General features: G+C 44.8%; 48 protein-coding genes. 14 read left to right on the top strand and 34 right to left on the bottom strand.

What is annotated here, in order from left to right:
* Positions 1-196: 196 nt before the first annotated feature.
* The gene (locus BK126_RS24960; RefSeq protein ID WP_076315215.1) at positions 197-1,369 is read left to right on the top strand and encodes a cation:proton antiporter; all 1,173 of its coding nucleotides are present in this window, start codon (positions 197-199) and stop codon (positions 1,367-1,369) included.
* 89 nt (positions 1,370-1,458) lie between these two features.
* Here the strand turns inward: BK126_RS24960 and BK126_RS24955 are convergent, their stop codons facing one another.
* The 3 genes from BK126_RS24955 to BK126_RS24945 all read right to left on the bottom strand — a co-directional run bounded on the left by BK126_RS24955 (position 1,459) and on the right by BK126_RS24945 (position 3,949).
* The gene (locus tag BK126_RS24955; protein WP_076315214.1) at positions 1,459-1,935 is read right to left on the bottom strand and encodes a GNAT family N-acetyltransferase; all 477 of its coding nucleotides are present in this window, start codon (positions 1,933-1,935) and stop codon (positions 1,459-1,461) included.
* 108 nt (positions 1,936-2,043) lie between these two features.
* Complete coding sequence (locus BK126_RS24950; RefSeq protein WP_076315213.1) at positions 2,044-3,000, bottom strand: DMT family transporter; 957 nt, start codon at positions 2,998-3,000, stop codon at positions 2,044-2,046.
* A 19-nt stretch (positions 3,001-3,019) separates the two neighbouring features.
* Positions 3,020-3,949: a helix-turn-helix domain-containing protein gene (locus tag BK126_RS24945; RefSeq protein WP_083656190.1), complete on the bottom strand. Its 930-nt coding sequence runs from the start codon at positions 3,947-3,949 to the stop codon at positions 3,020-3,022.
* Positions 3,950-4,008: 59 nt separating this feature from the next.
* Between BK126_RS24945 and BK126_RS24940 the strand changes: the two genes are divergently transcribed.
* Positions 4,009-5,544, top strand: a complete 1,536-nt coding sequence (locus BK126_RS24940; RefSeq protein ID WP_076315212.1) for a sulfatase family protein — start codon at positions 4,009-4,011, stop codon at positions 5,542-5,544.
* A 385-nt stretch (positions 5,545-5,929) separates the two neighbouring features.
* The gene (locus BK126_RS24935) at positions 5,930-7,036 is read left to right on the top strand and encodes a PdaC/SigV domain-containing protein (protein ID WP_076315211.1); all 1,107 of its coding nucleotides are present in this window, start codon (positions 5,930-5,932) and stop codon (positions 7,034-7,036) included.
* 138 nt (positions 7,037-7,174) lie between these two features.
* On the opposite strand, the gene BK126_RS24930 is transcribed toward BK126_RS24935, so the two are convergent.
* Together BK126_RS24930 and BK126_RS24925 are read right to left on the bottom strand one after the other, a co-directional pair.
* Positions 7,175-8,947 carry an ABC transporter ATP-binding protein gene (locus tag BK126_RS24930; protein ID WP_076315210.1) on the bottom strand — a complete coding sequence of 591 codons (1,773 nt, stop codon included), beginning with the start codon at positions 8,945-8,947 and terminating at the stop codon, positions 7,175-7,177.
* Positions 8,944-10,689 (bottom strand): ABC transporter ATP-binding protein, encoded by a 1,746-nt coding sequence (locus BK126_RS24925; RefSeq protein WP_076315209.1) that lies wholly within the window; start codon positions 10,687-10,689, stop codon positions 8,944-8,946. The genes BK126_RS24930 and BK126_RS24925 overlap by 4 nt, the downstream gene beginning before the upstream one ends.
* A 303-nt stretch (positions 10,690-10,992) precedes the next feature.
* Between BK126_RS24925 and BK126_RS24920 the strand changes: the two genes are divergently transcribed.
* Complete coding sequence (locus BK126_RS24920; protein WP_076315208.1) at positions 10,993-13,116, top strand: serine hydrolase domain-containing protein; 2,124 nt, start codon at positions 10,993-10,995, stop codon at positions 13,114-13,116.
* 83 nt (positions 13,117-13,199) lie between these two features.
* Here BK126_RS24920 and BK126_RS24915 read toward each other — a convergent pair whose 3' ends face one another.
* Positions 13,200-14,081, bottom strand: coding sequence for an NAD-dependent epimerase/dehydratase family protein (locus tag BK126_RS24915; protein ID WP_076315207.1), 882 nt, complete (start codon positions 14,079-14,081; stop codon positions 13,200-13,202).
* Positions 14,082-14,220: 139 nt separating this feature from the next.
* On the opposite strand from BK126_RS24915, the gene BK126_RS24910 reads away from it, so the two are divergent.
* The gene (locus BK126_RS24910; protein ID WP_083656188.1) at positions 14,221-15,390 is read left to right on the top strand and encodes a S8 family peptidase; all 1,170 of its coding nucleotides are present in this window, start codon (positions 14,221-14,223) and stop codon (positions 15,388-15,390) included.
* Between the two features lie 26 nt (positions 15,391-15,416).
* Here BK126_RS24910 and BK126_RS24905 read toward each other — a convergent pair whose 3' ends face one another.
* Both BK126_RS24905 and BK126_RS24900 read right to left on the bottom strand, forming a co-directional pair.
* A complete protein-coding gene (locus BK126_RS24905; RefSeq protein WP_076315205.1) occupies positions 15,417-16,391 on the bottom strand; it encodes an aldo/keto reductase family protein in 975 nt (324 codons plus the stop codon).
* A gap of 201 nt (positions 16,392-16,592) precedes the next feature.
* Positions 16,593-17,783, bottom strand: coding sequence for an MFS transporter (locus BK126_RS24900; RefSeq protein ID WP_076315204.1), 1,191 nt, complete (start codon positions 17,781-17,783; stop codon positions 16,593-16,595).
* Between the two features lie 292 nt (positions 17,784-18,075).
* On the opposite strand from BK126_RS24900, the gene BK126_RS24895 reads away from it, so the two are divergent.
* A complete protein-coding gene (locus BK126_RS24895) occupies positions 18,076-19,299 on the top strand; it encodes a multidrug effflux MFS transporter (protein ID WP_076315203.1) in 1,224 nt (407 codons plus the stop codon).
* 67 nt (positions 19,300-19,366) lie between these two features.
* Here BK126_RS24895 and BK126_RS24890 read toward each other — a convergent pair whose 3' ends face one another.
* The 5 genes from BK126_RS24890 to BK126_RS24870 all read right to left on the bottom strand — a co-directional run bounded on the left by BK126_RS24890 (position 19,367) and on the right by BK126_RS24870 (position 23,463).
* Entirely contained in the window at positions 19,367-19,672 is a 306-nt protein-coding gene (locus BK126_RS24890) for a Dabb family protein (protein ID WP_076315202.1), read from the bottom strand.
* A gap of 23 nt (positions 19,673-19,695) precedes the next feature.
* The gene (locus tag BK126_RS24885) at positions 19,696-20,676 is read right to left on the bottom strand and encodes a Gfo/Idh/MocA family protein (protein ID WP_076315201.1); all 981 of its coding nucleotides are present in this window, start codon (positions 20,674-20,676) and stop codon (positions 19,696-19,698) included.
* A 170-nt stretch (positions 20,677-20,846) separates the two neighbouring features.
* A complete protein-coding gene (locus BK126_RS24880; protein WP_076315200.1) occupies positions 20,847-22,541 on the bottom strand; it encodes a ribonuclease J in 1,695 nt (564 codons plus the stop codon).
* A gap of 16 nt (positions 22,542-22,557) precedes the next feature.
* Complete coding sequence (locus tag BK126_RS24875; protein WP_076315199.1) at positions 22,558-22,986, bottom strand: DUF2512 family protein; 429 nt, start codon at positions 22,984-22,986, stop codon at positions 22,558-22,560.
* Positions 22,987-23,022: 36 nt separating this feature from the next.
* Positions 23,023-23,463 (bottom strand): hypothetical protein, encoded by a 441-nt coding sequence (locus BK126_RS24870; RefSeq protein ID WP_083656185.1) that lies wholly within the window; start codon positions 23,461-23,463, stop codon positions 23,023-23,025.
* Positions 23,464-23,619: 156 nt separating this feature from the next.
* Here BK126_RS24870 and BK126_RS24865 point away from each other — a divergent pair, with 156 nt between their 5' ends.
* The gene (locus BK126_RS24865; RefSeq protein ID WP_076315198.1) at positions 23,620-24,867 is read left to right on the top strand and encodes an MFS transporter; all 1,248 of its coding nucleotides are present in this window, start codon (positions 23,620-23,622) and stop codon (positions 24,865-24,867) included.
* Between the two features lie 49 nt (positions 24,868-24,916).
* On the opposite strand, the gene BK126_RS24860 is transcribed toward BK126_RS24865, so the two are convergent.
* From BK126_RS24860 to BK126_RS24850, 3 genes are all read right to left on the bottom strand, one after another.
* On the bottom strand, positions 24,917-26,632 hold the full coding sequence (locus tag BK126_RS24860; protein ID WP_083656183.1) for an ABC transporter ATP-binding protein: 1,716 nt from the start codon (positions 26,630-26,632) through the stop codon (positions 24,917-24,919).
* A 321-nt stretch (positions 26,633-26,953) separates the two neighbouring features.
* Positions 26,954-27,490, bottom strand: coding sequence for a GNAT family N-acetyltransferase (locus tag BK126_RS24855; RefSeq protein WP_076315197.1), 537 nt, complete (start codon positions 27,488-27,490; stop codon positions 26,954-26,956).
* A gap of 6 nt (positions 27,491-27,496) precedes the next feature.
* Positions 27,497-28,099, bottom strand: a complete 603-nt coding sequence (locus tag BK126_RS24850; protein WP_076315196.1) for a restriction endonuclease — start codon at positions 28,097-28,099, stop codon at positions 27,497-27,499.
* A 270-nt stretch (positions 28,100-28,369) separates the two neighbouring features.
* Here BK126_RS24850 and BK126_RS24845 point away from each other — a divergent pair, with 270 nt between their 5' ends.
* Positions 28,370-29,368, top strand: a complete 999-nt coding sequence (locus BK126_RS24845) for an aldo/keto reductase (protein ID WP_076315195.1) — start codon at positions 28,370-28,372, stop codon at positions 29,366-29,368.
* A gap of 42 nt (positions 29,369-29,410) precedes the next feature.
* Here BK126_RS24845 and BK126_RS24840 read toward each other — a convergent pair whose 3' ends face one another.
* From BK126_RS24840 to BK126_RS24825, 4 genes are all read right to left on the bottom strand, one after another.
* Entirely contained in the window at positions 29,411-30,094 is a 684-nt protein-coding gene (locus BK126_RS24840) for a DUF554 domain-containing protein (protein ID WP_076315194.1), read from the bottom strand.
* Between the two features lie 69 nt (positions 30,095-30,163).
* A complete protein-coding gene (locus BK126_RS24835) occupies positions 30,164-30,982 on the bottom strand; it encodes a MerR family transcriptional regulator (RefSeq protein ID WP_076315193.1) in 819 nt (272 codons plus the stop codon).
* 121 nt (positions 30,983-31,103) lie between these two features.
* Positions 31,104-31,508, bottom strand: coding sequence for a phosphate-starvation-inducible protein PsiE (gene psiE, locus BK126_RS24830; protein ID WP_076315192.1), 405 nt, complete (start codon positions 31,506-31,508; stop codon positions 31,104-31,106).
* Between the two features lie 187 nt (positions 31,509-31,695).
* Positions 31,696-33,243, bottom strand: a complete 1,548-nt coding sequence (locus BK126_RS24825; protein ID WP_076315294.1) for a BCCT family transporter — start codon at positions 33,241-33,243, stop codon at positions 31,696-31,698.
* A 206-nt stretch (positions 33,244-33,449) separates the two neighbouring features.
* On the opposite strand from BK126_RS24825, the gene BK126_RS24820 reads away from it, so the two are divergent.
* Positions 33,450-34,301 carry an AraC family ligand binding domain-containing protein gene (locus tag BK126_RS24820; RefSeq protein ID WP_076315191.1) on the top strand — a complete coding sequence of 284 codons (852 nt, stop codon included), beginning with the start codon at positions 33,450-33,452 and terminating at the stop codon, positions 34,299-34,301.
* Positions 34,302-34,303: 2 nt separating this feature from the next.
* On the top strand, positions 34,304-35,206 hold the full coding sequence (locus tag BK126_RS24815; protein ID WP_445321890.1) for a DMT family transporter: 903 nt from the start codon (positions 34,304-34,306) through the stop codon (positions 35,204-35,206).
* Positions 35,207-35,281: 75 nt separating this feature from the next.
* Here BK126_RS24815 and abnB read toward each other — a convergent pair whose 3' ends face one another.
* On the bottom strand, positions 35,282-37,666 hold the full coding sequence (abnB, locus tag BK126_RS24810; RefSeq protein WP_076315189.1) for an arabinan endo-1,5-alpha-L-arabinosidase AbnB: 2,385 nt from the start codon (positions 37,664-37,666) through the stop codon (positions 35,282-35,284).
* Between the two features lie 192 nt (positions 37,667-37,858).
* Positions 37,859-38,755 (bottom strand): helix-turn-helix transcriptional regulator, encoded by an 897-nt coding sequence (locus tag BK126_RS24805; RefSeq protein WP_076315188.1) that lies wholly within the window; start codon positions 38,753-38,755, stop codon positions 37,859-37,861.
* A gap of 142 nt (positions 38,756-38,897) precedes the next feature.
* Here BK126_RS24805 and BK126_RS24800 point away from each other — a divergent pair, with 142 nt between their 5' ends.
* Positions 38,898-41,144: a glycoside hydrolase family 127 protein gene (locus BK126_RS24800; RefSeq protein WP_143757794.1), complete on the top strand. Its 2,247-nt coding sequence runs from the start codon at positions 38,898-38,900 to the stop codon at positions 41,142-41,144.
* 142 nt (positions 41,145-41,286) lie between these two features.
* On the opposite strand, the gene BK126_RS24795 is transcribed toward BK126_RS24800, so the two are convergent.
* Entirely contained in the window at positions 41,287-42,516 is a 1,230-nt protein-coding gene (locus BK126_RS24795; RefSeq protein ID WP_076315186.1) for a purple acid phosphatase family protein, read from the bottom strand.
* Between the two features lie 130 nt (positions 42,517-42,646).
* On the bottom strand, positions 42,647-43,330 hold the full coding sequence (locus BK126_RS24790) for a DNA alkylation repair protein (RefSeq protein ID WP_076315185.1): 684 nt from the start codon (positions 43,328-43,330) through the stop codon (positions 42,647-42,649).
* Positions 43,331-43,563: 233 nt separating this feature from the next.
* Between BK126_RS24790 and BK126_RS24785 the strand changes: the two genes are divergently transcribed.
* A complete protein-coding gene (locus BK126_RS24785) occupies positions 43,564-45,786 on the top strand; it encodes a methyl-accepting chemotaxis protein (RefSeq protein ID WP_076315184.1) in 2,223 nt (740 codons plus the stop codon).
* 69 nt (positions 45,787-45,855) lie between these two features.
* Here the strand turns inward: BK126_RS24785 and BK126_RS24780 are convergent, their stop codons facing one another.
* The gene (locus tag BK126_RS24780) at positions 45,856-46,389 is read right to left on the bottom strand and encodes a hypothetical protein (RefSeq protein WP_305954059.1); all 534 of its coding nucleotides are present in this window, start codon (positions 46,387-46,389) and stop codon (positions 45,856-45,858) included.
* A 93-nt stretch (positions 46,390-46,482) separates the two neighbouring features.
* On the opposite strand from BK126_RS24780, the gene BK126_RS24775 reads away from it, so the two are divergent.
* Both BK126_RS24775 and BK126_RS24770 read left to right on the top strand, forming a co-directional pair.
* Positions 46,483-47,076 carry a TetR/AcrR family transcriptional regulator gene (locus BK126_RS24775; RefSeq protein WP_076315182.1) on the top strand — a complete coding sequence of 198 codons (594 nt, stop codon included), beginning with the start codon at positions 46,483-46,485 and terminating at the stop codon, positions 47,074-47,076.
* Positions 47,077-47,145: 69 nt separating this feature from the next.
* Complete coding sequence (locus BK126_RS24770) at positions 47,146-47,889, top strand: YqcI/YcgG family protein (RefSeq protein ID WP_076315181.1); 744 nt, start codon at positions 47,146-47,148, stop codon at positions 47,887-47,889.
* Between the two features lie 93 nt (positions 47,890-47,982).
* Here BK126_RS24770 and BK126_RS24765 read toward each other — a convergent pair whose 3' ends face one another.
* The 9 genes from BK126_RS24765 to BK126_RS24725 form a co-directional block, all read right to left on the bottom strand.
* Positions 47,983-48,465: a GyrI-like domain-containing protein gene (locus BK126_RS24765; protein ID WP_076315180.1), complete on the bottom strand. Its 483-nt coding sequence runs from the start codon at positions 48,463-48,465 to the stop codon at positions 47,983-47,985.
* A 107-nt stretch (positions 48,466-48,572) separates the two neighbouring features.
* Entirely contained in the window at positions 48,573-48,983 is a 411-nt protein-coding gene (locus BK126_RS24760) for a VOC family protein (RefSeq protein ID WP_076315179.1), read from the bottom strand.
* 262 nt (positions 48,984-49,245) lie between these two features.
* Positions 49,246-50,079, bottom strand: a complete 834-nt coding sequence (locus tag BK126_RS24755) for a carbohydrate ABC transporter permease (RefSeq protein WP_076315178.1) — start codon at positions 50,077-50,079, stop codon at positions 49,246-49,248.
* A gap of 31 nt (positions 50,080-50,110) precedes the next feature.
* A complete protein-coding gene (locus BK126_RS24750; RefSeq protein WP_047911968.1) occupies positions 50,111-51,007 on the bottom strand; it encodes a carbohydrate ABC transporter permease in 897 nt (298 codons plus the stop codon).
* Between the two features lie 90 nt (positions 51,008-51,097).
* On the bottom strand, positions 51,098-52,411 hold the full coding sequence (locus tag BK126_RS24745) for an ABC transporter substrate-binding protein (protein ID WP_076315177.1): 1,314 nt from the start codon (positions 52,409-52,411) through the stop codon (positions 51,098-51,100).
* A gap of 158 nt (positions 52,412-52,569) precedes the next feature.
* Complete coding sequence (locus BK126_RS24740; protein ID WP_076315176.1) at positions 52,570-54,096, bottom strand: response regulator; 1,527 nt, start codon at positions 54,094-54,096, stop codon at positions 52,570-52,572.
* A complete protein-coding gene (locus BK126_RS24735) occupies positions 54,074-55,864 on the bottom strand; it encodes a cache domain-containing sensor histidine kinase (RefSeq protein ID WP_076315175.1) in 1,791 nt (596 codons plus the stop codon). Before BK126_RS24735 ends, BK126_RS24740 begins: the two co-directional genes overlap by 23 nt.
* A gap of 165 nt (positions 55,865-56,029) precedes the next feature.
* Positions 56,030-57,151, bottom strand: a complete 1,122-nt coding sequence (locus BK126_RS24730) for a DNA alkylation repair protein (protein WP_076315174.1) — start codon at positions 57,149-57,151, stop codon at positions 56,030-56,032.
* A 19-nt stretch (positions 57,152-57,170) separates the two neighbouring features.
* Positions 57,171-57,569, bottom strand: a complete 399-nt coding sequence (locus BK126_RS24725; protein WP_076315173.1) for a MerR family transcriptional regulator — start codon at positions 57,567-57,569, stop codon at positions 57,171-57,173.
* Positions 57,570-57,671 lie beyond the last annotated feature (102 nt).

Below are 57,671 nucleotides of genomic sequence, written 5' to 3'. Positions count from 1 at the left end.
TCATTTTCTTAACTCATGATTCAGTTGTTAAAATCAAATATGTTGTTCACGGGAGGAGCCTGCCACACAAGGCCCCTCTCTGTTTATTTTTAAGGCGTGTTTACGGGGATATTGCGTAAATGCGCCTTTTTAGTTGAGAGTGGATATTTCTCCCGATGATGTAACAACATAAATGTGGAAACGAAAGGAGAAAGATATGGAATTTATTCTACACCTAGTCCTCATCCTCATCTTCACTAAACTGGCAGGTCATTTGTCCCTCAAGCTGGGGCAGCCTTCCGTTCTTGGAGAATTGATTGCCGGTGTAATTCTTGGTCCGGCTGTACTTGGATGGATACATCAAACCTCATTTATTCATGAATTCTCAGAAATTGGTGTCCTGATCCTCATGTTCATTGCAGGACTGGAAACGGATTTGGAGGAGCTCCGAAAGAACTGGAAGGCTGCTCTTGCTGTAGCGGTTGGCGGTATCATTCTGCCATTCGTGGGCGGATACAGCTCTGCTTTGGCTTTTGGGATTGAGCAAAGTCATGCATTATTCCTTGGACTTCTGCTCTGTGCAACATCCGTGAGTATTTCCGTTCAAACGCTGAAGGAAATGAACAAACTGAATTCACGCGAGGGTACAACCATACTTGGTGCTGCCGTAGTGGATGATATTCTTGTCGTTGTCCTGCTTGCCGTGATGATGAGTCTGCTGGGAACAGGAGAATCCGTAAGTATTGGTTCTCTTATTGGTAAGAAGGTATTGTTCTTCGTTGTCATCATCGCAGCAGCAATCTGGGTTGTTCCGCTCATCATGAAGTGGCTCAGCAAGCTTAGAGTGTCGGAGACCGTAATCTCCAGTGGTGTCATCATCGCACTTGCCTTTTCTTATTTTGCCGAGTGGATGGGCGTTGCAGGTATCATCGGCGCATTTGCAGCAGGGATTGCCATTTCTCAAACACCATACAAGCACACGGTGGAGCACAAGCTTGAGCCGATCGCATACAGCTTGTTTGTTCCGGTATTCTTTGTAAGTATTGGTCTTAATGTGAATTTCGAAGGCGTTGGCTCTCAGATCGGGTTCATCATCGTCCTAAGTGTGACGGCCATTCTCACGAAGCTCCTCGGTGGAGCACTGGGTGCCAAGCTGACAGGATTCAATATGCATTCCTCCTTCTCCATCGGTACAGGAATGATATCCCGGGGCGAAGTTGCTTTGATTATCGCCGGAACTGGCCTTGCTTCAGGCCTATTGGATCCGCAGTATTACACTTCGGTCATAATCATGGTTATTGTAACAACTCTCGTTACTCCCCCGCTTCTCAAAATCATGTTCGCGGATAAACATGCGAAGAAGCGGAGTCAAGCAAGTTCACAGAAATAAAATGGTGAATACATCAAAAAAAAACAGGCACGACATTTCTGAAAAATGTCTGCCTGTTTTTTGATGGACGAGACTCGAGCCACCAATCTTTAATCCAGCTCCATCTCATATCTAATAGATTTGGTGCTCATTCCATTGGATTCCAGGAAAGCTTCAGCACGCTCATTATCCGCTAGTATATCGATCTCAACAGCATCTGCCTTTCTCTCTTTACCCAGCTTAATGATAAATTCCATTAAAGATTGACCCACGCCTGCTCCTCGAATCTCCTCGCGGACACAGAAATCACGAATGAACAATACCTTTCTCTGCTTGTATATCTTGTGTGCATTTACTTGCTCTTCATCCACGATGGCATAACCTGCAATTACATTGTTCGTGGCTTCAGCAACAATCACCTCTGATTGAGGGGCACCAAGGAATCCACGGACTTCTTCCTCCGTATAATTGTCAGCAAGCTCATACAGATCAGGTCTTCTGTCGGCGATGACTTCATCGTAGTCTTTTCTTAATTGAATAATAGATGGGATATCCCCTTCAACTGCATTACGAATTCGTAGATCCAATCAAATCTCTCCTGTCATAATAGGCTCGAAGCTAGATATCTATATTATTACCCATTTGTGCTATAAACGATCTCCATACTTGAATGAATCCATTTCGCATCGAAAGATTTATCCTTTTGCTTCTTGATAGTCTATTCGAGAAACATAGCTATGCAGCACCATACCAATCACAACGATTAGCATCCCCACCCATGAAATGGATGAAGGAATCGCAATGGACAATAACAGCACTTCACCTGCAAGCGCGAATAGCACTTCCATGGACTGCGTTGCCTCCACTGCCGCTAATTTCTGCATATTTCCTCTTACCATATCGGTCGCTTTGAAAAATAGTACAGTTGCAATGACTCCGGAACATAGAGCCACAAGCAGCGACTGCATACTCTGATCCAGACTTGGCAGGCCCTCCGTAGCTAGACCATACACAGACAGCAGAATCCAGAATGGCAGGCTGGCAAGTGTCATGCCCAGCACTCTTTGGTAAGCGTCCAACCTTCCTTCGCACAGCTCCATCATTTTACGGTTACCCAGCGGATAGGCAAAAGAAGCGATAAATACAGGAATGGCTCCTAGCAGCAAATTCTCTAGAGAAAAGCTCTTTGCATGCTCAATTTGCATCAGCACTATACCTAGCAAGATAAGGATCGACATCAGAAGTCCCTTCATAGGAATTCGACCTTTGATCTGAAGGTGGCCTGAGGAAGTATGTATGGTTTCAGTAAATAGAGGGGCAAGAAGCATGCCGGCAATGATCGTAAACTGCCACGTCCCTGCAACCAGCCATCCCGGAGAATAGGCGGCCGCAAAGCATAGTGGAGCATAAAACAAGCCAAAGCCTACACAGCTCCACAAGAGCCAGGTTCTCGGCTGTTTTTTCATCTCGACTATTAGTGTTCTGAAATTTCTTCTGAACATAACGATCGCAGTTAGAAAAGGAATCATAAATATGTAGCGGAGTGAGGCGCTCCAGATCCAGCTGCCGCCGGACAACTCCATCGATGCGTTTAATACAAAAGTAAATGCAAAAAAGAAGGCCGCGAATATTCCTAACAATATCGGTTTCAATGAATTCACCTCAGGTGGTCTAAGAATTAGCTGTATGCAGATTACGATAATCAGTTGGAGGCATGCGACAATGGTTCTTGAAAGCTCGGGTGAATGAATACAGACTCGTATAACCAACGCTATATGCGATTTCTGTAACGGTTGCGGTGGATTGACTGAGCAGATCCTTCGCTTTATCCATCCTTACCCGGGCGATGTACTCCGCAGGTGATACTCCGATGGCGCTCCTGAATTCGGTTGAGAAATAAGTGCGGTTCAGCCCCGCTAGCCGTGCGACCTGCTGTACAGTAATCCCCTCCGTGGCATGCAGGCGGATGTAGTCCAAGCTCTTAGAGACCCAGGATAGTACACGGTGCTCCGGCTGTCGTTCACTCGAGCTCATCAACTGACCCAGCAAACTATAGAAGCGTCCTCTGAGATCCAATCTGACAGCTTCATTTGCTGTGTCCTTCTGTCTCAGCACGTTCATCAATCCGGAGATATGTTCTTCGATCATAGGGCTGCATCGATTCAAGAGATAAGGCTCATGACGTGACAATCCAAGCAGCGTTAGAATTTCCTCCATCCCAGGACCATCCATTGCCATCCAGATAAGCCTAAGCGATTCCTTGTCTTGATTCTTGTAGTACAAATAAGTGATGCCTGGATACATACAAAATAAATCTCCCGGTCCAAGCAGTCGCTGTTGCCCGTCATATTCAAAAAAGATATGGCCTTCCTGCACAAAATGAATACTGTAGCATTCGATTCTTCTCGGTCCCACTCGATAGCTGGGCTTAGCGATATTTCTCCCCATTCTTACAAGCCAAGCCTGGTCTCTCTTGTCGAATTCAGACGGCGAATCATATAGGAATTCAGCATATTCATGCTCATACTCTTGAAAAAAGGTTGGAACCACTGTACACACATCAACACCCCATACAGACAAAATGTTAAATACATCATACATTAAGTTATTTCCTCTGTGCTGATCTTTTTCTATAATTTTCGTATAAAGGAGGCTGTAGAATGAAGAAACCTAACATATTGTTAATTACAAGCGATCAGCAGCACTGGGATACGATCGGCGCTTTCAATAATGAGCTGCATACCCCTAACCTTGATCGGTTAGTAAAAGAAGGGACGACTTTTAATAGAGCTTATTGTCCTAACCCGACTTGCACGCCTAGCCGTGCCTCCATCATTACGGGCATGTATCCAAGTCAGCATGGAGCCTGGACACTCGGCACCAAACTACTGGAGGATCGGCATACGGTGGGTGAGGATTTCAAGGCGGCCGGCTATCAAACTGCGCTGATTGGGAAAGCGCACTTCCAGCCATTAGTATCCACAGAGACTTACCCTTCCATGGAAGCACATCCTGTGTTGCATGATTTTGATTATTGGAGGGAATTCAATGGTCCTTTCTATGGATTTGACCATGTAGAGCTGGCACGTAACCATACGAATGAGGGGCATGTCGGTCAGCACTATGCTCTATGGATGGAAGAGAAAGGCCTACATAACTGGAGAGATTACTTCCTACCTGAGATCGGGACTATGGATCGCACCCGAACCTATAATTGGCCTATTCCGGAAAAATATCATTACAATACTTGGATCGCTGAACGGACCAATGCACTGCTTGAAGATTTCAAAGCGAACGACGACAGCTTCTTCTTGTGGTCCAGCTTCTTTGATCCTCATCCGGAGTATTTGGCCCCTGAGCCTTGGGATTCGATGTATGATCCAGACCAATTGACCATTCCCACGATAGTCGAAGGTGAGCATGACAAGAATCCGCCCCATTTTGGCAAAACACAAGAGGAAAATCCCGACTTCTCCTACTTGTCGGAAACCGGTCAGGGAATACACGGATATCGCTCACATCATTACTATGAATACGGCAAGCGTGCGAGACTTACAGATTACGATAAGAAGAAGCTTGTAGGCGTTTACTACGGAATGATCAGTCTGATGGACAAATATATTGGCAAAATACTCGATAAGCTTGATGAGCTCGGACTTGCCGACAACACGATTGTCGTCTTTACAACGGATCATGGACATTTCTTCGGCCAGCATGGCTTACAGGCAAAAGGCGGGTTTCATTATGAGGATTTGATTAAGCTGCCTTTCATTGTACGTTACCCGGGTCATGTTCCAGCCGATCAGCAAAGCAATGCCATCCAATCATTGGTTGACCTTGCCCCTACCTTCCTGTCATTCTGCGATCTGCCCATTCCACATGCGATGACTGGTGTTGATCAGAAGAAGGTGTGGCTGGGTGAGAGCACTTGTGCTCGTGATCATGCGATATGTGAGTTCCGGCATGAGCCCACAACGATTCACCAGAAGACTTACGTGGATGCTAGGTACAAGATTACGATATATTACAATCAAACCTATGGTGAAATCTTTGACCTTCAGGAAGATCCGCAGGAGCTGAACAATTTATGGGATGACCCTGAACGGAAAGATCTCAAGACAGAGCTGCTCTTAAAGTATGCATGGGCTGAGTTGGGCAAAGAGTCCATGCCGATGCCAAGAATTACAGGAGCATAAAATATGAGTAACTAGCCGCATGAACAAATTATGGTTTGTGCGGTCTTTTTCTTACAAAAAAATGTAGAGTTGTCATCTGATTGCGAACTGCACCTCGCACATCAACATACTGTTTGATGAAATGTGGTTACTTACGAAGCTCTCCATAACGGCTTAATCCCCCCCATTCTCCTGTTTTCAACAACAATACTGTAACCCTCACTGTAAACATTTCCCCTCATTTCCTCCCTATAATAAATCTTGTCTTACAGCAGTATTGCTAACAAGAAGTCAATTGACTCCAGTGACTCGTGTCAATATAAGAGTTTTCTCTTATAAGAAAAAGGAATTTTTGGGTAATACATAATAAGAAGAGCGAACAGCTTAGATTAGGGAGGAAATAATAATGAATAAGAAAAGTATGAAATGGTCCGCAGCTATTTTGTCCGCAGGTCTATTGGTAGGTAACGCGAGCTTCTTAAGTGGGCAGTCCGAAGCAGTCGTTGCTGCCGCAACTTCAGTCAAAGCTTCTGACGTGGTAATGAAATATAATGGCAAGACTCTTTCTGCTTCAGGCAAGCTGGTAAATGGAAACACGATGATTCCCATCTCGGTGTTAAGAGATGATCTAGGGCTTAAATTAAGTTATCAAGCTGGCAAAGATGGTTTTAAAACCTACACTGTCGGAAGCGGAGTCACTCAAATGAAATTGGAAGTGTCCGAATATGGCATCAACACCTATATCAATGAACGTTATATTGGTAATAACAGTATCCAGTATGAAGCCAAAAATATAAATGGGAAGCTCTATGTTCCTTTTCGAGTGTTGAAGGATTATTTAGGTTTCCAGGGATCTTATAATGCATCAGCCAAAATATTAACGCTGAAAAAGCAGCAGCAAAACAAGGTGAACATCTCTTCGGAAACGATCTCAGACAGTAATAACAATGCAACCATTGACATCCGCTATCCTCAAGTAAGTGGTCTGGTAAATAAAGAAGCGCAGGAAGCAATGAACAAAACGTTTAAAGATAAAGCGGAAGCTTTCGCAGCAGAAGCGAAGAAAAAAGCAAACGATCGGGATGCTGAATATGAACGTCCTTATGAATTTCATGGTACCTTCCTCGTCACCTTTAACCGTGAGGGCGTGCTCAGCATATCCACTGACCTGTATGAATATGTTGGTGGTGCTCATGGAATGACTTACCGTGAAGGCTTTACTTTCTCCATCAAAGATGGTAAGCAGTTGACAATGGACGATCTGCTCCATTCATCAGATGCTGCCAAGAAGAAGCTGGATCAAATGCTGAAGAAGAAGACAACCGCAGACAAGTATAACTTTGGATTTAATGGTTTGAAGGAAGATCCGGATTTCTATGTATCCGAGAGTGGATTAACGGTCTTCTTCCAAATTTATGAGATTGCATCCTATGCTGATGGATTCCCAACCTATACCTTTAATTTTGCAGATCTACTGCCTAAAGGAACGGATCCATTTGCGGCTGCAAAATAAGAATAAGGAACTTCTAAATGCGTTCAAGTTGAAACCATATACGGATATGAAAAAACACCTTTGGAGCCTCCAAAGGTGTTTTGGTACATCATTCCGAATTTACATCCTAACACGCAGGTCATTGTGAGATGATGATCGCTAGGATACTTTTACTGGAGTCTGTTCTCCTTGCCATAGCAGCTGCATCTCTTCACAGCTCTCTAATAGTTCATGAAGGCTGCCTTCTGCCTCAATTCGTCCATCCTTCATTACAATAATATGGTCTGCCTTGGATAAGGCTGCTCTTCGGTGAGAGACGGCGATGCAGGTCACATCCTCTTCCTTGAACAGTCCATCCCACACCTGCTGCTCGGTTTCAACATCTAGTGCGCTCGATAGATCATCGAATATATACAGATCTGAGTCAGTCATCAGCATGCGCGCCGTAGCGGCCCGCTGTATTTGTCCACCGGACAGCATCACGCCTCTTGGTCCAACAAGCGTATCGAGTCCTTTTTCCAGGTCCCCTACATCTTTATTCATTACAGCCAGATTCATCGCACGCTCGAGGGACTCTTCCACACGGCTAAGCTTACCCTGAACTATATTCTCCTTCAAGGTATCACTGAACAAGCGTGGCACTTGCGGTGTATAAGCCGCTCTTGGCGGTGTTAAGAACTGTGCCGGATCGATCTCAGTTCCATTCCACTGAATGGATCCTGCCTGCTTAGGAAGCAATCCCAGCATAGCCCGAACCAAGGTCGATTTACCTGAACCGATTCTTCCCGTAATAACAAGGAACTGTCCACGCTTCAGCTGCAGATTTACATCCTTGATCCCGTGATTCGAATTCGGATATTGATAGGTGAGATTACGGACGGTGACCTCTCTCAGTTTCTCCTTATCATCTCTGCTTATGACGGGCAGTTCGGGAGGATCTTCATACAGATATATTTCACGATGATCGATAATCCGGTCCTCTTCACCGGGGCGGAACAGCATACGCATTCGGTCAAAGGACACCTTAAGACGCTTGTGCTGGAACACCATATAACCGAATAATGAGATACTAAATCCAATGCTTGTTAAATAAGTGGTAAATAGAGCGAAATCTCCAACGGTAAAACTACCATTTCTCATTTCAGCTGCACACATCAGAAGGATAAGTCCCGTACAAATACTTAGAATATGCTGATTCAACGATCTCATCCATTGCTTAAACAAGTTATCCTTGAGCGCAGCCTGACGGCGGTCTTCGTTCAGCTTCATAAATCGAGCATGAACGTGATCTTCTGCCTGACCCAGCTTCAGTGCTTGAACGGCGCCGAAGGTCTCCGCGATAAAGCTTGTAATTCGTCCGGTGGCCTCCTGATTCTGCTGCCCATATCTGCGCGCCCGATTGCCAGAGAGGTTGTTCAGCAGTGTAACGATGATTAACGGCAATACAGCAACTAAGGTAATCTTCCAGTTAATGCTTGCCATGATGGAGACTGAAACGACAGCGAATACGAACATTCCCCAGAAATCGACCCAGGATTCCACATATTCAACGACCTCATTCACATCATCACGGAAACGACTCATCGCTTCTCCAGGCGAAGCAGGCAGATTCCGTCCCGGCCAGCGCATAATGCCTGCCAGCATATTCGTCCGCAGAATCGCTTGAATATGAAAAATATAGGTTACCCATTCATAGAAGGCGATGAGCATGGTTCCTACTCTCGTAATTCTGACAGCTACCATGACGAGCAGCGGCACAGCAAGCCACAAATAATCGTTGGTATTCGCGGCAGCTGCCCGATCGAAGAACCACTGCATCGCAAGCCCGATAACTAGCGGGAGGGAATGGAACATACACCATAAGAGACCATTGATAATAAATAAAAATGGCTTGAATCGAAACAGCTTATTAATAAATCCTGTTACGGTCATGCCAGCTCCTCCTCTCTGCCTGTAACGAGCAATCTTGCATAGTGGGAGGCTGGATTTCTCGCGAGCTGATCACGTTCTCCAAACTCCAATATTTTGCCATCACCCAGCACCATAATTTTGTCTACTTGATTCAGTGTAGCAAGCCGGTGAGCAATCATAATGCCGGTGCATTCCTTCATCATCTGATCAACAGCCGACTGAAGCATCGCTTCCGTTGCCGCATCCAGCCTCGAAGATGGTTCATCGAGGATGACCAGGCTCGGTTTCGTAAGAAACACTCGGGTTAAGGCAAACAATTGAGCTTCACCGGCGGATAAAGAGGTACCTCCCGTGCTCAGATGTGTATCAAGTCCGTTAGGCTGAGCTTCAATCCATCTGCTTAGACCGAGCTGCTCTGTTTTGCGCAAAATGTCATCATCCGAAATATCTTGATTGAACAGGGTCAAGTTCTCACGAAGTGTCCCATCAAACAGCTGTACATCCTGAGTAACCATCCCTATGCGTTTATACAGCACAGGCAGAGACAGCTTGGTAACATCTACACCACCTACTCGTATAACACCGCTGTTGATATTGTATAACCTAAGCAGAGTTCGGCTAAGGCTGGATTTGCCGCTGCCCGTCCGGCCTATAATACCTAACAGTTCTCCAGGCTTCAGCTCGAAATGAATATCGGTGAGAATTGGTTTATCCTCGTTATAACTGAAGTGGACATGCTCAAATTCGAGACTCAATGGTCCTTCCGGAAGCTCAGCTTCTTCACCTTCTCTAATTTCACTGCGTAAGGATAAAAGTTCTCTTGAACGCAGCATTCCGGATTTTGCTTTTTGAAATTCCTGTATTTGATCACCCAAAATTTCAATAGGTTCGTTCAGCATCTGAGTATATTGATAGATTAGGTACAATGTACCGAGTGTAATGGCTCCGGTCATATAATAATGCACGCCGATCAGCAGCACCGCGGTTACCGCAAGCGCAAACAGGATAACCGTTGTATTCCACGGAATAACCCGAAGCATCCAGGCTCTTCTTCCCTTAATAAATACGGAGCGCATCAGCCGATGAAATCGATTCATGACATATGGTACGTGACCATTAGCCTGAACATCTTCAATTCCAGCAATTCGCTCTTCAATTAAACCGAATAGAGAAGCGCTGGCCTCCCTTTCTTCCTTTGAGGATCGCACTCCAAGATTACGGATCACAACCATGAATAAGATCGAAATCAGCGTAAATGCCGTCATGACGAGTGCAATAGGTACGTTGATCGTGAACATGAAACCCAAGATCCCAGCGAGCAATACGAAGCTGCCGACGACTTGAACGATAAACATCGCAAAAAAATTGGAAATGGCCGTGACATCGCCATCGACCCGTTCAATCATCTCACCTGGCGTTCTCACATTATGGAACTTCATATCAAGCCGAAGACAGTGCTTCAGCAGATCACCACGCAGCTGATTGGTTGAACGCCAGGATACATCATTACCGAAATAGCTGACGGCTACCGTTATTAGTTGATTAACGACGGCTACAACCAGGTATATTCCTGCCAGCTGAAATAAAGTTCCGAGCAGTCCTCCGCCTGCAGCCGTGTCGATAAACCGCTGCACAATTTGCGGATTCAATAGCTGAAGGCCAGTTGATGTCAGTAACATAACCAGCAGCAAAAGCAGCCGTCCTTTGACTGGCTTCAGATACCTTAGCAGCCATGTCATCGATAATTTTTCTTTCTTGGGCACAGTGCCCACCCCCATCTAAATACAAATATGTATCTCTTTTTTTCATTTGACCTTAGGTCATTTGCTGATAAATCATAATAAGTCTACACGAAACGAACATCCATTCCTAGGTAAAAAATAATTATAATCCCAATCTGAATTGAATAAGGGTGCAATGATTGTCATGCCTGCAAAACGACCTTTCGCTCCTGCAAATCATTAATATATTTCTATAAATCTCCCCTTCTTCTAACATCGCTCTGTTATAATAAATAGGATTCCTAATCTTTCCAAGGGATCAAAATTCAGATAAGGAGTGATTTCATGGTATCCAAGTTCACCTTGCACAAGCATGTAAAATCACTGTCCAGCGTATTTCTCGCTTCAGTGCTTGTACTAGGGTCTATTGCCCCAGCGGCCCTGGCCGAAGAGCAAACCGCTGCGACAATGCAAGCTCAGCAGGTTAAAGTGCTTAATCCAGAGACAGCTTCCGTATTCCTGGATAAGTTCTTTAATTCACCTGAGGCAATGGCACAATATGTGGGAGCCTCCGTGGCTATTGTGAAAGACGGTGAAGTCGTTGCACAAGAAGGCTATGGATATTCTGACCTTGCAGCACAAACACAGGTCGATCCGGAAGAAACGGCTTTTCGAGTAGCCTCTGTATCCAAGACATTCAACGCGGTGGCTGCGATGCAGCTGGTTGAACAAGGAAAAATCGACTTGAAAGCTGACATCAAGCAATACATAAAGGGTCTTGAATTCGATAACCCTTATGACAAACCGGTAACGATTGAGCATTTGCTGACACATACGACAGGGTTTGAGATCCGGGATCCACAGCAGGAAGATATTCACACGGATTTTGATAAAAACGTTTCCATTGAGGATTATGTTCGAGAGCATATGCCTCCCGTTGTTCGTGAACCGGGGAGCTCTTATATGTATGATAACTTTGCCTCTCTCTTATTAGGACTTGTCGTTCAAGAAGTGAGCGGTCAACCGTATGAGGAGTATATGCAGGATCATATTTTTGAACCGCTGGGAATGAAGAACAGCAGCTTCCTGCTGACGGACAAGTTCAAGGAACAGCTCGCAACGGGTTACGATGCAGCAAAGAATCCCATTGATCTATACGCGATATCTCCGAATCCCATGCCTCATGGTGGAATGCTGACGACCGCTGAAGATATCAGCCAATTTATGATCGCCTTCCTAAACGGTGGAACGAACGGTGAGAACCGAATACTGACCGAGTCTACCGTAAATAGTATGGAAATTTATCGTTCGGCAATTCATCCTCTTATGCCGGACACAACCTATGGGTTTGAAGCCGCTTTTCAGCTCCCTGGAGCCGGAAGCAGCTCTAAGATTATTACGAAGGCAGGAGATCTAACGGGATTCAGTTCTTATCTCTTCCTTATTCCGGACCAAAATACAGGTGTCTTCCTTACTTATAATCAGACGGGTGCTCTACGAAATTTGTTCTATCCTGCTTTTATTAATGAATTTTTCCCTCAGTATGCAGAGGCAGTCGAATTTGACGACTATGAGCCCCAATCCGCAGATGAGCTTCAGCGTTATGCCGGATTGTACGCAGACCTGCGTTTAAGCACCATCGTCAGCTCTGTTTCAGGAGCAGAGGAGCAGGCAGGCAAGTTGGCCATTCAGGATGCATTCCTTGGGCCTCGTGTCCTTACACAGGTAGAGGAGAATCTGTTTGTCGATGAGATCAGCGGCCAGTTTACCGCATTTAAAGAACACGAAGATGGCAGCGTCTATTTGAAAGAGCCCTATCTGAATCCAATGGGTTACGAACGCAAAGGTGTAGCACCAGCAGGGTTTAGCGATGTAAGTCCAAGCAGTCCCTATGCTGAAGCATTATACGCTCTTCAGTCTTTAGGCTATTATCCAAATGACGCAAGTACGTCGGTCAACCCGAAGCATATCGTCACACGAGCTGAATTTGTCAAGGAGATCCTGAAGGTCAGCAACATTCCTGCCAGTAAGACAGCACCTGCAGAAGGAACCGATTGGGCACAGCATCCTTCCGCTGGCTATATCCAATCCGCTCTGGAAATAGGGATGCTGAGTGAAGCAGAGCAATTTAAACCGAATCAAGCCATCACACGTCAGGAAGCAGCTGTCATGCTGTGGAGAATCTATAAACTACAGTATCCTGACGAACTCTTTACTGGAGTTAAGCTATCAGGCAACACGAGCGATTGGGCTGTTCCTGCGGTCAAAATGATGATCGGGCTTGGTATTTATGGACCCGAAGTAGACATTCATTCGGATGGTTCTGCCGACTTTCAGTCCAGAAAACCGCTGAATGTACAAGAAAATGCAGCTATTATTTATAAACTATTAACACAACCAACAGATCAAATTGCAGCAGCCCTGGCTTCGGAACAAGCTCAAGCAGCAACGTCCTCCGGGGACGAATAAGTCGAGAAATTTAAGAAAGAACACTTCGGCTGCTAAAAATGCAGCCTGAAGTGTTCTTTTTGTTAGCATCTTAACTCTAGGAATTAATCAAGGGCAAGCTGATCTATCAGCTTAGGAAGCCACTCATTCAGATTATCAAATTCAAAGCCGGCTTCGGCCGCTTTATTCGTGTTCATAAACCAGGAGTCTTCCACTCCAAAAGGTGAAGCTGAATCCTCCCCCACTTCCTTCGTCAGCTGCGCCTTCTTACCTGTCTTCGATTCGATAAGGTCCATCAACTCCCCGAGAGAAATGGTATGCTGTGATGCCGCGTTTACAGGGCCGGTAATGTTGGAGGCTCCTGCCCATGCCAGAAAGCGTGCGGCTTCCTCTGAATGAATAAATCCCATTCGGGCGTTCAAATTAGGCATTCCAATCGGTCTGCCTTCTCTAACACGTTCCACATGAAAATGTAGACGTTTCGTATAATCATCGGTTCCGAGTACGATTGGAATGCGTACGCATACGACCGGAAAAGAGGCTTGCTGCATAAATACAGCTTCAGCCTGACGTTTACCCTCCTGATATGTAAAACGGTCGTGTCTGCCATGCTGAATCCCATACGTCGAAGGATCAAAATCCTCTTCCTCCAAAGCATCCTTAACCCCTGCATCGTAAACGGACAAACTGGATGTAAAAACGTACTTCTTCGTCCTGCCATCAAATAGCTTCACCGCATCCATGGCTGCATCTGGAGAGTAACAAATATTATCATACACGATATCCCATTCTTCTTTTTCAGCGGCTGCTCGCAGCTGCTCATCTACCTCGCGATCGACGATGAGATGTCTTACTTCTTCTCCAAAAGGAAGAGGTGTGTTTCCGCGTGTCGCTACCGTAATTTCAGATTTTCCTTCTTGCAGCAGGTACTGCACAAGTCTTTTTCCAAAAAAACGCGTTCCGCCAAGGATCAGAACCTTCTTCATTCGTTCTTCCCTCCATTTCCTCTCATTTAACAGTAAGGTATACAAGACAACAATTAACTACCGCGAAGTCCAAGCCTTCAATCTCGCCCCACATATGATATTCCAAGTCTATCATTGATTTCATAGAGGAGGAATGGTTATGTGGCTGGCTTTAGGATTATCAGTGGCCGCAGTGATTGTGCTCTCGATCATCACATTACGATATTGGGACAAACGGGCAGACAGTAAATTCCACCCTCATGCGCCAAACGAGCTGATTATCAAGTTTGTTGAGGGCACATCACAGGATGACATGAAGGCTCTGCACCAAAAAGCAAAATGTACCGTTATCGATTCATATGAGGATCTAGGATTCTATCGAATTACTTCTAAACGAAAAATGCGTAAAATGCTTAACATATATCGTAAGCACGAGCTGATTGAATCAGCCGAACCCAATCATGTGTACAAGGCCGTATACACTCCGAATGACCCCTTCTATCCTGGCTATCAATATGCTCCACAAAAAGTGCTGGCTCCTGCTGCATGGGACCTCACCCAGAGCTCTGCTGCCATAAGAATAGCGGTGGTAGATACCGGTGTACAGCCGGACCATCCTGAGCTGGCTGGAAAATTACTTCCGGGTTATGACTACGTGGATTGGGATCCTAACACCAGCGATGGGAATGGACACGGCACGCATGTCGCCGGAATAGCTGCCGCTGCAACCAACAATGGAGTCGGCATTGCCGGCATGGCTCCCTTCGCCTCCATCATCCCCATTCGCTCTTTGGATAACAGCGGGAATGGGTTATTGTCCAGTGTCGCTAATGGCATTGTCTATGCCGCGAACAATGGAGCACATGTCGTGAACTTAAGCCTTGGATCACCAGCTAACGATTCGTTTCTTCAAGCGGCTGTGCAGTATGCCTGGGATCGTGGCGCTGTTGTTATTGCAGCAGCAGGTAACGATAATACAACAACACCAATGTATCCGGCCTATCTCCCCGGTGTCGTCGCAGTGGCATCAACGAATGCATCGGATGTGAAGTCGGCCTTTTCCAATTACGGTGCATGGGTCGATGTTGCAGCACCAGGTGACCAAATCTTGTCCACGTATCTTGGCAGCAGCTACGCTTATTTAAGCGGTACTTCAATGGCTGCGCCTCTCGTATCAGGTCTTGCAGCTTTGCTTGCAGCTCAGGGCAGATCGAACGTCAATGTAAGAGACTGTATTGTATTTACTTGCGACCCGATCGCAGGTACAGGCACTTACTGGGCGCATGGCCGCATAAATGCATTACGTGCAGTACAGCAGCCTGTCTCTTAAATCAAATGGACCGATCCCAGTAGAGTCTATCTCATCGGTGCAAAATCTTTGACTTGAGCTAATATTTGATCAATTCTCGCCAGCGTTGTAGAATCCAGCTCAATATCTACGGATTTCGCATTCTCCACAATTTGTTCGGGTCTGCTGGCACCTATCAATGCAGAGCTGATTCCCGGCAGGCGAAGTGTCCATGCAAGTGCGAGCTGAGACAGCTTCACTCCAAGTTCATTCGCTAGTCCATCGAGCTGGTACACCACTTCAAGCACGTCGTCACGCAGGTAACTGCGGATCACTCCATTCACGGCTTCATTAGCTGCTCGTGTACCTGCTGGCGGTTTCGCTCCTGGCTTGTATTTACCTGTGAGGATACCCTGGGCAAGCGGTGAGAATACGATCTGACCCATTCCTGCTTGCTCGGACACACTCAGCACCTCTTCTTCTATGTAACGTTCGAACATATTATATATCGGTTGATTGGCAATGAGGGGACGGAGATTCAGTTGTTTCGAGATGACTGCAGCCTCTGTAATCTGAGCAGGACTCCACTCGCTAATTGCAGCGTATAGGATTTTGCCTTGTGCCGTTAGATCATCCAGTGCACGCAGAGTCTCTTCCGTAGGCGTTTCATCATCATACCGATGGCAAAAATAGATGTCGATATAGTCTGTTCCCAGGCGCGTAAGACTCGCCTCACATTGCTCCATGATTGCTTTTCTGGACAAGCCTCTATCGTTAGGTCCCTCTCCCATCGGGAAGAACACCTTCGTGCTCAGCACATAGTCCGAGCGTTTATAGGATCTTAGAGCTGCTCCTAACGCCTTTTCTCCCTCACCCCGATTGTACGCATTAGCCGTATCAAAAAAATTGATTCCGCATTCAAAGGCCTTATCAATACAAGCATCAGCTGCCTGCTGTTCTGCCGCTGTACCATAGGTTAACCAGCTGCCCAGACCAATCTCACTAACCTTGATTCCGCTTGATCCTACTCTTCTGTATTTCATGGACTCTCGCTTCCTCTCTGCATATGATTTTATTTTCTAATAGAGTGAAACCAATGACCCCTTCAATATATAGGAAATTCGGAATAAAGGGCAATGGGGAAATTTGATGTTGACCATTATATTTACACAGCATGGAATAACAAAACCGCGCAAGCCACCTGGATTCGTGACAATGCGCGGTTTATTATTAATCTAGCTATTTTACTTCAGACGCCACGTAATTAGTGCATTCACTACGATTAGAACACCCGCAGCCATGAATAGCATCGCAACATTCGTGAATTCAATAAATACACCAGCGATGCCGAGTCCAATGGGAGCCGCCAGCAAAGACATGCTGCCTATAAAGCTAAACACTCTGCCGAGCAGGTGCGGTTCAATCTCGCTTTGAATTAATGCAGAGAACGGAGCGGAAAAGATCGGACCAGAGAGCCCGATTAACAGACTCATGACGACAAATACATAGAATGCGGATGCCGGCAGAATACCTGATATAAATAAAGCAACGCCCATAATGAGCATGCCTCCTGCCATAAGCCGAACCTTGCTGAATCTGTCACCGAATATCCCTATCACGGATGCACCCACGATCAATCCGATGGCAAAGACGATTTCAACCATCCCTGCCTGAAGTACGCCCTGATCAAAATGGTTTCTTACCATCAGTGGAAAGTACGTACCAACGGGAATATATAGAATGCTGACGACCATGATCAGGATCGCCAATCTCCATACCTTGAGATGGCTAACGATCGCATGGTAGCCTTCTTTCATCTCAGCTAACAGGCTTGTTCCACCTTGATCCACTTGTTTAGACAGCTTGGGTATTTTGATGAACAATACCATCGTTGAAGCAATCAAGGCTCCAAAGACGTCAATGAACAGAACCCATTCCAGGGAGCTGGCAGCAAGAATGCTCATCCCCAGCGCGGGTCCAGCAATATTCGTAATGGATCCTACCATTTGACCCCAGCCGGAAGCCTTGGTCAGATGCTCTTCAGGAACAAGCAGCGGAATCGTAGCCTGCATGGCAGGCATATGAAAGGCCGTGGCTAAGGATCGAATGACCAATACTACAATAATAAGTCCAATACCAGGCTCTTGATACAGCATGGTGATAAATAACACGAGGCTTCCAAGAGCGACGGTCATATCCGCTGCAATCATCATAAGTTTGCGTGAATAACGGTCAATAAGTGCCCCAGCTAGCGGACCAATCAATGCCTGTGGAAGAAAACCCGCAATTCCAGCCATGGCTAATATGAGCGGAGAACCCGTCGTGTCGGTCAGCCACCAGATCATACTAAACTGCACCGCAGCACTGCTCAGTAATGAGAAGAACTGGCCTGTGTATAGAGCAATAAATATAGATTTCCATTTGTTACTTGTCATATGAATCGATACCTCCAAAATTAGCGTATCGATTACTCATCGATACGAGCTATAAGTTATGTTTGAACTAACTCAAGCTCGAATCAAAAGAACAACAGCATCATCATTTTTATCCCTCCAAATTACAGTTACACAGAATTCATATTAACAGAGTTAATTAACAGATCATAAGTATCCGTTCATTATTCAACAATTTAGACGAATTAGACAATTGAAGATTTTATATTACCTATTATAATTGAACAGTGATTAACGACAAGTAACTAATTTTCATGAAATTAGGGGTAACTATATGAATACAAAATATAATAACAATCCGGTACTATTCGCTTTGCTATTATCTGCATTTTCAGCGTTAGGGCCATTTACGGTGGATATGTATCTCTCATCGCTCCCCCAAATGACAGATTATTATGGCACGAGCGCATCTATGATTCAAGCAAGTCTAACTGCCAGCTTATTAGGTTTAGGTATAGGACAGCTTGTTACAGGCCCTTTAAGTGATGTTCATGGAAGACGTAATCCTTTGCTGATCTCTATGATTCTCTATTCGATAGCCTCAATCGCTTGTGCTTTTTCACCAAACATTGGCATATTCATAGTCCTGCGCTTCATCCAGGGATTTGTCGCCTCCGCTGGGCTCGTCATTTCACGTGCAATTGTTCGTGACCGGTATCGTGGCGTAGAAATGGTACAATTTATGTCTGTTTTAACGATGATCAGTAATATTGCACCTTTGATCTCCCCAACAGCAGGGAGCGCAGTAACTACCTTCACTTCTTGGATAGGTGTGTTTATCTTTTTAGGGATACTGGGGCTTCTGCTAACAGGATTGACGGCTTGGAAAATAAACGAAAGTTTGCCTGTCGAAAGACGTGTGCCAAGCAGCTTCAGCGAAGTGTTAAACAATTATAGTTCTTTACTTCGAAATAGAAGCTTTATGGGATATGCTCTGGTTAATGGGATCTTATTCTCTGGAGTATTTGCTTATGTTGCGGGTACACCATTTATTTATCAAAATATATACGGTATTTCGCCTCAGCTATTTTCGATTCTTTTTGCGTTGAATGGTCTCGGTATCATTATAGGATCGCAGTTCGTCAAACGTCTCGCTGGACGATGGGAAGAAGATCGAATTATTCAATCCGGATTGCTGCTTGCGTGCATTGCTGCTACTGTCGCTTTAATCGTTGTTTTGTCTCATGGACCTTTCATTGCTTTGTTTAGTTCGATCTTTTTATTTGCAGTATCGATCGGCATTATAGGTCCCGTCTCATTTACACTCGCTATGGAGTCACAAGGTCATATTGCGGGAAGTGCGGCCGCTATTTTGGGTTCACTCCAATTTGCACTAGGTGCACTCTCATCTCCAATCGTGGGGGTTGCAGGAGAAACATCTGCTGTTCCTTTCGGTATTACCATTTTTATGACCAGTATATTGGCTGTAATCTTCTACAGAAATTTAGTGAGTAGACCGGACTCTGCCAAAAAATCTAATTCGGAAACATTCCGATAAACCATAATAAAGGAGCAGATGTTTCAGACATTTGCTCCTTCTTTTCTAACTGACGTGCAGCTTTCCATTAAATTTCACTGTAGTCAATCTCCATGAACTGAACGACTTCCTTCTCCCAGCGCTCAGTTACAAACTCCACATGCTTCGGATGTACATTGTATGCCTCATAATCTTCCCGACTGTTGAACACCATCGAAAATCCATAATCATATGTATTCTTCGGGCTGATCTCGCGAAACACTTGAAAATGGTTAACGGTAGGAATACTGCTCAGTGCAGACTTTCCGTCCTGAAGAAATGCGGATTCTTCCGCAGAGCCATGAGGGTGTTTCAATGAAAATACTACAGAATGTATAATTTGCTGTTGTTCCATCCTATTCACTCCTTAAGTTGGATTTATTCAAATGGATAACGGAGTCCCCACTGACCACGAATTTGATCAAGCAGCTTCATGATGGATACGGACTCACTAAGAGGAATCACAGAGCTCTCTGTGCGACCTTCAATCAAGCATCTGCCAAGCTCTTCGGCTTCAAATGCATAACCTATGCTTTTGCGATCATCCTCAAACGTTGTTACGTTGCCGTTAACATGGAGTTCTGCTGTATATGCATTGAGGAAAGACGGAATTCGGATATATCCATCAGTCCCATAAATGAAAGCTTCATTAGTCAGACCGAGGCGTACCGCCCCGTTCAGCTGAGCTGTTTTACCGCTGCCGTAGGAGAATAGTAGTGAGAACTCTTCATCTACACCGGTATCCCCAATATGTGCTGTACTCCACACCTGCTCGGGTTCAGCACCGAAGATCATGGATGCAAAGGATACCGGGTAGATCCCCGCATCTAATAATGCGCCGCCTCCAAGCTTAGGATTTAAGAGCCTGCCCTCTGGATCGTAATCTGCACGGAAGCCAAAATCAGCCTTAACCAGCTTGATTTGTCCAATCTTCCCTTCATTCAGCCACTCTCTTACCTTACATATAGCCGGGAGAAATCTCGTCCACATTCCTTCCATAAGGAAGAGTTTATTCTCTCTTGCGAAGGATACCAGCTCTTCTACTTCACCGGCATTCACTGTAAAAGGCTTTTCGCATAATACCGCTTTTCCTGCTCTTAGACACAGGAGCACATTTTCCTTATGAAAAGGATGCGGCGTAGCTACATAGATCGCATCCACCTCAGGATCATTCACCAAGTCTTCGTAACTGGCATGTGCTATCTTAATTCCATACTCGGCGGCAAATTTCTCCGCACTCTCCGCAGTTCTGGAACCGACCGCATAGGCCTCTCCATTGCTTGCATAGGTAAGGTCCTTCGTGAACTGAGATGCAATCCATCCCGTTCCTAATATTCCCCACTTAATCGTTTTCGACATGTTATGTACCCCTCTCCTCAAATCACAGATTGTCACCGTTTTCAAATTACTGAATACGTTTACTGTGGCATCACTTCTGTGAACCATTATAAAGGACTTCCCTGAAGAATGCGATAATGGATGACAAAAAAAGGAACACATCAGCGATGTGTTCCTCTCTTCCGTATGAACTACACTTCGATAATGATGGGTAGTATCATCGGTCTTCTTTTGGTTTGGCTATATATAAATCGCCCTACGTCATCCTTCAAAATTTGCTTGATCAGGTTCCATTGGCTCGCTTCTGATTCGGATAGACTGTCCATCGAGTCCAAGATTACTTGATGAATTTGCTCCATCAGCGCTTCGTTCTCTTTGACGAATACGAATCCGCGTGAGATAACTTCAGGAGAAGCCATCATTTTTCGCTCTGTTTTGCTTAAAGTGGTAACAATGATAAGCATACCATCAGAGGCCAGATGTCTCCGATCCCTAAGTACAATGTTCCCGACATCACCAACGCCTAAACCATCGACGAGATTGTTCCCAGCATGTACCTTAGGTCCCATTGAAGCTGATCCATTTTTGATTTGGATGGTTTCGCCGTTCCTGACGATAAATACATTCTCGCTGGGTACACCTACCGATTCAGCAAGCAGGCGATGCTTGTACAGCATTCGAAATTCACCGTGTACGGGAAACAAATATTCCGGCTTCATCAGCGTCAGCATCAGCTTCAACTCCTCCTGGCTGCCATGACCAGAGACGTGCATACCCGAAGCACTGCCTGAACCGTATATAACTTTAGCGCCGATGCCATACAGATTGTCAACGACATTGGATAGATTACGTTCATTGCCAGGTATTGCGCCTGCAGCGATAATTACCGTATCTCCGGGCAATATTTCAATATGCGGATGCTGTGAACTTGCAAGCCGGGATAATGCTGCCATAGGCTCTCCTTGACTCCCTGTACATAGAACGGCGATCTGCTCTGGAGGATATTTCTCAGAATCTCTTGCATCAATCAGCAGACCTTCAGGAATTCGCAGATAACCTAGATCATTGGCTACTTCAACGACATTTACCATGCTGCGTCCAAGCAGAGCCAGCTTACGATTCGTTTCAATGGCCGCATCAATAATCTGCTGGACTCGATTCACATTCGAAGCGAAGGTGGAGATGAACACCTGCTGTTTGGCACTGGAGAAGGCATCAAGAATATGGCTGCCGACAATTCGTTCAGAGGGAGTAAAGCCGGCACGCTCTGCATTGGTACTCTCTGATATCAATACCTTAACGCCCTTCTTCCCGATCTCTGCCATCCGATGAAGGTCTGGATACGGTCCATTTACAGGCGACATGTCAAATTTAAAATCACCTGTATGGACAACTGTGCCCTCAGGCGTCTCGAATACAATGCCGAGGCAATCCGGAATACTGTGGATCGTCGGAAAAAAGGAAGCTCGAATGGAGCCTGCGTCCACGACCGAATTCTCATCGATGACATGCAGCTGGGATTCGTCTAACAATCCGTGTTCCTTCAGCTTTATTTTGATCAAACCAATGGTTAATGCGGTTCCATACACCGGTATATTCAGCTGCTTGAGCAAATAGGGGATGCCGCCAATGTGATCCTCATGCCCGTGGGTGACCACAAGTGCCTTGATATCCTCTTGATGATCTAACAGGTAGGAGAAGTCAGGCACAATCAGATCAATTCCCGGCAGGCTTTCGTCCGGGAATTTCGATCCGCAATCAATAAGTACAAGATCACGGTCATATTGAATAAAGTACATATTTTTACCGATTTCGTTGACACCGCCTAGAGCTGCGATTAACAACCGACTAGCTTCCGTCCTCAATACGAAGTACCTCCCTTTCATGTTCGAGAAAAGATGATTAGGACTCTTTGGTTCCGTAAGTCTGCTTCTTCCTCAGCTCACGATTATCATGATCTACCCATATGTGGAAGACATATTCGAACGCAGCCATTACCAGAGAGATAATCAGAATGTCTGTGAGTGTGGTGTTCCAGAACATAAGCTCCTTAAATATCCATAGAACGGCAAATACAAAAACAAAATCTGCCACCGTTGCTATGATGTTGTTCGTTTTTCGAAATACTACAATATCTCCGAATAAAAAACCGATAGAAGCAATCAGCAGAGCAGCAAACCATGAAGTGATGAAGGAAGCATCGGAGAGCCACATCAGCAGTCCTGTCACCAGCACACTGTATGCTAGAAATTTTGTCATTTCTTTTTTGATATGAATCGCTCCTTCTGAAATGAAATGGATTCTAGATGTTATATTATCCGCAAATTGCAATTTACATCCAAGATGATTCAGAAGTTTAACAGCGTACTATTCGACTCTAATTGTAAACACATAGCTGGCACTTCCCTTGTCCCAGGAAGCATAAACACTATAAATGTAAATACCTGCTATTCCTGGTGCAGTCATCGTGTTATAATCCAATGGGACATTTTCGGATTGCAGATCATCCGTCCAATTCACTACTCCTATTGAGCCCTCTGAAGGTACTTGCGTAAACTCGATTGATATTTCTGCTTCAGGTGAGACAATGGCAGGCTCTAGCTGCTGATGCTTCAGCATATCAGGCGGCGCCATATAATCAGCGCATTCATTCCAGCAATAGGTGCTTTGTAAGAATGAGATCCTCTTGTCACCAGCTTGGATCATCGGTTTGGGAGGATTTCGTTGAATATTGCATGATGTCATTACGAATAAGGTCGTAAATAAGAACACTGCACACATGAGCATGAATAACAGCATTTTCTTCAAATTTTGTTCCCTCCTCAATGCTTCTGACCCTTCAATACCACACAGATATACTATACTAACGTCGCAGCCAGGCTATAAGTTGAGCAACAATGCACAGTTAAACAAGCTAAATCATCGGGGCTTTAACCAAATATAAATGAAAAGGATGTTGCACACATGTTAAGTAATAATGGAGCTGCTAACGCCTGGAAAAAGAACACCGCCCTATTCTTAACCAGCCAGACCATTTCGCTTTTTGGTTCCTCGCTGGTCCAGTATGCTATCATGTGGTATATCACTTTAGAGACCCAATCCGGCATCATGATGACCATATCCATCATTTGCGGATTTGTTCCTGCCTTCTTCCTATCCCCCTTTGCAGGAGTATGGGCAGACCGGTATAACAGGAAGCTCTTGATTATGCTCGCAGACTCCATGATTGCCCTATCGACACTGGTGCTTGCTGTGTTGTTCCTGCTAGGTTACGAGGCCATCTGGCTGCTCTTTGTGATGTCTGCAATTCGGGCAATCGGCACAGGAATTCAGACCCCGGCTGTAGGGGCCATTCTTCCGCAGTTTGTACCAGAGGATCAATTAACCAGAGTTAACGGAATTAATGGAAGTATCCAAGCCTTCATCATGATCATATCTCCTATGGCAAGCGCAGCATTGCTTACGAAGGCAAGTATTGAAGTCATTTTCTTTGTTGATGTCATTACCGCTCTAATTGCGATTCTCACTCTTCTGTTCTTCCTTCGTGTTCCGGCGCATTCCAAGGCGATGCAGGATCAAACTACCAGCTATTTGGAAGATTTGAAAAAAGGCATTAAATATATTAGCGCTCACACCTTCCTGAAGAAATTCTTCGTTTATGTCGCATTATTTAACGTTCTTGCTGCACCTGCTGCTTTTCTCACACCTTTGCAGGTTACAAGAACCTTTGGCAGTGATGTTTGGAGATTAACCGCCATTGAAATTACATTTGCGATTGGCATGATGATCGGAGGAATATTGCTCGCAACCTGGGGAGGGTTCAAAAACAAAATCCACACCATGGCGATGGCAGGCTTGTTGATGGGAGCATGTACGATCGCACTTGGCGTAGTCCCGATCTTCGCCATTTACTTAACCTTTATGAGCTTGTTTGGTCTCGCAATGCCTTTCTTCAATACGCCATTCACTGTCCTGCTGCAAGAAAAAGTAGAGCCTGACTATCTGGGCAGAGTATTTGGTGTCCTCACAATGATATCCACTTCGATGATGCCGCTTGGCATGCTTGTATTTGGCCCCGTTGCGGATGTCGTGGCTATAGAATGGCTGCTGATGGGAACCGGCGTATTGCTGCTGGTATTGGTATTCACTCTTATTGGAAACAAAGTGCTGGTTGAAGTCGGTAAACCTGCTGTTAATGAAGATACGCATTAAAAATACAAGAAGGCTGCCCAGAAGGCAGCCTTTTTCCTGTTTCTATATCTTATTGAACTTTTTGAAAGGTGTTTTGATGCTCCTTGTTCCATAATTCCTGAAAATAGTTGCTGCGACACATGAGCTCCTCGAAACTCCCTGCATCTTCAATCGCTCCGTCTTTCACTAATAGTATTTTATCAACATCCTTGATGAAGCTAAGCCGATGTGCAACCACAAGCATCGTCTTCTCCTTGAACATATGCAGCATCTCACGCATAATCTGCTTCTCTAGAATATTGTCCAGCGCAGACACTGGTTCGTCCAGAATTACAAGCGGGCGCTGCTGACCCATAATCCGGGCAAAAGCAAGCCTTTGCTTCTCCCCGCCAGACAATTTGGTCCCTCTTTCCCCCACCCAAGTATCCAGCTGCTTAGGAAGTCCTCTTACTTTATTTTGCAAGCCAACCTTATCCAGCAATTCATATAAGTCTTCATCTGAGTGATTCGGCAGCAGCAGATTATTACGAATCGTTGTATCAAATATCGGCGGTTCCTGCGAAATGTAGGACAGTTGCTCGTACAAATGATGAAGATGAAGCTCGTCAATATCAATCCCATCGATTAATATTCTGCCGGATTTTTTCTTGAGCAGGCCGGTCATCAGCTTGACGATGGTTGATTTACCACTCCCGCTCATGCCGGCAATGGCAACCGAGCTGCCCTGCTCAATTGTAAAGCTAACCTCATTTAAGATTCGATGATTCTCATCATCGTAAGTGACCTTATCAAACTCGATTCTTCCTCTCAGGGCACTAATTGAAATGCCGGTATCTAGATTCTGATCCTCTGGTTGGTTAAGGAAAGCTTCAAACCGCGAATAAGTAACTCGGTCCAGCTTGTAATCCACATACAGCACATTGAAGATTGCAATCGGCATATACACCTGATCAATGAACATGATCATCGCAACAATGATACCAATAGACAAGTCACCTGCAATGATCTGGTTCGCACCGTAGAAGATAACTCCGATTTTGATCACATTAACAAACAGAGCAAAAATCGCAAAAAATGCTTCATGCACAAGTCTAATCTGAGTACTTCTCTTTATGATTTGACCCGATGTACGAGTCATTCGATCGATTTCTCTCTGATACCGCCTATTCAAGCGAAACACAACCAGCTCCATAAATCCGCGAATGGTGTATCTCGACATTTGCTCCTGATCTGCGATCAGCGATGCTTTCACACGATAGAGCGTCCCCAGCAGCAAATGTGTCATCATGAATACAAGCACGTAGCCGGCTAAAATAATGAACATAATATGGATATTATATAATCCGATAAATAACAGGCTGAACGCAATCTTTGGAAGCAGCTCATGAAATATGGTGAGGTAGAACGAATGCAGCATTTTGCCTCCTGCCTGAGCTCCGTTCTCAATCACCTGGATCATCTCGCCGGTTCCAATACTTTGATACGATGCATAATCAATTTTAGACACTTTGGTTAATGCGAAGATCTTTAGCTTCTCAACAATACTGTTTGATAAATAGGTATTTGGATATTCATCGACATAATTCAGAATAGTCAATCCGATGAGCACTGCACCATAGAGGATGATGAACCATATCATTTCTTCGATATGCTCCACAGTAATAATGGTATCCAGTAATTGCTGGAACATCTTGATCCCTAGTGCTTCTAAGTATTGAATGGCAAATCCAATCAAAATATATATGACAATCATCCATCTAAAATGCTTTACACAGCTCTTCAACAAGACACGTCTAACCTCCATCAGTGAAATGTAAAAAAGCCAAGGAAGCACCATAGCAGTGACAAATGAACCCTGGCTCTCCGGCCATAGGCGTATTTGTCCTCTTGCAGTGTCCCTTGACTCTTTTTTTAAAAATGGTCAATTCCGGGCACCGTTCAAGTCATTAATCAACACTCGGCCAAAGGGCAGACTGCCCCCTCGGCGGCTGGTACGCGTTTTACCCAGCCCGATGATTAATTACTTCGAACGATACGGAATGCCATCCTCTTCACCTCGTATGTATAGACTGTCCTTATTGTAAATGATGGAAAAATGGTTGTACAGTCATTCCTTGTACTCAGAAGCCAATATCCCGTAATACTCCAAGTCCTCATATTGTCCCCACTTCATCACATGCTGTGGGAATGTCCCCTCATGCTTCATGCCAATCTTTCTCATGACTGTGGAAGAAGCAGGATTACGAACTAACGCTGCTGCCCAAACTCGATTTAATTGCAGATCGTAAAAAGCAAATTGGAGTACACATTGAGCCGCTTCCGTACCATATCCCTGTCCCCAAAACGGTTTGCCAATCCAGTAAGCAAGCTCAGCATGATTGTGATTACGGTTAACCTGTAACCCCACGACGCCCATGAATTCGGTTGTGAGTGCATTAAGAACTGCAAAGGAGTACCCATCTCCCTTAGACTGGATGGCATGCCTCTGTTCAATAAAAGCTTCAGCTGCACCTGCAGGATAGGGATAAGGAATGCTTAATGTCGTACTAGCAATATCCTTTTCAGTCAGCAAGGCTTCCATTGCAGCAGCGTCCTGTCGGTCCAAGGACCGTAATACCAGCCTTTCCGTCGTTCTTTGTTCCATCTAGCTTCACCCTCTCAGCAAACGCTCTTTTTTATATTGCTTGTCTCTCAAGTAATCATCCCATGAATCCAGCAGCAATTCAGGCTCTGCTTCTATTAAGTCCATTGCAGCATCCTCATGCCGGCTGCGAAGATCATTCATGATGTCAATTAAATCCTCGCGGTCCAGCAGCCTTACACCATTATATCCTGCCAGCTTCAAGCAAGCATCCGTATAAATGCCAGATGTAATAACGATAGACTTCTGGGCCCTGTAAAATGGCATCGCACTATAGATCTCCTGTACAGCAGACAGCCCTACCGGATTACTGACGGCATATCGCTTCGCCTGAATAATTGCCCGATTCCCATTCCGATCGGTAAACACCAGATCCGCTCCAAAATCCCGGCTGCTCACCGTCTTGTAAGCATCTTCGTATCCCAAGGCGAGTAATAACCGAAACAAATATTCTTCGAAATCCTTGCCATCTTCCATACGATCGATGTCTTTAATGGTTATCTTGTAAGGATTAAGCTCCCTTCGCCTGCGCTTTCTCGATATACGGATAATAATTCTAGCGGCGATGACAATCATGATGGCTGCCACTATGGCATAAATTACGGCCAACATTTAATTCCTCCCTATTCTTTGAGTCCCGATATGTATGCTTGCTTGCGTATGAAGGAATCCTGTGTTCCGAAATCAAGAAAACAATAAGAACATGCATTCTCCTGCTAAACAAATTATAAATGGACTGCTTCGAAAGGTAAAGTATAACAACTACAGAGGCATCAACGCTTCACGTTATGTTGGAAACTGGCCGATTTTGACAAAATCGCATGTTAACGGATATCGTATAAGTTGAAATAGCTAAATCCAGGAATACAGGAGGCATGCAAAATGGAGTACACTTATCTCGGAAGAAGTGGTTTACAAGTATCCAGACTCTGTCTTGGTACAATGACATATGGTGCCTGGGATATGGATGAGAGCAGCTCTCTGTCTATCATTGACAAGGTGCTGGGTTCGGGGATTAATTTCATTGATACGGCAGATACATATGGTAAAGGAACGACAGAGGAGATTATTGGCAAGGCGCTTCATGGAAGATGGGATCAATTCATCGTTGCGACCAAGTTTAAAGTACGGACCGCTGAAGGCGTCAATGGTGAAGGAGCCAGTCGATATCGCATTATGCGGCAGGTAGAGGCAAGCTTGAAGCGACTGAATACGGATTACATCGATTTGTATCAGATCCACCGCCCGGATCCATACACTCCGCTTGACGAAACTCTTCGTGCGATGGATGATCTCGTTACTCAAGGCAAAGTACGTTACATTGGATGCTCTAATTTTGAAGCTTGGCGTATTGTTGAATCCCTGTGGGTCAGTGAGAAGATGAATTTGGAGCGCTTTGTCACCAACCAGCCATCCTACAACATTTTCAATCGTTATATTGAACAGGAGATCTTACCTGTCTCCGAGCGGCATGGATTATCAACATTAGCTTACTCTCCATTAGATGGGGGCTGGTTATCCGGCAAATATCGCAGCGGACAACCCCTTCCATCAAATTCTCGCGGTGAACGGATGGATACAGAAGCTCCAGTGAATCGTGATAAGCTGGCTAAAGTGGACAAACTCGCTGAAATTGCTGAGGCCAAAGGAATTACACTCGGTCAATTTGCTCTTGCCTGGCTGCTTCATCGGCCAAGTGTGATTCCCGTAATTGGAGTTAGAAATGAACAACAGCTACATAGCAATCTTAAGGCACTTGATGTCAAACTTACGGAAGAGGAAATAAGACGAGTTGAGGAGATATCCCCTAGTCCTTATATCGACTTTTCTAAAGACGGCAGCTTCTGGTTTGACGAGCCCAGGGCTTATCGATTCAAGTAAGTTCCGACTAGCAATCCGTCCAGCTCTAAACTACTAAATATATTACAGCCCGAGCATATTCTTAATGACGATAAAAATGACGGGGATGAACAATGCTGGGATCATATTCATCGTTTTGAAATGCTTGATACCCAGAATGCTAAGCCCGGAACTAAGAATAAGCACACCGCCTACGATCGAAATTTCGGTGAGCAGCTCGGGCGTAATATAACCAGCTACCGCTCCTGCGAGAACATAAATTAATCCTTGCCAGCAGAGCAGCACAACAGCTGACCAGGCAATTCCAAATCCAAAGGTGGATGCCAGCACCATGGACGTGATCCCATCCAGCATTGCATTGGACAGCAGGTAAGTATGATTACCGTTCAGTGCACTTTCAATAGGTCCCACAATGGATAATGTACCGATACAGAACAGCATGATCGCTGTCGTTAAACCTTCTGCCAGATTCCCTTTCGAGATGCGGGATACAGCGCTTTTGAAGCTGCTCTCAAGATTCAGCCTCTCTCCAATCAGACCACCTACCGCTAGACTGACGATGAACAGTACAGGATAATGACTGTCAGGCAAATATTTAACGATGGAGCTAATGCCAAGTGCGGTAACAGCCAGCCCCATCGCCTGCATCAAAATATCTTGGTAGCGCTCCCCGATCCCCTTCTTAAATATACTTCCCAGCGCACTTCCCACCAGGATCGTTGCTACATTTACAATCGTTCCTATCACTTGATTTCCTCTCCTATTTGGGTTTTTCTTAAACACAGAATAAACCCTCCAGTTACTGGAGGGTCAATGTTATTTTACAGGGATCTGTATTTCGGTCACGAACTTGGATGTGTCCTGCGTCAGACCATAATCGATATACGTAATCTCCAATCCATCATCCATCATTTGATAGCCATTGTCTGCAATGTAATCCATTAGCTGTTCATAGTATGGGGCCGCATCCTCATGTGTACCCGCAAAACGAATCGTAATATTCATACTTTGTGGAAGAAGCTTCTGCTCATAATGATGTGACTTGATCTCTTCCTCAACAACGACAAAGATCGAGTCATACTCCTCAAAGCGTCTTGCAATTAGGCTCTCCAATGCAATGGATAGTCCTACTTTTCCCAGAAAAATCGTTGATTTCATCTTGGTCTGATTCTCCAGCATACGAATCGGCAATTCTAAATTATCACTCTTATGTATCTTATGCTTCAGGACTACAATCGCTCTTTCGGGCAGCTCAATCTCACGAATCTTATACAGTTCATTTACATTTGCTGCATCCTGTATTTGATGAATTCGACTTTCTATCTTTTGCTTAATTTGTGTGAACTCATTGATTTTATCTACCGTTCTTTGATGCTGTTCCTGGAGGAGCTGCAGGATGTGATCAATATCGCGATGGTCCAGAAACTGCTTGATTTGTTTGAGCGGAACGCCGAGTGCCTTCAGATAGAGGATGGTATTCAGCTGTTCAAATTGATCTATTGAGTAATAGCGGTATCCCGTAGAGGTGTCCACGGACGCCGGTCTAAATAAATCTATTTCGTCATAGTACCGAAGTGTACGAATATCGATCTGAAAGAGCTTTGAAATCTCCCCGATCAGGAACAGGTTGTCCATTTCTGACTCGATCCTCCTATTTTCTCTGTAAATGAATATATCATAGTTTGAAAATCGAGGGAAAACAATAGAACATGAACTTCAGATGTGAAAGGAACTAACTTATCCAGTGACTCACTGCTCAACTTTCTCTCTTTAGGAGCCTATGGTTAACAATTAACAATGCGCCTACCATGACCAAGATCGCGGCAGCCCACCAGAACGTATCTATTGCGCGATCATGCTCAATCAGAATTAATCGAATGACAGCGGTAATTCCAATGTAGATAAAATATCTCAACGGAAAATGGAAGCCTGTGCTGAAATACTTGATAATTAACGCAATAAATTCGAAATAGAGAAAAAATACGAGCAAATCATCCGTGAATTCATAATAGGATTTGTCATTATCTGTGGGGAGAACAACATATGCAAATATATCCCAGGTTGCCTTGAACAGCGATATGCACAAGAGCAGCCCTACCAGCAGCAGGCAAACATTTAGGATGTGCTGCAGCACCTGAGGCAGTTTTTCGTTATAATTCACGGTCCTATCCCCTTACCATAATTTAGTCATCCATATTCGTGAGATAGGTTATCCATTAAAGGATGGTTTAATTCGTATCAATTAATGCTCCGCTGCAGACTCCTCACTTTTTTCTATTATTTTTTTGAAACATCAGCCTTTCACTCAAAAAATAAGCAAGCGCCCTTAGTCGCTTGCTTATTGCTGCTTATTTTCTTGGTTTATCTGATGCTTTATTCGCAGCTTCTTCCAATCGACGATATCGTTTCAGATCTGCCTTCCTGATCGGGAGCGGTTCCTTTCTAAGCAGCTTCACAACAGCGATGATCAGGAGCAGTAATATTACAGTGAATGGCAAGGCGGCTATCAATGATGCGGTTTGAAGCGCCTCGAGACCGCCGCTGTATAAGAGAACCCCCGCGATGGCAGCCATCAATGTTCCCCATACCACCTTCGCCGTCATTGGCGGGTTCAAGCTCCCTTTCGTTGTCATGCTGGACAAGATGTAAGTTGCCGAATCTGCAGAAGTGACAAGGAAAGTAAGGATGAGCAATATAGACAAAATGGACATGACCGTTGAGAATGGCAGCTGTCCAAAGAGCAGGAACAATGCCGAAGTAACATCCTCGTTAACCGCTGCCGCGATGCCTGTAGATTCATGCAGATCGAACCAAATCGCTGTTCCACCAAAGGTTGCAATCCAGAGACAGGCAATGAGCGGCGGTACGACCATAACTCCTACGATAAACTCTCTGATCGTTCTGCCTCTGGATACTCTTGCTACAAAAGCACCTACGTACGGGGACCAGGCAATCGCCCAAGCCCAGTAGAATATCGTCCAATCTCTTACCCAAGTCCCCTCAGTATAAGGCTGCAAGCGTAGACTGTACGATATGAAATTCGTTATGTAGTCACCCAGTGCCAGCGTAAACGTCTCCAGAATAAACACCGTCGGACCAAGCGTAAATACAAATAGAAGGAACAGCAGTGCTACACCCAGATTTAAATTACTTAGATACTTGATACCTTTGTCCAGACCTGTCGTCGATGAGATCATGTACGCAATAAATATAGCAACAAGTATTCCTAATTGAATAAGCTTACCGTTGCTGGCTCCTGTCAAAGTGCTTATTCCACCACTCATTTGCATAACACCTAGTCCGATGGAGGTCGCAATCCCCATAACGGTAGCAATGACAGCCAGAATATCAATCGTTTTCTTTACTGCGGGTTTATCACCCGTAACGGGCTCCAGCGCTGTAGATACAAGTCCATCCTTCTCCTTGCGAAATTGAAGGAATGCAATGACGAGACCAACGAGCGCAAATACAGACCATTGACTGATTCCCCAGTGAAAGAAGGAATAACCCATGGCAACGCGTGCAGCTTCTTCCGACTGTGATGCCACGCCTCCGAATGGCGTATCAAAGAAATGGCTCATAGGTTCAGCTACGCCCCAGAATACGAGACCCACACCGAAACCGGCTGAGAACAGCATTCCGATCCATGTAAAAAAGGGATACTGCGGCTTTTCTTTCTCCCCGCCTAAGCGGATCGTTCCATACTTACTGGCAGCCACCCAGATGAGGAACACGATAATAACAAAAATAGACAGCAGATAAAACCAACCAAAATTATTGGTTGTTAAATTGTACAGCATGCTTGCTGTGTTACCGAATGCATCGGGCATTAAGGCACCCAGAACAGCAAGGAGAGTGATGATGATAGCTGAAATGCTAAATACCTTATCTCTCATTAATTTTCGAATCAAAAATCCCACCTCATACCTATTTAGTTATCAATACCTCTACAGTATTGCTATTTAAACCGAATTCCATGTAAATAAACGGTGTACGAGACTTTTTATCTTCAACTACAATGAGCAACATCTTACAAGAATCACAAGCTTGGTTATAATATAATGACATCAGCGAGACAGATTATAGAGAGTTGGTGCAGCGAGTGGCTCAAGAAAATAGGACGGTTTGTTATGATACAGATTTGGAAGTGGAAGCTTATCGATTCGAAGGAATTATGCAAAAATTCCCTAACCATTTTCATGATTATTATGTATTGGGGTTTATTGAACAGGGAAAGCGTTACTTGGCTTGTAAGAATGAAGAGTACATCATTAACACGGGTGATGTTATTATTTTCAACCCTTATGATCCCCATGCATGTGAACAAGTTGATGGCAGGACGCTTGATTACCGCTGTATAAATATACAGCCTAGCATCATGCAAAAATATGTATTTGACATTACGGGGAAGCAGGAAACACCCTATTTTAAGCAACCTGTTCTGAGAAATAGTGAAATCGCGGATACCTTACGCGATCTGCACACAATGATTTCCGAGGACCAATCTGATTTTAAAAAAGAGGAATTACTCTTATTACTTATAGAAAATCTCTTAAGAGATCATACCGAGGAGTTCATCCCTTCATATGAATCCTGTCTTCGCACAGAAATCAAAACGGTATGCAAATACATCGATCAAAATTTCGATCAAACGATTACCCTTCAAGATTTATGTAAGCTCACAGGTCTGAGTAAATATTATTTACTCCGTTCGTTTACCAAACAAAAAGGAATTTCTCCTTACAGCTATCTAGAGACACAACGCATTATTCATGCCAAAAAGCTTCTAGAGCAAGGAGTTCGTCCTATTGAGGTGGCTATTCGTACCGGCTTCAGTGACCAGAGCCACTTCACTAATCATTTTAAAAAGCTCATTGGACTTACGCCAAAACAATATATGAGGATCTTTACCGATCAAACATCACAAACCGTATATACGGAGGCTAAGGCATAATGATACAGCAGCAAGCCAGATCAACAGGACATATGCTCGCCATGTTTACGATCTTTATATGGGGCACTACTTTTGTTTCTACCAAGCTTCTGCTGTCTGACTTCAATCCGATTGAGGTGTTATTTTTACGGTTCCTTATTGGTTATTTTATTTTGTTGCTGCTCTACCCTCGATCGGTTAAAACGAGCTCAATAAAGGAAGAACTATTGTTTGCAGGTGCTGGATTAAGTGGAGTAACCCTTTATTTTCTCTTGGAAAATATCGCTTTGACCCTAACTCTTGCAGCAAGTGTAGGCATCATCGTTTCCATTGCCCCCTTTTTCACAGCTTTATTTGCACATTTTTTTCTGGAAGGCGAAAAACTTAGCGTATCATTTATAGTAGGATTTATCATTGCTCTTATCGGTATCCTATTGATAGGATTCAATGGCAGTTTTGTGCTCAAACTAAATCCTCTCGGTGATTTCCTAGCCATCCTCGCGCCTATTTTTTGGGCAATCTATTCCGTGCTTATGAAAAAAATCAGCGAAAGGAACTATCATACTATCGGATCTACACGAAAAGTGTTCTTCTATGGTTTAATCTTTATGCTGCCGACACTGCTTCTATTTGATATAGACCTAAGCTTTTCAAAGTTAACCGAACCAATGAGCCTGCTGCATTTACTTTATCTTGGTATTGGCGCATCCGCACTGTGCTTCGTGACTTGGAATCGCGCAGTGGGCATTCTAGGCGCAGTCAAGACAAGTATCTATATTTATTTCGTCCCCGTCATTACGGTCATTGCTTCGCATTTGGTATTGAGTGAGCCCCTTTCCTGGGCCATAGTGATTGGAGCAGTCCTCACTTTGGTCGGTTCATTTATTTCTGAACGCAGAACAAAGCCTCAATACAGTAATCATTAAAAAAGGATGGATCGCTTGAGGCCAGTGGGCTTCGAAAGATCCATCCTTCTTCTATACAGTTCATATTAGTTTGTATTACTCAGCCAGTTCTTTAATTTCTTCATCTGTAAGTGCCTTATTGTATACGTTCACTTCATCGAGGCTGCCGTTTAAATACGGATCTGCTGCATAGCGGCTCTTGCCAAGATATGCATCGGTCGTGGCGAGCTCTTTCGGATTAAAAGTCATCTGATCGCTCGTCGTTACGACCTCGCCGTTCACATACAGCTTACCTGTGTTTCCTTCAAGAGTAACTGCTACGTGCGTCCATTCATTCACCGGAAGCTTCGCAGGTGCGAGAAGACTTTGATCCACTCCATTATGGATGGTAAACTGCATCACTCCCAGATGCTGAGAAGGTGTCAGGAACATATGCTTGCCGAGCCCATTGCCAAAATCAAAGACTCGCTGCCAATCTCCCCCGCCATTCCAGTATACCCACGCTGCGAAGGTAAAGTCTTCTGCATCTGTGACTAACTCAGGCACTTCCACATAACCGTCGGTACCATTAAATTTGATGGCTTGACCTATTTTGCCAGATCCTTGTGATTCAGCTCCACCGATTAGTGTACCATTAAATCCGTTGCTGCTAAGGTCAGGCACAGATTGTCCCGATATTCCTTCAAAATCATATTCGACCAGCTTCGGGCCTTCGATTTCTGCAAGTACAGTGACGTTAAACGTTTTGGTGTCCCGCACTTTACCTTTTTGAATCGTTGCTGTAAGCTTCACTACTGCATTATCCTCGCCAGCGGCGGGTCTTGTGACGATTCCAGCCTTGGAGAGGACATCTTCATTCGAAGAAGTCCATGAAATCACACTGTCTCTGGTTCCAGTCACAGGCAAATTGATATTCTGATATACTGCCGCAGTATTGCCTAGATCGAGATCTTTTTTCACCGCGGCAACCACTTCCTTATCCTTCAATTCCTCCATTTGACTGCCCCATAATGCGACTCCGGAATCAGATAATACGCTGAAGGTTACTACATTTTTCTGGGCCAATTCGTCCCATTCATTCGTGAATACCCCTGTATAGGTAACGCCATCTGCCTTAAGTGTTGCAGTCCCGTCTTTATCCAGGCTCCAAGACCCCTTCACATCGCCGCTGATCTTGCCGTTCTTCTCCAGCGTTACAATGACGGATGTTTTGAGCTCTGCTGAAATGTCTTTTCCGTGATTCACAATTTTATAGCTGCCTGCTACTTCGTTCTTCTTCACTTCCTCCTGCTGGATATCCGTATAGCGGTATGGCGCTACGACTGGCCATCCTTTGTCATTCATATACATTTCATGGACGCGAATCTCGTGCTCTTCCCCACGACCTGGAAAACGGGTATGGAAGAATAGCAGATGCTTGCCTGTCTCTTCATCATAGTATGCTGAATTGTGACCTGGAGAAATATAGCCAAGGCCTGTGCCTGCTCCCGGATCTCCAAGCGCTCTCGTGAATTGATAGTTCCCCATCAGCTTCACACCAAACGGTTCAATTGTCCGATCATCAAACAGAGGAAGTTCGGGATTTGCCTTGACACCAATCATATTGTTGCCTTCCGCATCCACATAGGGACCGTCTGGATTCTTGGATCTCGCAACTCTAATGTTATAACCGCCAACAGCATCCAGCCCGCCATAGGATACAAACATATAGTAGTAATCGCTTTCAGGACTATATAAAATGTACGGACCTTCGATCCGGCTGTGGTTACCGCCCATCAGCTTCTTGCCGTAGCCTTGTCCTGGCAGCTGTTTACCGGTTTCGGGGTCCAATTCCATGATGAAAATACCACCTGAATAAGATCCGTATACCATCCATAGCTTCCCGTTCTCATCAAAAAACACATCCGGGTCTACGGCATTCGGATGAATGGTTGCGTCGTAAATGGTTCCATCTTTGCTCGGTTCGCCCCACATGCCGGATTTCAGCAGGATCCCTTGATCAACATAAGGTCCTTCAATATGATCCGCTACCGCTACACCAAGTGCAGATCTTGGAGAATCTCCTTTACAAGCATTGTAGTACATATAATAACGTCCATCTTCGAGCTGAATAACATCGGCTGCCCACAAGGTATTCGTCTGTGCCCATTCAAGCGTTTCCTTGAGTTCTTCCGTCACATTCGGTATCAGCTTATTGCCATCAGCAACACCCGCTGCGACCATATCCCAGCTCATCAGATCATCTGTCTTCGCAGCAGCAAGATGAGAACCGAACACATAATAGGTATCGTCCACTTTGATAACAGAAGGGTCATGCACCGAGCCCTCCTGAAACACGGGAACTTTATTGGCAGGCTTCCCCTTCTTTGCCGTATCCACTTCTGGACTCGCATACCCCGAAGTTCCAATAACGCTGCATAATACCGTGAGCGTAGTCGTTAACACGGCGGCTTTTTTGCTAGCTTTGAGTAAATTACGCAAAACATCCCTCTCCTTTGCCTAAAAAAAAGTAAGAAACTAGAGTCATTGTAAAACGCTTACACAAAGAACCGATCGACGTAGGATAAGACTGAATATGAGGTATGTACATCGGCAAATAGTTTACATATATATAAATATATTTAACTATTTGTTAAATAATAGCACCATCTGTATGCGTATTCAATGGCTAAATTACACATTGTTCATAAAAGTCTGGTGGTACGCATTTCTGAATTGGGTCGGTGTCATATTTACAGTTCGCTTAAACAATCTCATAAAATACTTCTCATCTGGATAGCCCGATTCCTCGGCTACTTCCTTTATGGACAGGCTTGTCCGAGTCAGCAGCCCCTTCGCCTTCTCCATCCGTATTTGATGAATATAGGCGAGCGGACCCATTCCGGTATATTGCTTAAACATTCGAGACACCGAATCCTGATGATAATTGAATTTAAGAGCAATCGCATTTACAGTCAGCGGCTCGGCCGCGTGCAGCTTCGTCCACTCCATCATTTTGACAAAATGTGATTTGCCTTCGGTCACCCGCGAGGTCTGCACTGCAAGCCGCTGCAGGGTAAGCTCGGATATTTCGATGAGGAGAGAGGTCATCAAGTAATGTACACTTTGCTTCGTATAGTAGCTTGAATTGGCTACATGAAGGATTTGGTTGACAATAATATGGATCCGGTCACCGTAAGGAGCTGAAGCATACTGCGGAAGATATAAATCAGACACGGTCCAAGCCAGCACGGGCTCTGAATGGATCGACAGGCTCTCTTCTTCCATTTCAGATAAACTTAGAATCTGTGGCGGCTTCGGACAATCAAAATGGAACCAATAGAACTTCACACCAGGTTTAGATACTCGGTATCCCCGGTGCCGATGTCCGGGATGCAGCAGTAAGATGTCTCCCCGGCTGATCTCGTACTGTGTATCGTCTTCCTCAATATATACCGTCTCCTCCACCCCGATAATGAGCTCGTAAACACCCATAATCCGGTCCAAATGAATCCATTCCGTTTCAGAAATAAATTCCCCAGCCGCCAAGAAATGCACAGGCTGATCCCCATTGATCTTCAAATAATTCATAAGTGTCCCCCATGTAGGTTTGTCGGAAATGTCCACCTTATGTAACCTTAATCTACCGACAAATCAAGAGTTGAATGGTAATTTAATGATAAAAATATACACTTGCTTCTCATTGCTGGCAAGACATAAGGAGAGAATGACATTGAAAGCTGCTGCATTTGACTTGCACCACGTCAGAGTGGATGCGGGTCCTCTTAAACATGCGATGGAACTAAATACAGCCTACCTGCTGAAGCTGGATGCCGATCGTTTACTATCTCGTTTTCGTGAGTATGCAGGACTAACACCAAAGGCTGCTCACTATGAAGGATGGGAATCCCGGGGTATCAGCGGACATACCTTGGGACATTATTTGTCCGGATGTGCGCTGATGTATGCGTCAACAGGAAATGAAGAGCTTAAACAGCGTGCTGATTACGTCACTCAGGAGCTAAAAGTATGCCAGGATAGTCACGGCAACGGCTATGTATCCGGTATCCCGAGAGGCAGAGAGTTGTTCGAGGAGATCAAAGCCGGGGATATCCGCTCCCAAGGATTTGATCTAAACGGCGGCTGGGTTCCACTGTATACGATGCATAAGCTATTTGCCGGGCTGCGTGATGCTTATACCCTTACGGGTAATCGGCTGGCACTGGAAGTCGAGATTCGGCTTGGGGAATGGCTTGAGGATATCTGTGCCGGACTTACCGAGGAGCAGATGCAGCAAGTGCTGCACTGTGAATTTGGCGGAATGAACGAAGTGCTTACCGATCTCGCTGAACATTCCGGTGATGGCAGGTTCTTGAAGCTGGCCGAGCGCTTTTATCATGGAGAAGTACTGAACGATATTTCTGAGGAAAAAGACACGCTCGCCGGGCGTCATGCCAACACCCAGATTCCCAAAATTATTGGGGCAGCGAGACAGTTCGAAGCTTCAGGAGAACCGAAGTATGCCGATATTACCCGCTTCTTCTGGGATCGCGTTGTTCATCATCATTCCTATGTTATCGGGGGTAACAGCTACAATGAACACTTTGGCGAACCGGATCAGCTGAACGATCGGCTTGGGGAAGGCACATGTGAAACCTGCAACACTTACAACATGCTGAAATTGACCAGACACATGTTCCAGTGGGATGCGCTTGCTCATTATGCAGATTATTACGAGCGAGCGATGTTCAATCATATTCTTGCTTCTCAGAACCCGACGGATGGCAGCGTCTGCTATTTTGTATCCCTGGAAATGGGTGGTCAAAAATCGTTCAACTCTCAATTCGAGGATTTCACCTGCTGTGTAGGATCAAGTATGGAGAGTCACTCTTTATACGGGAGCGCCATTTATTTTCATCAAGATCGTAATTTGTTCGTGAATCAATATGTCCCGTCTACGGTTCAATGGAAAGAGCTAGGTGTCACCCTACAGCAGGAGACCTGCTTCCCTCAAGAAGCGACAGGCCGCTTAACAGTCCGGGCGGATAACCAGGTTCAGTTTACACTCCAAATCCGCTGTCCTTACTGGGCTGAGAAAGGCATGAGCATTAAAGTTAATGGTGAAGCCTTACCAGTTAACGCTCCCTCTTCTACTTACATTTCACTCACTAGGGAATGGCAGGATGGGGATGTTGTAGAATATGACATTCCAATGACTGTCAGAGTGGAAGCCATGCCGGACAATCCTAAACGTGTTGCCTTCATGTACGGTCCGCAAGTGCTGGCTGCAGATTATGAATATGCAATGAATGTCAAGGAACGTGAGCTGCCAGCGGTACTGATCGGTACGCCTGAAGATATCGCAGCCCGCATCACGCCGGCCGGGGAACAACTCTATCATCTGACTGACCGTGGCTCTGATGTTTATTTCAGACCGTTCTACTCACTCTACGATCATCGTTATACCGTCTATTTTGACGTGTTCACACCGGAAGAATGGACGCAGACCGAGGCAGAATATCGGAAAAGCGCAGCCTATCAAGCGAGGCTGGAGGAGATCACGATCGACTTTATGCAGCCTGCTGAAATGCAGCCGGAACGGGATCATGAGTTTGAAGGCGAGCACGTAAATCTAGGCAGAATCTACAATCGAAAATACAGAGATACATGGCCGTCTGGCTGGTTCTCTTTTGAGATGAAGGTCCGTCCGGACGCTCCGGTTAGCCTTGCAGTTACCTATCTAAAAACATCTGATCCAAAGATTCGCTTCCACATGGAAGCGGACGGAATACGGCTTGGCCAGGGCTTGCTTGAATCTGAGGAGCTCAACCAGCTGGAAACGTTCATATATGATCTGCCTGAGACGATAACAGCGGGTAAGGATAAGATTCGCATCCGATTTGGGGCAGCTGGCGGATACAAGGTGGCACCGGTAGCCGGCGTCCGCACCGTGAAGAGAGAATCGCACTTACCATTATAGAATTGGTGAGCATAACCATTGGACACACAGCATAAGTGTCAATCAAAGATTTAACATATTCCGGGAATTGATTAATTAAACACAAGTATAATTGGCTCGCCTCCTACTCCATGTTTGAGTAAGAGGCGAGCCTATATCTCTCTCAATGTAGAATTGTAAATTGATCCAGCAGTTGACCGTCCACGTCATAGGCTTGATACGTCAGCATTTTCCCCGAGATCGAAATCCCGGCATAGATTTGCTTATTATTCTGAAAATGCAGCTTATGATAGAACTGATCCTCTTTCAGCTTGTTGAATTTGGGTCCGCTGGCATTGACTACGACATAGATGGTACCTTCGTGATCTCGCACTGTATCGCTTCCATCCCCGGTGACCCTTCCATTCTTCACAGGATGTGAACGTGAGTACACATGATTGTGACCCTGGAGCACCAGATCCACCTTATATTTGTCGATAATGCGAGACCAATCCATCAGCTTTTTCGTAATCGTGCCGCCATAGATGGGTCGATGCATCACCACGATCTTCCATTCACAATGAGTTCCTGACAGATCGGCTTCGAGCCATTTCGTTTGCTGCTTAATACACATCTCCGTATTCAGTACTGCAATATGTAAGCAACCGTAGTCAAAGGAATAATTCGTCTGTGTTCCCTTCAGCGCTTCAGCTCCATTCTCAGGAAGATGGAAATAGGAAGCATAACGGGCTGCTCCGATGTCTTTAATATCATTATTACCAACGACTGGAACAATGGGCGTCTTTCCAATCCAGAACATGCTGGCATTAAAAAAATGGCTCCATGCGCTCTTCTTCGCTGCTGTTTCAACCAAATCTCCGGCGTGCACAACGAAGTCAGGATTTGCAAATCGGGCAAATGCCTGCTTCATCGTATTCTCCCATAGACGAAATTCATTCACTTTATCCGCCTGGGAATCCGTCACATAAATGAATGATACCTCTGATATCTCTTCTGCTGCCGTCGTAAAAGTATGGGGTTCGCTCCAATCTTCCTCATTGCTGTCTCTTACCCGATAGCTATACATTGTGCTCGGCTTGAGACCTGCTGTCACCACTCGATGAACAGCAATCTCCTGACCCTCTAGTCTGATCACGGAATGGTCAGCTTCATATCCTGCAACAGAGCTGTGTTCAAAGTCTCTCTCACTCCCCTTTGTGATTTGCAGCTGAGCACGGCTATTCGGATTACGACTGTGCCAGGTAAACGCCCTGCTTGTAGACGGATTGCCATGAATTGTCGTTACCATCTTCCCCGGAGTCTTATGGGCTCTCAATCGTAAAATCGATGAAAGGATGATGAAGCCACAGATCACAGCTATAGCTATTAGAATGATCCACATTATCGTATTCATGCTAAGCACCTACTTTTCGGCATCCACCTGCTCCCTCCAAGGAGCAGACCACCACCAGTCTGTTAAACATTTACCCGGTTCGTCTTAGCTCTCAAACGCATTGAAAATATCATTAACAAGTCTTCTTCTATCATTTTCTTCTCATAGTGCGAATCAGCTCTTTCTGCTCCGCACTAACTTGATAAGATTCGGTTATTTTTTGCAGAGCCTTGTTATAAGTGAACTTATCTAGTGAGCTCTCTAACAGATATTTCGTGCTTTGCTCCGGCATTTTGATATAACAGATCGATATAGCCCAAGCAACAGCCATCTGAACATAATATTCCTCGCTGTGTATGGTGTCGAGCTTCTGCAGCACCTGTTCAATGTATTCTTCATCAACAAAGTAAGTGAGAAGCATCACGACACCAAAGCGGACATGATAGGTATCCTCAGATGACAGATAAGGGGTAACGAACTCCCACACCCGCGCTTTGTTCTTCTTCGTTATCTTCAGTCCGCTGCAAAAGCTGTCACAGATAGACCAATTCGTGATCTTGGGTATAAAAGCAGCTACATATTCCAGCAATTCGTCAATATCAGTCTTGACGTAGCCAAGGACCATCGCTTGAAGCATCACCTCTTCAAAATACTCGTCTTCTGCCTGGTTCAGATATGTACGCCAATCCCCCTTGGCAATCGTCTTGGCCAGCTTATGCAGCTCAGGATGCCTGACCCCGAGCAGGTTCGTAATATTGGGTATAAGCCGTGCTGTAAACTGCTGATATTTCTGATCGGATAAGGCAAGCAGTTGTTTCTTTAATAGATTATTCATGGGTATTCTTATACTCCTCTTCATTTCACGTATTTCTACTCAAGTCACTCACTCTGTAATTATAGCACATACGTTCTTGTTCTATCGGTTAAGATTAATTCAACAGGCTATTTCGTAGTTCATATGAACCAGGTATAAAGTTTTAAATATTTTGGAATAACCACCTATTTATTATAGGTATATGGTATTATATTGATTAAAAAATCCAAAGAGAAAAAGTGGGGGGTGGATCTATGTTTGATTGGATAGGATTCAAAAAAGGGTTGCCGCTATGGCGTTCATACCAATTAAACAAAAATCTTAAGAAAGATGTAGAGGAAATCTTTGAAGGAATCGCAGAGACAAGAATGAACATTCTGATATCTTGGACGGAGGATTATTGGCGCCATCTAGAGCAGCTGCTTACGCAATTGAAATCTGTGGCAGGCGAGTCTTCACTCTTTGACAACGATCAGATGAGCTATCGGAGCCAATTGTTTGCTCAGACCTGCGGCCGGGAAACGGACATAACTGAGCTTTTTCTACTAGATAGTGATCATCAGGTGATATACTCCACTTACGAATCGCATATTGCTGCGAAATATTCGGAAGCCCATGCTTTATGGGAAGGGATCTCATACGTATCCTCTTCTGATCATCAAGGCAGGAAATGTCTATTCGGACCTTATCGAGATCCGCTCACTCTACAAATCGGACCTCGCTCTTCCACTTTCCATGATCAGATGACTCTATTGTTCATTGAACCGATATGGCAGGATGATCATTACATGGGCTCTCTCTGCGCAAGAATCCCCAATGACGTGATCGGTGATTTGATTCAAAGAGAATCAGGACATATCTATCCGGATTCGGGTGATAATTATATTTTTATGGCGGAACCTGAGCTTAATACGCATATCCTTCCTGGAACAGCTCTCTCTCGAAGCAGGTTTGAAGATCATACCTTCACCCATGGTGAAAATCTGAAAGACGGCATAACCACCGACTGGGGAACGGTATCAGTAAAGGAACATACGGAACTTGAGTTAATGTTCACCGATCCGTCTACGAACGAGCTTCACCCCGGTGTCGCGAATACCATTCGTTATGGCAGTAACTTATTTGTGGAATTTCCAGGTTACTCAGACTATCGCCATATCCCCGTCATAGGCAAAGGGGTTACCTTTCGACTTCCTCATTGCCCCGATACTTGGGGGATGATGTGCGAAGGCGATTTAGAGGAAGTCTATCGGATACGGAGTATAGGATACAATCAATTAAAACAACAAGGATTGTTAGCAGTTATGGGTTCGATAATAACCGGCGCCATTACGTATTTTTTAGCAACCTATTCTTCGATTTGGATGGGAGCTCTTCTTGCCGGAGTCATTCAGCTGCTCTCTATCCTCACGATCTTCACATTCGTACATAAAAAAGAAACTACGAAAGTTGTCGCAGGACTAAGAGATATTACCCGATTCATACGAATAAATGCAGAAGGTAAAGGAGATTTAACTCAGCGTCTGAAACCAAATGAGTTTGGAAACGATGAAACCCGTGAGCTAGCCAAATGGATTAACAATATGATTGATTCCCTTGAAGGCATCATGCTAAGAGTAAAAACAGCGGCGGCAGATGTATTATCCAGCCAGCATACGTTAAATGAATCAACAAGGATAACAGCAGGCTCCACCCAGCGAGTGAATCAAAATGTTCAAAACATGATTCAGCACACACTTGACCAGCTTCGCGACATTGATGTGGCTAAGGAAGTGACAGGTCAAATGCGTACCCAGCTTCAGAAGATCGAACTGGACGCATCCAAGGAAATCGCCATCGCGCAATCTGAGGTCGAAAGAATCGGGGATAAAATGCAGCAGATTCATGAAAAAGTGGAAGATACCAACCAATCAATCCGAACATTTATGCATACTACCGAGCAAATTCGCAGTGTAGTAAGAGCGATTGAGGAGATTTCTGAGCAGACGCAGCTACTTGCCTTAAATGCTTCCATTGAAGCAGCCAGAGTCGGAGAGCATGGTCGAGGTTTTGCCGTAGTGGCTTCTGAGATCCGTAAACTTTCCGAGATGACCAATGAATCAACTGCAGAAGTGCATCAGATCATTAAAGACATACGTGACGACGCCGTTCAAGCCTACAAATTCATGGATGAAGGAAGCCAAGTTGTTCATGAAGGGAATGAGCTAGTATCCGCCGCCATAGAGCTATTATCAGCAGCTTCTATTGAAAATGCCCGCAAGACGCAAGTCGTAGACGAAGTTGTGATGCTGATGGAGAAAATCGCTGGCACCAGTATTGAAAATCGAGCGATATCAACAGAGGTTGAATCCAAAGTTATGGAACTGATTCACGAAATTAAGAATGTACGACACACTTCCCAAAATGTAGAAATCACCACCCTTCTGCTCGATCAAATGGTCAGCCAATTTAAACTATCTGAATCACGTGCCCGTTAAAATGGGGGCATCAAAAAGGAACCGACCGGACTTCGGTAACGGTTCCTTCTTTGAATGATTCTCCAAGACCTACACGCTTATTTTTTTCTCATGCCTTGGCCACAAGGTATAGCTGAAGCTAATAATAAAATCAATGACGAGTATGATCGACCAGATTCGTATTGTCTGGACAAGGGCTTCCGTCTGGCTTGCATCCCCTACTATCAGTACCATCCCGTATAATAATGCACATCCAATCGCCCACGAAAGCGCATGAAAAAGCCAACCGGATCTTTCGTGACGAGCATGTTCTTTTCCGAATTTTTTACGCGGCTTAGGTCCTCCCGCAAACCTGAAGGAAAACCAAGTGTCTGCTGTGGAGATCATTCGATGCCCATATCCAATGGATACACCGATATAGACAGCGGCCAGTGCATGCGCCAAGGTTGCTTCAGCTCCTCCTCGAAGACTCACAATTGTGGCTGCAAGCAGCACAAGGTCTACAAGCGGTGTTAGTAGAAGCAGTAGATTGCTCAGCTTGGTTTGCTTCCACAGATAACGGCATGCCAATCCAGAAAACACCAGAACCCAGAATAAGATTTCACAAGCAATGATAAGACCCACCAGCAAGAAAACCGCTCCTTTTTTAATACAATTGTATTTTTAAATCATTATAGCACAATTGTATTAAATAACGTGTTGGTTTATTATAAAAACATGCCAAAAATCGTAAATCACCAAAAACGAAAAGAAGAAATTGCAAAAGCGGCTTGGAAAGTTATCCGTCAAGATGGCATCAGAGGTGTATCGGTCCGCCGAATTGCGGATGAACTGGGTATTTCTCTTGGGTCCTTAAGACATTATTTTGATTCACAGGAGGAATTATTGTCCTTCGCTATGCAGCTCATATCTATAAGGGTTAATCAGCGCATCCAAAAAATCCAGTTTACTGGAAACCCACGGAAAGATGTTGAGCTCATTATCCGTGAAATTACACCGATGGATGAGGACCAGGTGTTAGAGTCCGAGGTGTGGCTCGTTTTTGCCGGTGAAGCCGTGTCCAATGAAAGTATGCGAATGATATTAAGAAATGTTCATCAGGAATTGTATGTTGGTTTTCAACGAATGATTGAGCTGCTCGAAACTAACAACTTGACGAAAGAAGGGACAATCGTAGAAGTTGAAGCCAAACGGCTTCACGCACTTGTGGACGGGCTTGTCGTGCACCACACGACATTTCCTGAATTGTTAACAAGAGATGAGATCACAGCCATCATTACAGCTCATCTCAGCAGCATACTAAGAGCGTAATGTATAGACTAATACACACATTAGGGCCTCCTTTAATACAGTAATAGCAACATAAGGAGGCCGAGATCAATGCTGATGTTTGATAAAGTAAATTTAGAGCACGCATCACCAGGTGGCTGGATGGAAGAAGCTTATCGTTTTTTCTCTGCGAAAATGTCGGATACCGACCACAAATTCCCCTGCATCCCTGCAACCATTGGATATAAATTGAATCATTTCCGCTATGTATTTCTTAGTGATCCCAGAACACCACAAGCTTCGGAGCAATTGGCAAAGAGCCTTGCTGCTTATGGAGAGCAGTCAAAAGAAATCGGCAGCTATACTTCTCTCATTGCTATTTTCGAAACCCCGGTGGACCTCGTTGAGCAATACCAGGTAGAAGATTATCAGCGTCTGTTCTGGGATGTGCTCAGTAAAACGAGCGCGCGGGATGAACAGCCGTGGCCGGAGCATATTCCGCAAGACCCGGATCATAACGTGTGGGAATATTGCTATGGTGATGAGCAATATTTTATGTATTGTGCAACTCCCGCTCATCAGCGAAGGCAAAGCCGGCACTTCCCTTACTTTATCTTCGCCATTACCCCTCGCTGGGTACTTACCGAATTCAACAAGAACATATCGGCCGCTGCTCAAATTAAGAAGAAGATCAGGGAAAGAATTACCGAATATGATGAAACCGGTGTTCACCCAGATTTGAACTTCTATGGCAGTGAGGACAATTTTGAATGGAAGCAATATTTTCTGAGCGACGATGAACAGCCAGCTACGGGTAAATGTCCGTTTGCCCATCTCCATATGAAGAAGATTTAAGTATAAAAAGGAGCAGCAGCGCTCCTAATTATAATGGTCAATCTAAATCGTACCTCCACTTAGTAGAGAGATTAATTACTAGCGCTGCTGCGATTACTCAACCGGAATCCAAATTTCTGAATAACAATCCAGGCTGTACGGATCTTGATCTGTATAATACTCGAACTGTATTGAGCCTGACTGTACATAACCGCTGGAAGGAAGCCATTCCCCATAAATCTGTGTCCAGACCTTTTGCATCGCATCTGGCATGGGACCACGCACCTCAAATACCGCCCATTTTGCAGCTGGAATGCTTAGTCTTGAGAATTGATCAGGCGCTTCCCCTACATAATCTACACCAATCCAGTAAGTCATGCTTTCTTCTCTCTGTTGTTCATCGTGTGCTACACAGACACCGAGTACTCCCTTGATTTCTCCGTTATTCAATTCGATTAGATGGTCGTTTACTCCGTTCTCATGCACTTCATCCCACAGCTTCGGAATCAACCTCATATTTTCTCCATTACATAATGAAAAATCCCGATGGACACCAACCACGTCAAATGTATCTTTGTCAACTATTCTGTAATTCATATATCGTCTCCTTTCTCGAACTTCCTCTAAAGATCATGAATAGTAAAATGCCCTCTCGAGTACAACGCTGAAAAGCGGTTCTGAGAGGGCAGTACAAGTTCAAATGATTATTCCACTGCAGCCGTATCCATCCACATGATTTCCCACAAATGTCCATCCAAGTCTTCAAAGCTTCTTCCATACATAAAGCCATGATCCTGAGGTTCACTATATGATCTTCCACCCGCAGCTAACGCTTTGTCAGCAATTTCGTCAACCTGCTCCCGGCTGTCTGCAGACAAGCATACAATCACTTGCGCTGCTGATTTAGCATCTGCTATCGGTTTATCAATAAAATCCTTAAAACGTGCCTCGGACAGCAGCATTGCATAGATGTTGTCACCAATAATCATGCTCGTTGCATTCTCGTCAGTAAACTGCTCGTTAAATGCAAAACCGATGGCCGAGAAAAAATCGATAGAAGCTTTGAGATTCTTGACAGGCAAATTTACATATATTTGTTTACTTTGAAGAGCCATAAGTCACCTCATCTATTAGGATGAACAGATTATACCAATATTTTACTATATTGGACATCCTTTTTTTGAGTAATACGGCTGCTCGATTCATCGATTTTTTTGATACAAACAGGACTTTCCCAATTACGACATCTTGGACTATAATGAACAGATCTCGAAAATCTCTCAGCAAGAAGTTGAGCAATCGTCGATTTACCACTGCTAATTTTTATAAAGAGTGATGGGATCTTACCCAAGGAAGTAAACGATTATAATAAATTTTCTATCCTTTGATTCCCGAAAGTGTTACTCCTTCAATGATGTATCTTTGCCCAATTACATAGACGATCAGAACCGGAATTAGGGCAATAGATGCACCTGCCATCATTAGCGTCCAGTCCGTTGAATACATCCCTCGATATAAATTCAACATCATCGGCACGGTAAACTTCTCTGGACTGTTTAGAAAGATAAGAGGATTAAAGAAGTTGTTCCACATGCCGAGAAAAGTAAAAATACCTAAGGCAGACAATGCCGGTTTAATCAGCGGCAGCATAATTTTAGCATAGATGGTCAGCCTCCCTGCGCCATCCACTATTGCTGCCTCCTCCATGTCCTTTGGTATTCCGCGAAAGAACTGTCTCAGTAGAAAAACGCCAAACGCATTCAACAGCGCAGATGGGATGATGATGGCGAGATGGGAATCCAGCCAGCCGATATTTTTAAACATCAAATACAGTGGAATAATGGTCACCTGTCCGGGAACCATCATCGTTGCGAGAAACATGACGAACAGAGGCTCCCGCAGCGGAAATTTGATTTTTGCAAAGGCATATGCTGCCATAGAACAAGTAATAAGCTGGCATAGGACAACAATGACGTTAATGTAAAGACTATTGAGATAAGCTCTGCCAAAGGGCAGCGCAGTGAGAGAATCCCTGAAGTTGGTCCATACAAACGGATCAGGAATCCATTTCGGCGGAACGACAAACATTTGGGATAAGTCCTTCAAGGAGCTGAGCAGCATCCAGACAAAAGGCAAAGCCATGATACAGGCGCCGATGATTAACACAAAATGAAGCAGCAGCGTACTGATCCTGAAGCCTTTAAGCGGCATCCGTGGTTCCTCCTCTCATTAGATGGGCCTTCTAATCCTCATAATGCACCCAACGCTTCGACATTTTCATTTGGAACAATGTAAGGGTAAGGATGACGATGAATAGAATGACGGCCGCTGCCGTGCTTTTTCCAAAAGTAAAATCAACAAATGCCATTTCATAAATATGATAAACCATCGTATAACTGGCTTTTGCTGGTCCGCCCGATGTCATGACAAAGGACTGGTCAAAGACCTGAAATGAGCCGATAACGGACATAATGGTTACGAAAAAGGTGGTTGGCGACAACAGTGGTATCGTAATGTACTTGAGCTGCTGCCATTTACTTGCCCCGTCGATCTGCGCGGCTTCATAGTATGTTGGCGAAATTCCTTGAAGACCCGCCAGAAAGAGGACCATATTTCCTCCAAGCCCCATCCAGATACTTAGCAAAGCGATAGAAGGCATAACAAATCTGCTATCAGTCAGCCACTGCGGTCCCTGTATGCCGAACCACTCCTGTAAGTACAGATTGATCAGGCCAAAATCCGCATTGAACAGCCACATAAAAACAACAGCAACCGCAACGGACATCGTAATATTAGGCATAAAGTAAATCAGTCTATAAAAGACCTTGCCCTTCACCTTGTTCAGTCCAACCGCAACAAGCATTGCGAGAACAATCCCTGTCGGTACTGATAGAATCGTATAGTAGATCGTGTTGACGACAGCGATCCGAAATTCTTCATCCTTCAGCTGGGAAGCAAAATTGGCAAATCCGACAAACTCTTTCGTTCCCATGCCGTCCCAGTTCATCATACTGATGGCAAAGGCAGAAACTAACGGAATCAGGGCAAAACAGATTAAACCCAATAATTGCGGGAAGATAAAGAAATATCCCCATAAGCCGTCTTTCCTTCTGTTGGTCCATGTTGTTCCCGAGGACATTTCACCCTTCGGAGATGAAGAGGGTAACGAAGGTCTCGGCAGCTGCATGTTCACTATACAGGCACCTCCTTAGCTGGGTCATGATCCATATCACTTGCTCTTATATTCGTCGATCTTCTGGTTCGCCATCGTCTGAATATCCATGAGAGAAGATTCCAGCGGCTGATCTTTCAGCCATAGCGCCTCGAACTTGGAGGCGATGTCCTGAGTTAATCCTGGAATACCCGCTTCAGCAGGAGTAAGTGCATAACCCACCTCACGTGCATCTAAGAACAGCTGTGCATGCTCAGGAAGGTTGCCCTCAAGTACAACTTCATCAACCCCTTCAACGGATGGAACGGCATTACCACCGCCTTGCAGGCGGAATTTTTGACCATCGCTGTTGAGATATTCGGAGAAGAACTGAAAGGCTGCCTCTTTGTTCTTCGAGGCTTTATTAAGCACGAGATAGGCAGTGGCTATCCCTGCCGGCTCGATTTTGTTGCCCGTGTTTGTCGGCCATGTCACGACATCATATTCCAGGCTGGCATTTTTCTTAAACAATGGCAGGTACCAGCGCCCAGCACCGACAAAGCCAACTTGGTTGGACATGAACATCGCATCTCCGCCTTGTCCTTTGGGAAGGGTGCCTGAGAACGTAATATTCTTTACTCTTACGTTATCGTATAGAAACTGAAATGCTTCCTTGGAGCGCTCATCCGTTGCTCCGATAAATTGACCATTCCCATCATAAATCTGGCCTCCGTTCGAAGTAACCCAGCTATGATAAGTGTTCCAGCTGTTATCCAATACGTATCCGTATTTATTGCTCTCACGAATCTTGGTCGTCATCTCCTCAAATTTGTCCCATGTCCATTCTCCGCGCCCCTGCAAATCTGCAGGCAGTTCCGTTATTCCCGCCTCCTCAAGCACCTTTTTGTTATACCAGAGCACCATCGGATTGCAGTCTACGGGAACACCATAGGTTTGTCCGTCCCGCTGAGCTGCACCCCATAACCCTGGAAAGTAGTCCTCCTCTTTAATCAGGCTGCCTTCCGCCTCCATAAGCGGTGTAAGATTCTCAATACTGTTGTTCTCAATCAATTTAACGATAAGTCCATCTCCGGCATAAAAGATATCCGGGGCTGTTCCTCCTGTAAGCTGTGTCAGAATTTTTTGGTCGTACTCACCGGGGATCGGAATAAATTCCGCCTCAATGTCAGCATGCGTGCTGTTAAATTCTTTCGTCAGCTCCTGATACCGGCTGAGTTCTCCCGGGTTGCCCCAGCTTGCCCATTTGATCTTTACCTTTTCCCCCGACTCTCCGTCCGATCCTTCGCTTCCTGCTCCGCTGCATGCTTGAAGAATTGTGGAGAACAGCAGCGCGAGTACAATCATCGCCCCTCTAACCTGTTTTCTTGTCATCATTTTTCCCTCCCATAAATTTTAGGTGCTGAATGTAGATGACTTCACTACAAAGCTTTTTTTGTAAGCGTTTTTTTGTAAGCGCTTTTATTATAAATCGGGTTGAACTATCCATTGAACGGGATATGTTCCGAAAGAGTGTGTTGAATTCCGATGATTCATTTGCGATACAACCCTTGATATTCAGCAGGAGACATGCCGACCCATTTCTTAAATTGTTTGCTGAAGTGCTTTACATCATTGAAACCGGACATTTCTGCTACCTCATACACTTTGAGCGAGGAGCTTCCCAGCAGCTGTTTAGCATGCCCAAGCCTTAAATGAATCAAATAATCTATGAAGGTATGCCCGGTTACGCGTTTAAACATCTCACTAAAGTAATTACGGCTTACGGATACGTGACTTGCTACTTCTTGAAGTGAAATACTTTTTCTGAAATGGGTCTCTATATAACTGACTGCTTGGGCCACAATTCGTTCATGGATGGATTCTTCCGGAGACAGAGCAGTAGATAACATTGCGGCAAGATCACGATAATCCTGTTTGACAATAGCGATCACTTCATGAACCTGCTTAAACCGATCAAGCTGCCTGATGTGAGCAGCAATTTCGTGCTTTGCTCCCTGCCGAACAAACAGGCTTAACACTCCTTCTGCCTCTGTGATCACCCGCTGCTTGCTGTTTGAGCTCATCCAGCACCTGCATATATTCTCGAGGATTTCCTCTCCTTTGCTATACAGGCCAGAGCGGATCATGTCGGCAAATTGCAATATCGATTCCTGGTTATTTGCTGAATCTGCAGGGTAATCCTTTTCCATTGTTTCAGCAGTCAGCACCTTTCCTGGTCCAGTGAAAAACGTCGCAGCAAGCGCTGCTCTCGCCTCTTCCCATGCAGAACGAATCCGTTGTAAAGGTTGATGCTTCCTGCTTATTCCAATAGTCAAATTGAGTTCTGAGCTTGAGAAATCCCGGAGGCTGCGCTGCGTGTCTATCCACTCGGCCAGTAAAGGGATCTTCGCCGTATCCTCAGGCAAATAGATTACACATTGATGAGAATAAGCAGTACAGAAGATGCTATTCGGAAACACCTCATACCATCGCATCTTGAGCTGTTCTAACGAAATATTGGAGCAGTCAGTGTCTAATACAGCCATCCGAAATGCTCCTGCAGTCATCTCCGTATGAAAGGCTGTTGAGGCAACTATATCTTCTGAGAGTGCCTTGTACAGCAGATGCTCTTTCTTTTTATACGGCAGCAGGATGGCCTCCTTCCTATATTCGTTTAGTATCCGAAGGTTTTGTTTTTCCTGGTGCATTTTTTTCCGGAGCTGATCAAGGACAGGGACTAGCGTGCTTTCAGTTAATGTTGGTTTCAAGATATAATCCGAAGCACCTAGCCGGATTCCTTCCCTTACGTATATAAAGTTACTATGGCAGCTCAACAGCAGGACTTGAACCCAAGGACACAGCTCCCTGGCTGCACGGGTTAACTCAAGCCCATCCATAACCGGCATTGCAATGTCCGTAATGAGGATATCGATGTCTCTGCTCTCGACCCATTTCATCGCCTTAGCACCGTTAGCTGCTTCACCTACGACTTCATAGCCATGCCCTTTCCAATCAAAGACCGTCCTTAGTCCTGTTCTTGCTATTTTCTCGTCATCAACCAACAGCACCCTGCACATCCAAATCTCCCCCTTGGCTGGATAAGGTAATCTTCACTTCCGTTCCTGCCCCAATTCCGCTTCTCATTTGCACGCCATAGTTATCGCCGTAATACAATTGAATGGTTTGATGCACATGCCTGACCCCGATATTCATCATCCCTTGGTTAAATCGTTCTCTGTCCCGGTTCAACAGCTCCTCCAATCGATCACTGCTCATTCCAACACCGTCATCACGAATGAGAATTGTTAAATCCTCCTCGTTCAAAGCAACCTTAATCTCGATACGGCCTCCACTGTCCTTTGGAGCAATACCATGAAAAATAGCATTTTCTACAATAGGCTGAAGCAGCATACGCGGCAGCGGTATTTCCCTAAGCTCATCCGGACAGCTGATGTCCAGCTGAATCTCATAATCATATCGGTAACTTTGAATGATCATATATTTAGTAAGCAGATCCAGCTCCTCTCCCAGCCTTATAAAAACACCGTCGCGGGCTAAACTCCCTTCGAGAAGCTGTACAAGTGTTGTTATCGTGTGATCGACCTCTGTCGTTCGGTTCAGCCTGGCCAGCCATCGGATGGAATTCAGTGTGTTATAGAGAAAGTGAGGGTTAATTTGGTAGCGGAGAGCCCTGATTTCCGCCAGTTTCTTCTCTCGCTCCTCTCTTGCGATTTGTTGAATGAGGAGATCGATCTGTTCAATCATTTTGTTAAAGCTCTTGCCAAGCTGTCCAATTTCATTGCTTCCTACATCCGGACTTCGCACACTAAGATTGCCCTCTTCTCCTTTTCGCATCAAACGGCTCAGCTTCACCAGCGGATTTCCTATTTTTAAGGTGACAAAATAACCCATTCCTATTGCAAACAGCAGAGCACCGAGTATAATCCATACTGTAAATTTTCGAATGCTTGCGGAATCAGCTGTCAGTTCTTCCAGCGGTACAATGCCGTGAACATACCAGCCGTTGTTCATTTTTTCAGGAATCATGAGAGTGCTCTTATTTCCACTGTGAAACTGCCTCATTTGAGCGGGGAGCTCCAGATCACTGATTTGCCCGTAGAGCGTCTTGTCCGGATGATAAAAATACTGATGCTCATCATTCGTGATGACCACATAACCGCTGTCACCAAACTGGACCTTGTCGAGCTCCGAAATCAGCACATTGCCCATCATTTCAAAAAATAAAATTCCGGTTATTTCACCTGTTTCCCAGCTTCGAATAGCCCGGCCAAATCCGAATACGGGAAAGCCCATACCCGCCTGTTTGAGGTACGATTCCTCCGATAAACCAAACCAGACAGAGGCTCCATTAGCCTGAAAAATCTGCTTAAACCACTCGGATTGCTCATGGTTGGGAATCGACATAAAGGAGTCGGCGCTGAGCACAGAATTCCGCTTTTTGATATCAAAAATATAAATATCCAGAATCTCAGGCGAGTTGATCATAATGGAGGTCAGCAAATCTTTTCCCTCTTTCACCTTAGCGGTGCTCTCGTATAATCCGGATTCCTGATCCTCCAATATGCCGTGGATAATTTTGCTGTTGAGAAGCATCATGGAGGAATCGTCGATTTTCTTGAAGAACATATTCAATTTGTCACTCAGCTGCGTTATCGTAAGAGATGCTACCTTGCTGACCTGCTCCTCTACAATGGAGGCTGATTTTTCATATGACAGGTATCCCATGATGATTACCGGTATGGCCATACCGATAAAAAAGAGCAAAAACAATTGAACAACGATAGAATGCAGTGATTGAAGGACTCTCTCGGCAAGCTTCCTCATATAAATACTCATCTCCTCTCTTCTTTTTGATAGCGCTTCCAAATGAAGTGAGTTAATATTACAGCATTCTTGTTTAAAAGTCGTCATTTTCTTTGGGGGAAATACAAAATGCCCGAAGTCTAAAGTAATGGACCTCGGGCGCATCAATTATTTGTTATAAATTACTTAAAGCTGGTCCTCTATGGCATTTTGGAGCTGTAATTCCGTATACGCAATTTCCTGACCGTTCAAGAGCAGTACAATACGGTGAAGGCCGGGGTAATGGCGGCGTGTGGTCAAATCTGCCCAGCGATGGGTCCTTGAGCCGGTAAGCCGGGAACCTCCTTCTACTGTTTTGTCCGATAGAAGGAACTTCTTGCGTGACACCTTGCCGCTGGATTTCACAAAATCGATTCCGTATTCCAAACGGATGCGCACAGCTTCGCCTGTGCGAATAAGGAGATTATACTTAAGCTCGGTATTGTCTCCAATCTCGATCTGATTTGGCGTAACGATCAGCTCAGCATCTTCAGCAATTGGCTCTGCTCCCGTAGTGGGTGAATAACCGAACAACGCCATAACTTCTGGAGCAGCCGTTTTAATCAGACCTCGGCAGGCATGTCTAACAATCCAATCCGTATTCGGATTCTGTCCCATCCATTCCTTCGCGATCTGTAGAACCAGCTCTGGGTGATCCTTCGCAATATCATTCAGATTGTTGGCCACACTTTTACGAACATATAAGGAAGGATCCGCCTTCAATTGAGTCAGTATAGGCAGAATTGGAGCGGGATCACGCTTAAATTCAGTCAATGCTTGTCCCCACGGCAGTCTTGGTCTGCAGCCTTCACTTGCGAGCCGCCGTACATGCTCATTCTCACTTGTAGACCAGGCTCGCATTTGCTTCATCATCCGTTCAGGATGCTGAATAATAAACGGTCTTACCGCAAACTCAGCAGAAGAATGCTGCGTAAATGTCTCAAGTGCTCGCATGGACAGCTCAAAATGCTCATCGGCTTGACCAAATACCTCTACATAATCTGGTAGAATCAGATAAGGAAAACCAGAGCAATGCCGGTTCACTTCAAGTAAAATATCGATTGCCTCCTCATATCGTTCAGGCAATAAAGCTCCGAGCACGTTAGTAATATGACGAATCCGAGCTTTCAGAGCAAGCTCCTCCCAATGCTCATTCATGACTTTATCTACGAAAGCTTCAGCCGGAAAGGAAGGATCAGCAGCTTGTATCGTTTGTCCGAATTCCATTAGAAAGGCAGGATTGTATATATTTTTCAACGGTTCTGCCATGTAATTATTCTCCTTGTCTTCAATGTAATTTAGACACCACATCGAGAAGATTCTGTAACGCTGCTATTCCACGTACTTGTTCTTCTAATGCGTAATCATTGTAGGCCAATGACTGTAGTGTTATTTCTTTCGCCTGGGCCATGTTATTCTTCTCAAGATCCGCTAATACCTCACGAACAATGTTCAATGAATAGGCGGCTTTTTGCACAGTTCGAATGATCAGTACTCTTCGGATATCAGACGCATTGTAAATACGAAATCCACTATCCTTGTGTCGATCTGGAGTGATCAACCCTTCCTTCTCCCAGTGTCGGATGGCAGACGTAGATACATTTGCTTCTCTTGCTACATCCCCAATTGTAAAATAATTTCGATCAGAGAAACGCGGAATTTGGGGTAGTACCAGCGAAGCTGACACCACCCGCAAAGTATATGGGCAAATATGTAAATCAGTAATTCTAGGATCTTATTTCCCTCGATCCTTTACCTTTTCGCCGCGCTAGACATTCTATGACAGGTA

Source organism: Paenibacillus sp. FSL H7-0326, assembly GCF_001955535.1.
GTDB classification, from domain to species: domain Bacteria; phylum Bacillota; class Bacilli; order Paenibacillales; family Paenibacillaceae; genus Paenibacillus; species Paenibacillus shunpengii.
Note: the sequence above shows the minus strand (reverse complement) of the source record. Positions and strands in the feature narration are given on the sequence as shown.

Bases quoted from the DNA above. Each gene is read 5' to 3' on its own strand.
- BK126_RS24935 (WP_076315211.1), top strand. From the start codon at position 5,930: ATGAATAAGAAAAGTATGAAATGGTCCGCAGCTATTTTGTCCGCAGGT.
- BK126_RS24805 (WP_076315188.1), bottom strand. From the start codon at position 38,755: ATGAATTATTTGAAGATCAATGGGGATCAGCCTGTGCATTTCTTGGCG.
- BK126_RS24895 (WP_076315203.1), top strand. From the start codon at position 18,076: ATGAATACAAAATATAATAACAATCCGGTACTATTCGCTTTGCTATTA.
- BK126_RS24755 (WP_076315178.1), bottom strand. From the start codon at position 50,079: ATGCCGCTTAAAGGCTTCAGGATCAGTACGCTGCTGCTTCATTTTGTG.
- BK126_RS24880 (WP_076315200.1), bottom strand. From the start codon at position 22,541: ATGAAAGGGAGGTACTTCGTATTGAGGACGGAAGCTAGTCGGTTGTTA.
- BK126_RS24885 (WP_076315201.1), bottom strand. From the start codon at position 20,676: ATGTCGAAAACGATTAAGTGGGGAATATTAGGAACGGGATGGATTGCA.
- BK126_RS24945 (WP_083656190.1), bottom strand. From the start codon at position 3,949: ATGTATGATGTATTTAACATTTTGTCTGTATGGGGTGTTGATGTGTGT.
- BK126_RS24785 (WP_076315184.1), top strand. From the start codon at position 43,564: ATGTTTGATTGGATAGGATTCAAAAAAGGGTTGCCGCTATGGCGTTCA.
- BK126_RS24795 (WP_076315186.1), bottom strand. From the start codon at position 42,516: ATGAATACGATAATGTGGATCATTCTAATAGCTATAGCTGTGATCTGT.
- BK126_RS24835 (WP_076315193.1), bottom strand. From the start codon at position 30,982: ATGGACAACCTGTTCCTGATCGGGGAGATTTCAAAGCTCTTTCAGATC.
- BK126_RS24760 (WP_076315179.1), bottom strand. From the start codon at position 48,983: ATGGCTCTTCAAAGTAAACAAATATATGTAAATTTGCCTGTCAAGAAT.
- BK126_RS24940 (WP_076315212.1), top strand. From the start codon at position 4,009: ATGAAGAAACCTAACATATTGTTAATTACAAGCGATCAGCAGCACTGG.
- BK126_RS24735 (WP_076315175.1), bottom strand. From the start codon at position 55,864: ATGAGGAAGCTTGCCGAGAGAGTCCTTCAATCACTGCATTCTATCGTT.
- BK126_RS24900 (WP_076315204.1), bottom strand. From the start codon at position 17,783: ATGACAAGTAACAAATGGAAATCTATATTTATTGCTCTATACACAGGC.
- BK126_RS24915 (WP_076315207.1), bottom strand. From the start codon at position 14,081: ATGAAGAAGGTTCTGATCCTTGGCGGAACGCGTTTTTTTGGAAAAAGA.
- BK126_RS24850 (WP_076315196.1), bottom strand. From the start codon at position 28,099: ATGTTGGCCGTAATTTATGCCATAGTGGCAGCCATCATGATTGTCATC.
- BK126_RS24855 (WP_076315197.1), bottom strand. From the start codon at position 27,490: ATGGAACAAAGAACGACGGAAAGGCTGGTATTACGGTCCTTGGACCGA.
- BK126_RS24865 (WP_076315198.1), top strand. From the start codon at position 23,620: ATGTTAAGTAATAATGGAGCTGCTAACGCCTGGAAAAAGAACACCGCC.
- BK126_RS24920 (WP_076315208.1), top strand. From the start codon at position 10,993: ATGGTATCCAAGTTCACCTTGCACAAGCATGTAAAATCACTGTCCAGC.
- BK126_RS24930 (WP_076315210.1), bottom strand. From the start codon at position 8,947: ATGACCGTAACAGGATTTATTAATAAGCTGTTTCGATTCAAGCCATTT.
- BK126_RS24890 (WP_076315202.1), bottom strand. From the start codon at position 19,672: ATGGAACAACAGCAAATTATACATTCTGTAGTATTTTCATTGAAACAC.
- BK126_RS24765 (WP_076315180.1), bottom strand. From the start codon at position 48,465: ATGAATTACAGAATAGTTGACAAAGATACATTTGACGTGGTTGGTGTC.
- BK126_RS24745 (WP_076315177.1), bottom strand. From the start codon at position 52,411: ATGACAAGAAAACAGGTTAGAGGGGCGATGATTGTACTCGCGCTGCTG.
- BK126_RS24740 (WP_076315176.1), bottom strand. From the start codon at position 54,096: ATGTGCAGGGTGCTGTTGGTTGATGACGAGAAAATAGCAAGAACAGGA.
- BK126_RS24905 (WP_076315205.1), bottom strand. From the start codon at position 16,391: ATGAAATACAGAAGAGTAGGATCAAGCGGAATCAAGGTTAGTGAGATT.
- BK126_RS24910 (WP_083656188.1), top strand. From the start codon at position 14,221: ATGTGGCTGGCTTTAGGATTATCAGTGGCCGCAGTGATTGTGCTCTCG.
- BK126_RS24775 (WP_076315182.1), top strand. From the start codon at position 46,483: ATGCCAAAAATCGTAAATCACCAAAAACGAAAAGAAGAAATTGCAAAA.
- BK126_RS24750 (WP_047911968.1), bottom strand. From the start codon at position 51,007: ATGTCCTCGGGAACAACATGGACCAACAGAAGGAAAGACGGCTTATGG.
- BK126_RS24790 (WP_076315185.1), bottom strand. From the start codon at position 43,330: ATGAATAATCTATTAAAGAAACAACTGCTTGCCTTATCCGATCAGAAA.
- BK126_RS24845 (WP_076315195.1), top strand. From the start codon at position 28,370: ATGGAGTACACTTATCTCGGAAGAAGTGGTTTACAAGTATCCAGACTC.
- BK126_RS24825 (WP_076315294.1), bottom strand. From the start codon at position 33,243: ATGAGAGATAAGGTATTTAGCATTTCAGCTATCATCATCACTCTCCTT.
- BK126_RS24960 (WP_076315215.1), top strand. From the start codon at position 197: ATGGAATTTATTCTACACCTAGTCCTCATCCTCATCTTCACTAAACTG.
- BK126_RS24770 (WP_076315181.1), top strand. From the start codon at position 47,146: ATGCTGATGTTTGATAAAGTAAATTTAGAGCACGCATCACCAGGTGGC.
- BK126_RS24730 (WP_076315174.1), bottom strand. From the start codon at position 57,151: ATGGCAGAACCGTTGAAAAATATATACAATCCTGCCTTTCTAATGGAA.